This window comes from Pseudomonas extremorientalis, assembly GCF_024584605.1.
Classification (GTDB): Bacteria; Pseudomonadota; Gammaproteobacteria; order Pseudomonadales; family Pseudomonadaceae; genus Aquipseudomonas; species Aquipseudomonas extremorientalis.
The window spans coordinates 341,941-399,611 of the sequence record NZ_CP089519.1 but is presented as its reverse complement, the minus strand read 5'-3'; the positions used below and the strand labels follow the sequence as shown (position 1 = coordinate 399,611).

48 protein-coding genes and 2 tRNA genes (2 of these 50 only partly in view) are annotated in these 57,671 nt (G+C 58.8%); 20 read left to right on the top strand and 30 right to left on the bottom strand.

Annotated features, from left to right (window positions below; translation table 11 throughout):
- From LUU92_RS01775 to LUU92_RS01765, 3 genes are all read left to right on the top strand, one after another.
- Positions 1-333: the end of a divergent polysaccharide deacetylase family protein gene (locus tag LUU92_RS01775; protein ID WP_071492421.1), read on the top strand. 438 nt of this gene lie to the left of the window's left edge; only the last 333 of its 771 coding nucleotides appear in the window; its start codon lies off the left edge, out of view; the stop codon is at positions 331-333.
- 70 nt (positions 334-403) lie between these two features.
- Positions 404-1,987: a trypsin-like serine protease gene (locus LUU92_RS01770; protein ID WP_257103087.1), complete on the top strand. Its 1,584-nt coding sequence runs from the start codon at positions 404-406 to the stop codon at positions 1,985-1,987.
- Between the two features lie 58 nt (positions 1,988-2,045).
- Positions 2,046-3,341 (top strand): Vps62-related protein, encoded by a 1,296-nt coding sequence (locus LUU92_RS01765; protein WP_071492423.1) that lies wholly within the window; start codon positions 2,046-2,048, stop codon positions 3,339-3,341.
- Here LUU92_RS01765 and LUU92_RS01760 read toward each other — a convergent pair.
- The 7 genes from LUU92_RS01760 to LUU92_RS01730 form a co-directional block, all read right to left on the bottom strand.
- Entirely contained in the window at positions 3,294-4,049 is a 756-nt protein-coding gene (locus LUU92_RS01760) for a substrate-binding periplasmic protein (RefSeq protein ID WP_071492424.1), read from the bottom strand. The genes LUU92_RS01765 and LUU92_RS01760 overlap by 48 nt on opposite strands.
- Before the next feature lie 66 nt (positions 4,050-4,115).
- Positions 4,116-4,886, bottom strand: coding sequence for an imidazole glycerol phosphate synthase subunit HisF (gene hisF / locus LUU92_RS01755; RefSeq protein ID WP_003171107.1), 771 nt, complete (start codon positions 4,884-4,886; stop codon positions 4,116-4,118).
- A gap of 9 nt (positions 4,887-4,895) precedes the next feature.
- Complete coding sequence (gene hisA, locus LUU92_RS01750) at positions 4,896-5,633, bottom strand: 1-(5-phosphoribosyl)-5-[(5-phosphoribosylamino)methylideneamino]imidazole-4-carboxamide isomerase (RefSeq protein ID WP_016972250.1); 738 nt, start codon at positions 5,631-5,633, stop codon at positions 4,896-4,898.
- Positions 5,634-5,672: 39 nt separating this feature from the next.
- Entirely contained in the window at positions 5,673-5,930 is a 258-nt protein-coding gene (locus LUU92_RS01745) for a DUF2164 domain-containing protein (RefSeq protein WP_071492426.1), read from the bottom strand.
- On the bottom strand, positions 5,930-6,568 hold the full coding sequence (gene hisH / locus LUU92_RS01740) for an imidazole glycerol phosphate synthase subunit HisH (protein ID WP_071492427.1): 639 nt from the start codon (positions 6,566-6,568) through the stop codon (positions 5,930-5,932). Before hisH ends, LUU92_RS01745 begins: the two co-directional genes overlap by 1 nt.
- Entirely contained in the window at positions 6,568-7,161 is a 594-nt protein-coding gene (gene hisB, locus LUU92_RS01735; protein ID WP_017849940.1) for an imidazoleglycerol-phosphate dehydratase HisB, read from the bottom strand. Before hisB ends, hisH begins: the two co-directional genes overlap by 1 nt.
- Positions 7,162-7,411: 250 nt before the next feature.
- On the bottom strand, positions 7,412-9,073 hold the full coding sequence (locus LUU92_RS01730) for an OFA family MFS transporter (RefSeq protein WP_257103086.1): 1,662 nt from the start codon (positions 9,071-9,073) through the stop codon (positions 7,412-7,414).
- A 325-nt stretch (positions 9,074-9,398) separates the two neighbouring features.
- On the opposite strand from LUU92_RS01730, the gene LUU92_RS01725 reads away from it, so the two are divergent.
- From LUU92_RS01725 to LUU92_RS01700, 6 genes are all read left to right on the top strand, one after another.
- On the top strand, positions 9,399-11,609 hold the full coding sequence (locus tag LUU92_RS01725) for an AsmA family protein (protein ID WP_257103085.1): 2,211 nt from the start codon (positions 9,399-9,401) through the stop codon (positions 11,607-11,609).
- The gene (mutY, locus tag LUU92_RS01720; RefSeq protein ID WP_257103084.1) at positions 11,606-12,673 is read left to right on the top strand and encodes an A/G-specific adenine glycosylase; all 1,068 of its coding nucleotides are present in this window, start codon (positions 11,606-11,608) and stop codon (positions 12,671-12,673) included. The genes LUU92_RS01725 and mutY overlap by 4 nt, the downstream gene beginning before the upstream one ends.
- Positions 12,670-12,942, top strand: coding sequence for an oxidative damage protection protein (locus LUU92_RS01715; protein ID WP_028615361.1), 273 nt, complete (start codon positions 12,670-12,672; stop codon positions 12,940-12,942). The genes mutY and LUU92_RS01715 overlap by 4 nt, the downstream gene beginning before the upstream one ends.
- A gap of 103 nt (positions 12,943-13,045) precedes the next feature.
- Positions 13,046-13,121, top strand: a tRNA-Phe gene (locus LUU92_RS01710).
- A gap of 105 nt (positions 13,122-13,226) precedes the next feature.
- Complete coding sequence (locus LUU92_RS01705) at positions 13,227-14,957, top strand: site-specific integrase (RefSeq protein WP_257103083.1); 1,731 nt, start codon at positions 13,227-13,229, stop codon at positions 14,955-14,957.
- Positions 14,958-15,727: 770 nt separating this feature from the next.
- Entirely contained in the window at positions 15,728-16,996 is a 1,269-nt protein-coding gene (locus tag LUU92_RS01700) for a reverse transcriptase domain-containing protein (RefSeq protein WP_257103082.1), read from the top strand.
- A gap of 48 nt (positions 16,997-17,044) precedes the next feature.
- On the opposite strand, the gene LUU92_RS01695 is transcribed toward LUU92_RS01700, so the two are convergent.
- From LUU92_RS01695 to LUU92_RS01685, 3 genes are all read right to left on the bottom strand, one after another.
- Positions 17,045-17,680, bottom strand: coding sequence for a recombinase family protein (locus tag LUU92_RS01695; protein ID WP_257103081.1), 636 nt, complete (start codon positions 17,678-17,680; stop codon positions 17,045-17,047).
- Between the two features lie 376 nt (positions 17,681-18,056).
- Complete coding sequence (locus LUU92_RS01690; RefSeq protein ID WP_257103080.1) at positions 18,057-18,632, bottom strand: Rha family transcriptional regulator; 576 nt, start codon at positions 18,630-18,632, stop codon at positions 18,057-18,059.
- A 478-nt stretch (positions 18,633-19,110) separates the two neighbouring features.
- Positions 19,111-19,638: a hypothetical protein gene (locus LUU92_RS01685; RefSeq protein WP_257103079.1), complete on the bottom strand. Its 528-nt coding sequence runs from the start codon at positions 19,636-19,638 to the stop codon at positions 19,111-19,113.
- A 236-nt stretch (positions 19,639-19,874) separates the two neighbouring features.
- Between LUU92_RS01685 and LUU92_RS01680 the strand changes: the two genes are divergently transcribed.
- On the top strand, positions 19,875-20,969 hold the full coding sequence (locus LUU92_RS01680) for a hypothetical protein (protein ID WP_257103078.1): 1,095 nt from the start codon (positions 19,875-19,877) through the stop codon (positions 20,967-20,969).
- Between the two features lie 351 nt (positions 20,970-21,320).
- Here LUU92_RS01680 and LUU92_RS01675 read toward each other — a convergent pair whose 3' ends face one another.
- Positions 21,321-22,913, bottom strand: a complete 1,593-nt coding sequence (locus tag LUU92_RS01675; protein ID WP_257103077.1) for an ArnT family glycosyltransferase — start codon at positions 22,911-22,913, stop codon at positions 21,321-21,323.
- A gap of 87 nt (positions 22,914-23,000) precedes the next feature.
- Entirely contained in the window at positions 23,001-23,966 is a 966-nt protein-coding gene (locus tag LUU92_RS01670; RefSeq protein ID WP_257103076.1) for a bile acid:sodium symporter family protein, read from the bottom strand.
- A 178-nt stretch (positions 23,967-24,144) separates the two neighbouring features.
- On the opposite strand from LUU92_RS01670, the gene LUU92_RS01665 reads away from it, so the two are divergent.
- Positions 24,145-25,122, top strand: a complete 978-nt coding sequence (locus LUU92_RS01665; RefSeq protein WP_257103075.1) for an alpha/beta hydrolase family protein — start codon at positions 24,145-24,147, stop codon at positions 25,120-25,122.
- A gap of 12 nt (positions 25,123-25,134) precedes the next feature.
- Positions 25,135-25,548 (top strand): hypothetical protein, encoded by a 414-nt coding sequence (locus LUU92_RS01660; protein WP_071492434.1) that lies wholly within the window; start codon positions 25,135-25,137, stop codon positions 25,546-25,548.
- Between the two features lie 42 nt (positions 25,549-25,590).
- On the opposite strand, the gene gabP is transcribed toward LUU92_RS01660, so the two are convergent.
- Complete coding sequence (gene gabP, locus LUU92_RS01655) at positions 25,591-26,982, bottom strand: GABA permease (protein ID WP_071492435.1); 1,392 nt, start codon at positions 26,980-26,982, stop codon at positions 25,591-25,593.
- A 554-nt stretch (positions 26,983-27,536) separates the two neighbouring features.
- Here gabP and LUU92_RS01650 point away from each other — a divergent pair.
- The 5 genes from LUU92_RS01650 (at position 27,537) to LUU92_RS01630 (ending at position 31,742) form a co-directional block, all read left to right on the top strand.
- On the top strand, positions 27,537-28,310 hold the full coding sequence (locus LUU92_RS01650) for an ABC transporter ATP-binding protein (protein ID WP_012721734.1): 774 nt from the start codon (positions 27,537-27,539) through the stop codon (positions 28,308-28,310).
- A 13-nt stretch (positions 28,311-28,323) separates the two neighbouring features.
- Positions 28,324-29,076: an ABC transporter substrate-binding protein gene (locus LUU92_RS01645; RefSeq protein ID WP_071492436.1), complete on the top strand. Its 753-nt coding sequence runs from the start codon at positions 28,324-28,326 to the stop codon at positions 29,074-29,076.
- A gap of 74 nt (positions 29,077-29,150) precedes the next feature.
- Positions 29,151-29,846, top strand: a complete 696-nt coding sequence (locus LUU92_RS01640; protein WP_093121501.1) for an ABC transporter permease — start codon at positions 29,151-29,153, stop codon at positions 29,844-29,846.
- A gap of 38 nt (positions 29,847-29,884) precedes the next feature.
- The gene (locus LUU92_RS01635) at positions 29,885-30,574 is read left to right on the top strand and encodes an ABC transporter permease (RefSeq protein WP_071492538.1); all 690 of its coding nucleotides are present in this window, start codon (positions 29,885-29,887) and stop codon (positions 30,572-30,574) included.
- The gene (locus LUU92_RS01630) at positions 30,555-31,742 is read left to right on the top strand and encodes a methyltransferase (protein ID WP_257103074.1); all 1,188 of its coding nucleotides are present in this window, start codon (positions 30,555-30,557) and stop codon (positions 31,740-31,742) included. Before LUU92_RS01635 ends, LUU92_RS01630 begins: the two co-directional genes overlap by 20 nt.
- A gap of 241 nt (positions 31,743-31,983) precedes the next feature.
- On the opposite strand, the gene bcsQ (LUU92_RS01625) is transcribed toward LUU92_RS01630, so the two are convergent.
- From bcsQ (LUU92_RS01625) to bcsQ (LUU92_RS01580), 10 genes are all read right to left on the bottom strand, one after another.
- On the bottom strand, positions 31,984-32,886 hold the full coding sequence (gene bcsQ / locus LUU92_RS01625; RefSeq protein WP_071492438.1) for a cellulose biosynthesis protein BcsQ: 903 nt from the start codon (positions 32,884-32,886) through the stop codon (positions 31,984-31,986).
- A gap of 177 nt (positions 32,887-33,063) precedes the next feature.
- Entirely contained in the window at positions 33,064-34,188 is a 1,125-nt protein-coding gene (locus tag LUU92_RS01620; RefSeq protein WP_071492439.1) for an alginate O-acetyltransferase AlgX-related protein, read from the bottom strand.
- Between the two features lie 12 nt (positions 34,189-34,200).
- The gene (locus LUU92_RS01615; protein WP_093121518.1) at positions 34,201-35,616 is read right to left on the bottom strand and encodes an MBOAT family O-acyltransferase; all 1,416 of its coding nucleotides are present in this window, start codon (positions 35,614-35,616) and stop codon (positions 34,201-34,203) included.
- A gap of 17 nt (positions 35,617-35,633) precedes the next feature.
- On the bottom strand, positions 35,634-36,299 hold the full coding sequence (locus tag LUU92_RS01610; RefSeq protein ID WP_257103073.1) for a cell division protein FtsQ: 666 nt from the start codon (positions 36,297-36,299) through the stop codon (positions 35,634-35,636).
- A complete protein-coding gene (locus LUU92_RS01605) occupies positions 36,299-36,964 on the bottom strand; it encodes an SGNH/GDSL hydrolase family protein (RefSeq protein WP_071492442.1) in 666 nt (221 codons plus the stop codon). The genes LUU92_RS01610 and LUU92_RS01605 overlap by 1 nt, the downstream gene beginning before the upstream one ends.
- Before the next feature lie 17 nt (positions 36,965-36,981).
- Positions 36,982-40,809: a cellulose biosynthesis protein BcsC gene (locus tag LUU92_RS01600; protein ID WP_257103072.1), complete on the bottom strand. Its 3,828-nt coding sequence runs from the start codon at positions 40,807-40,809 to the stop codon at positions 36,982-36,984.
- A complete protein-coding gene (gene bcsZ / locus LUU92_RS01595) occupies positions 40,791-41,987 on the bottom strand; it encodes a cellulose synthase complex periplasmic endoglucanase BcsZ (RefSeq protein WP_257103071.1) in 1,197 nt (398 codons plus the stop codon). The genes LUU92_RS01600 and bcsZ overlap by 19 nt, the downstream gene beginning before the upstream one ends.
- Complete coding sequence (gene bcsB / locus LUU92_RS01590; RefSeq protein WP_257103070.1) at positions 41,984-44,251, bottom strand: cellulose biosynthesis cyclic di-GMP-binding regulatory protein BcsB; 2,268 nt, start codon at positions 44,249-44,251, stop codon at positions 41,984-41,986. The genes bcsZ and bcsB overlap by 4 nt, the downstream gene beginning before the upstream one ends.
- Positions 44,248-46,467 (bottom strand): UDP-forming cellulose synthase catalytic subunit, encoded by a 2,220-nt coding sequence (gene bcsA, locus LUU92_RS01585; protein ID WP_257103069.1) that lies wholly within the window; start codon positions 46,465-46,467, stop codon positions 44,248-44,250. The genes bcsB and bcsA overlap by 4 nt, the downstream gene beginning before the upstream one ends.
- The gene (gene bcsQ / locus LUU92_RS01580) at positions 46,464-47,498 is read right to left on the bottom strand and encodes a cellulose biosynthesis protein BcsQ (protein WP_371322031.1); all 1,035 of its coding nucleotides are present in this window, start codon (positions 47,496-47,498) and stop codon (positions 46,464-46,466) included. Before bcsQ (LUU92_RS01580) ends, bcsA begins: the two co-directional genes overlap by 4 nt.
- Before the next feature lie 585 nt (positions 47,499-48,083).
- Between bcsQ (LUU92_RS01580) and LUU92_RS01575 the strand changes: the two genes are divergently transcribed.
- Positions 48,084-48,308 carry a DUF2790 domain-containing protein gene (locus LUU92_RS01575; protein WP_058426315.1) on the top strand — a complete coding sequence of 75 codons (225 nt, stop codon included), beginning with the start codon at positions 48,084-48,086 and terminating at the stop codon, positions 48,306-48,308.
- Positions 48,309-48,361: 53 nt separating this feature from the next.
- Here LUU92_RS01575 and LUU92_RS01570 read toward each other — a convergent pair whose 3' ends face one another.
- Positions 48,362-48,769, bottom strand: a complete 408-nt coding sequence (locus LUU92_RS01570) for a hypothetical protein (protein ID WP_058426314.1) — start codon at positions 48,767-48,769, stop codon at positions 48,362-48,364.
- A 184-nt stretch (positions 48,770-48,953) separates the two neighbouring features.
- On the opposite strand from LUU92_RS01570, the gene LUU92_RS01565 reads away from it, so the two are divergent.
- Positions 48,954-49,029 (top strand) — tRNA-Thr (locus LUU92_RS01565).
- Positions 49,030-49,611: 582 nt separating this feature from the next.
- On the opposite strand, the gene LUU92_RS01555 is transcribed toward LUU92_RS01565, so the two are convergent.
- On the bottom strand, positions 49,612-50,640 hold the full coding sequence (locus tag LUU92_RS01555) for a diguanylate cyclase (RefSeq protein ID WP_257103829.1): 1,029 nt from the start codon (positions 50,638-50,640) through the stop codon (positions 49,612-49,614).
- Between the two features lie 404 nt (positions 50,641-51,044).
- Here LUU92_RS01555 and LUU92_RS01550 point away from each other — a divergent pair, with 404 nt between their 5' ends.
- Positions 51,045-51,341: a winged helix-turn-helix domain-containing protein gene (locus LUU92_RS01550; protein WP_226940010.1), complete on the top strand. Its 297-nt coding sequence runs from the start codon at positions 51,045-51,047 to the stop codon at positions 51,339-51,341.
- A gap of 140 nt (positions 51,342-51,481) precedes the next feature.
- Here the strand turns inward: LUU92_RS01550 and LUU92_RS01545 are convergent, their stop codons facing one another.
- From LUU92_RS01545 to LUU92_RS01525, 5 genes are all read right to left on the bottom strand, one after another.
- A complete protein-coding gene (locus LUU92_RS01545) occupies positions 51,482-52,009 on the bottom strand; it encodes a lysis system spanin subunit (RefSeq protein ID WP_065899757.1) in 528 nt (175 codons plus the stop codon).
- Between the two features lie 303 nt (positions 52,010-52,312).
- Positions 52,313-52,765 carry a glycoside hydrolase family 24 protein gene (locus LUU92_RS01540; RefSeq protein ID WP_503366964.1) on the bottom strand — a complete coding sequence of 151 codons (453 nt, stop codon included), beginning with the start codon at positions 52,763-52,765 and terminating at the stop codon, positions 52,313-52,315.
- 588 nt (positions 52,766-53,353) lie between these two features.
- Positions 53,354-55,411, bottom strand: coding sequence for an SGNH/GDSL hydrolase family protein (locus LUU92_RS01535; RefSeq protein ID WP_257103068.1), 2,058 nt, complete (start codon positions 55,409-55,411; stop codon positions 53,354-53,356).
- A 12-nt stretch (positions 55,412-55,423) separates the two neighbouring features.
- Positions 55,424-56,518 carry a GTA baseplate fiber-binding domain-containing protein gene (locus LUU92_RS01530; RefSeq protein WP_257103067.1) on the bottom strand — a complete coding sequence of 365 codons (1,095 nt, stop codon included), beginning with the start codon at positions 56,516-56,518 and terminating at the stop codon, positions 55,424-55,426.
- A protein-coding gene (locus LUU92_RS01525; RefSeq protein ID WP_257103066.1) for a hypothetical protein crosses the window boundary here: on the bottom strand, positions 56,455-57,671 show its 3' portion. It continues 73 nt past the right edge of the window; only the last 1,217 of its 1,290 coding nucleotides appear in the window; its start codon lies beyond the right edge, outside the window; the stop codon is at positions 56,455-56,457. Before LUU92_RS01525 ends, LUU92_RS01530 begins: the two co-directional genes overlap by 64 nt.

The following is a 57,671-nucleotide window of genomic DNA, read 5'->3' as shown; positions in this document are numbered from 1 at the left end:
AAATTCTTTGTCGACAGCCGCACCAGCGCCAAGACAGTCGCCGCCGCCGAGGCGCAGAAGATCGGCCTGGCCAGCGTCTCGCGGGACGTGTTCCTGGACGACGAACGCACCGAAGCGGCAATCACCACACAGTTGCAGACCGCAATCAAACTGGCGCACAAACAGGGTTCGGCGGTGATGATCGGCCATCCTTATCCACAGACCTTGGCGGTGCTGGAGCGCGAGCTGCCCAAGCTCAAGGCCCAGGGCGTGGAGTGGATCGATATCAAGTTGATGATCAGCGTGCGCAGTAACCAGGCAATGGCCGGCCATGGCAAGAATGGCAAGTACTAGATAGCTACCGTACTGCCCAGCTGACATTCCTGAATAGTCGAGCCTTGCGCTCACTCTTTCAGGACATGCCATGAACACGCTCCACCACTTGATTTCGGGGCTGCTGCTCTGCAGCCTTTCCAACCTGCTTATCGCGGCACCAAGGGACTATGGTGAAGGCCTTGCCAACGCCAGCCCGCCCAGAATGCTCGCCAATGCGCAGCATCAGCACGCCCATTGGACTGGCGTCGGTCGCATCCGCAATGAAGCCCAGGCCCTCTGCACCGCCTCCCTACTGGACACCCGCGACGACGCAGGCAAGTCCGGCCCGGCCTATGTGCTCACCAGCAGCCACTGCCTTCATCGCCATAACGGCGGGGTACAAAAAGACCTGGATATCAAAGGCAACATCAGCTTCAACTACTTCGACGACACGCTGGAGAGCCTCAAGACCTTTCCGTTGAAAACCCTGAAATGGAGCAGTAGCCAGGGAGTAGACCTGGCGATCGTCGAGCTGAAAGCTTCGCTTGCCGATTTGCTGAAGGCAGGCATCGCCCCTTTGAAACTGGCCGAAGCGGTCCCCGCCGACGGGGTCGATATCCTCGCGCTGGCTGCACCGGAATGGGACACCCTGCATCTCTCCGCCTGCGCGCAGCAAGCCTCGCGCGAACTGGTGGAACAGCCGTTCGTGTGGCGGGTGACCATGAAAAACCAATGCCAGGGTATCGGCCGCGGCGGCTTCGGCGGGCCACTGCTGGAGCGGGCGACTAATACGCTCTTCGGCATTCTCAGCACCAGCACCTCAGGCCAGACCGAAGAACGCAAATGCCAAAGGGACGCACCCTGCGAGGTCAACAACGGTATGCCCACCTGGCACCCCGAAACGAACTACGGCAGCCCGGTGACGTTCCTCAACCGGTGCTTTGTCGAAGGCGTTCTGAAAGCCGACAGTGAACACTGCGAACTCTTCCCGACCACCACCATTTCCTTTCAGCACCCGGACCCCATCCAGCAATACTTCGTCAAGCGACCCGACGGCACACACAAGGATATCGTGCCGCGCTGGAACCTTTCCTTCACGACCAACACTGCGCTCTATCGCTACAAAACCACACGGCGCGCCATTGATTGCGAAAAACCGGAGCTTTACAGCACCCCGATCAAGGCGCAGGACGCGTACGTGAATGACGCCATCGGACCGGAAACCGGTATGCACATGCTGTGTATCGTCGGCTTGGATTCCGAGGAACAACAGGCGACCAACGGCATGATGAAAAATGCCCTGACCCTGGCGGTGGAACTGGCCGAACCCGGGCCGGCACGCACGCCGAACTTGAGCATCAGCCTGGATAAACAGGGGCTGGCGGCGTACACCGTGATCTGGAAGCTCGCGCCGCCATTCATGCATCGCTACTCCTACAAGTTCGGCCCGGCCACCACGACCGATTGCCTCAGGCCAGTCGATTATCTGGCCTTTCCGCCCCCTCCCGTGGAGGAGGAAGAGGACGAACCTATCGAGATATTTTCCACGCTCAATGACTCCCCCAGCACGCGAACAGAGCAGTACGCACGGCTGATCACCGTTCGGGACAAACCCTACAAGATCTGCACCTACGCCTACGACCAGGCTGACCAACCCTCAACACTGCGCGTGGACTTGCTCAAGCCCCGCTAACCGGTCCGGCTCGACCACATCGAGAGACAGAACCATTCCATCCACAAGGAGTACCCCCATGGAACCCATCCAAGTCAAAGACCTGCTGATCAACTTCACCTCGGAGTTCACCCCACTCTGGAACGACCAAGGCTCGGGAGCCAAAAAGTCGGCCAGCCTTTGGCGCCCGAGCACCAGTGCCGATCACTTGATCTCGTTCTCCTCATTGGGAGACGTCGCTCACCCGAGCCATGACAATTTGAATCATCGCAAGACCGTCGTTGTTGTCAGCGAAGCCAACAAAACCAACGGCACCGCACTTCGCCAACCGAAAGACTTCATAGAAGTCTGGAACAGTCGCGGCACAGGCGCCAACGCTGATATTTCGATCTGGCAGCCGGTCCCGCCTGATGGCTATGTGGCCCTGGGTACCGTATGCGGCGTGGGCTATCAACGGCCTTCGCTGCACACCGTGCGCTGTGTGCGGGCTGACCTGGCCGTGCCGGCTTACGTTGCCGATCAGATCTGGAATGACAAAGGCAGCCGCGGCCAAATCGACTTCAGTGCCTGGGACGTCATGCCGCCGACCGCTCATCCGGGCGAGGCTTACCTGGCACCAGGGACATTTTTCGGGGTGCGGGGCTATGCAAAGCCGGAAGCGCCCGGGTTAGCGCATGCCTTGCATATCCCCCTGACCGAGGTGGCAGGGCGCGAGCTCCCGGCCCCGCCCGCACCGTCTGCGGACGGGCAACCTTCAACCCTGGACGCCGAAGAGTCCTTGCATGTCTGCCAACTCCCCTGGTTTCTAGTCTCCGACCCGGAGCTGCCAGCCGACGAGCAACCCTTGCGGTCCCCCTTCTACAGGCTGCAAAGACGCGACAAGTACGTACTGGTCGATGTGGCGCGCAACCCAACGACCACCAGCCAGACCTTCAAATGGACGATTACCAAAGGCTCGCCCGGTTTCGCAGCCAACTTTCTCAAGTGGGCCACGGGTGTCGACATGACCGAGGCATGGACAGGCCATTCTCTCAGAACCAACCCGAAAAGCTCGGTAAGGCTGGGCAGTGCATTCACTCACTCGAGCGTTTCGTCCAAAGGCTGGACCGCCCCGCAAACCACCGACATCGCTGCATATGTCCCGGCCCACAAGACCGTGGCAGCCTATGTGGTCGAAAGCGAGTACACATTGCTGCGCAGGGATGCCAGCCCCCTGGCAACATCAGTGACCTACACCAATACCGAGCAGGTGTATTTCAGTGAGGCAAATACCACCGATTCCGTAGAGGCCGAGCGCCCGCAGCCCGTTCCCGCAAAGGAGCCGCCACTAGAGGTAACGCCCCATGATGTCAGCCACGACCCCCTCGTCTCGTAACTGATCCAACGCCGCTTGAAGCCTGCTCACTACTTCATCCGGCACCTGCTTGTTGAGCGCCAGGTACAGTTCAGCGCTGTTGAAACGCAGGATTGTCTTGAGCCCGGAGACCCCGATCTGGCGCGCCAGATAACGCCCGGCGGGGTCGCCGGTGGCCCACAGGTCGATCTGGCCATCCAGCAGCTTTTGCGCGTTGTCCTGGTCGCGCAGCACGACGACCGGGTTGAGTCCCTGCTTCTCCAGGGTCTCGGCGATGGCATCGCCCTTGTAGGCACCGATCCTGTAGCGGCGCGCGTGCTCCAGGTCGTTCAGCTGGATCTTGCTGTCGGCCTTGGCCAGCAGCACCCAATCGTCCGGACCGATGGGGCCGACCCATTTGAACAGCGCCTCACGGTCCGGCAGGCGCGCCATCACGAACACGCCGTAGCCTGGCTTCTCCAGGGCGAGCTTGTAGATGCGCTCCCAGGGGAAACGCAGGGTGAGATTGTAGGAAATGCCCGCACGCTTGAAGGTTTCGCGCACGATGTCCACGGCGATGCCTTCGATGTTCTCGTCCTTGGCGAAGTTCTTGCCGTTTTTCGCCATGTTGTAGGGCGGGAAGTTTTCCGTCAGCAACACCAGGGAGGCGTCGGACGGTTCCTCGGCGCTGGCCGGAACGGTCAACAGGAGGGACGTACTGGCAAGGGCGAGCAGCAGGTGCTTGAACATGAAAGTTACCGGAATCCATGGCAAGCGCAGAGAGTGCCTCTGGCCTGCCATGGTGTCCAGCAGCGTTTAGCGAACGACGATACCGCGCGCCGCCATGTAGGCCTTGGCCTCGGGAACGGTGTATTCGCCAAAGTGGAAAATACTCGCCGCCAGTACCGCGCTGGCGTGGCCTTCGATCACGCCGTCGGCCAGGTGCTGCAGGTTGCCGACGCCGCCGGAAGCGATCACCGGGATGCCCAACGCATCGCTGATGGCCCGGGTCACGCCCAGGTCGAAACCGTTTTTCATGCCGTCCTGGTCCATGCTGGTCAGCAGGATTTCACCGGCACCCAGGCCTTCCATCTTCATCGCCCACTCCACCGCGTCCAGACCGGTCGGCTTGCGACCGCCGTGGGTGAAGATTTCCCAGCGCGGGGTTTCGCCCGGGCCGGAGACTTTCTTGGCGTCGATGGCGACCACGATACATTGCGAGCCGAAGTGCTGTGCGGCCTCGCCCACGAACTCCGGGTTGAACACCGCCGCCGTGTTGATCGAGACCTTGTCCGCGCCGGCGTTGAGCAGGTTGCGGATGTCTTGCACAGTGCGCACGCCACCGCCCACGGTCAGCGGGATGAAGACCTGGCTGGCCATGCGCTCGACGGTATGCAACGTGGTATCGCGGCCGTCGACACTGGCGGTGATGTCGAGAAAGGTAATCTCGTCGGCACCTTGCTCATCGTAGCGACGGGCAATTTCCACCGGGTCACCGGCGTCGCGGATGTTCTCGAACTTGACGCCCTTGACCACGCGACCGTTGTCGACGTCCAGGCAAGGGATGATGCGTTTGGCCAGCGCCATGATCAGTCCTCAGCCGTTGTAGGCATCGCAGTAAGCCTGGGCTTCAGCGACGTCCAGGGTCCCTTCGTAGATCGCACGGCCGGTGATGGCGCCGATGATGCCGGGCGCCTTGGCGTCCAGCAGCGACTTGATGTCGCCCAGGTTGTGGATGCCGCCGGAAGCGATTACCGGGATCTTCGTGGCGGCCGCCAGCGCAGCGGTGAATGGCACGTTGCAGCCCTGCATCATGCCGTCTTTGGCGATGTCGGTATAAACGATGGCGGAGACGCCGTCGGCTTCGAACTGCCTGGCCAGGTCTATCACCTGCACCGTGCTGATTTCAGCCCAGCCGTCGGTGGCGACGAAACCGTCCTTGGCGTCCAGGCCCACGATCACTTTGCCCGGGAACGCGCGGCAGGCTTCGGCGACGAACGCCGGGTCTTTCACCGCCTTGGTGCCGATGATCACGTAGCTCACGCCGGCCTTGACGTAGTGCTCGATGGTTTCCAGGGAGCGGATACCGCCACCGATCTGGATCGGCAGGTTCGGGTAACGCTTGGCAATGGCGGTGACCACTTCACCGTTCACCGGCTGGCCTTCGAAGGCGCCGTTCAAGTCCACCAGATGCAGACGACGGCAGCCCCCTTCCACCCATTTGGCGGCCATGCTCACCGGGTCATCGGAGAACACGGTGGAGTCTTCCATGCGGCCTTGGCGCAGACGTACGCAGGCACCGTCCTTGAGATCGATAGCGGGGATAATCAGCATCTGGCAAACCTTATTCGATATTCAGCAATGCTTGGGAAATCAGGGTTTCTCAAGCGACCACAGGTCGCTTTCGATGCTTTCGAACCTTTCTTTAAGGAGCGTCTGCGCGTCGAAAATCGCCCTGTTGTAATAGTGCGGAGCCACTTCGGTGGTGAACAGTTCGAGGATCTCGGCGACCTCGAACGACCCCAGCTTGAGCTCGAAGCGATCTTCCATGAAACGCTTGATCTTGAGGGTAGCCTCACTCTCCTGTTCAGGCGTGAGGTTCAAGACCGGCTGCTTCGGCTTCCTGGCCATTACCAGCGCCCGTCCCAGGCGGCGAAGTTCTGCAGCAATTGCAGGCCATGGGTATGGCTCTTCTCCGGGTGGAACTGCACGGCAAACCGCGAGCCTTCGGCCAACGCAGCGGCGAAGTCGACGCCGTAGTGCCCGCCACCCACCACCTGGCCCGGCTTGCCGGCGGCAATGTAGTAGCTGTGCACGAAGTAGAAGCGCGCCATGTCCGGAATGTCGTGCCACAGCGGGTGATCCACCGCCTGGCTGACTTCGTTCCAGCCCATGTGCGGGACTTTCAGGTGAGCGCCGTCTTCATGCAGGTCTTTGCCGAAGAACTTCACTTGCCCAGGGAACAGGCCGATGCAGTCGACGCCCTCATTCTCTTCACTGCGGTCGAGCAAGGCTTGCATGCCCACGCAGATGCCGAGGAAGGGACGGTCCTGGCTGACTTCGCGCACCAGGCTGTCAAAGCCCAGGCGGCGAATCTCGGCCATGCAATCGCGAATCGCGCCGACGCCGGGAAACACCACGCGATCGGCTTCGCGAATCACGTTGGCATCGCTGGTGATCAGTACCTTGCCGGCCCCTACGTGCTCGAGGGCCTTGGCCACCGAGTGCAGGTTACCCATGCCGTAATCGATAACCGCGACCGTCTGCATTACAGGACGCCCTTGGTCGATGGCATTTGCCCGGCCATGCGCTCATCCAGCTCCACAGCCATGCGCAGGGCGCGGCCGAAAGCCTTGAACACGGTTTCGATCTGGTGGTGGGTGTTGGTGCCGCGCAGGTTGTCGATGTGCAGGCTGACAAGCGCGTGGTTGACGAACCCCTGGAAGAACTCCTGGAACAGGTCGACGTCGAAGCCGCCCACGGTGGCGCGGGTGTAGGGCACGTGCATCTGCAGGCCTGGACGGCCGGAGAAGTCGATGACCACACGCGACAGCGCTTCGTCCAGCGGGACATAGGCATGGCCGTAGCGACGGATGCCTTTCTTGTCGCCGATGGCCTTGGCAAACGCCTGGCCGAGGGTGATACCGACGTCTTCCACCGTGTGGTGGTCGTCGATATGCAGGTCGCCCTTGCTGACGATATCCAGGTCGATCAGCCCGTGACGGGCGATCTGGTCCAGCATGTGCTCAAGAAAAGGTACACCGATATCAAATCGGGCCTTTCCGGTGCCATCCAGGTTGATCGAGGCTTTGATCTGGGTTTCCAGAGTGTCGCGCTCGACGGACGCCTTACGTTCGGCCATCACCAGCTCCGCAAAATCATTGGGCGAAAAAGGCAGCCATTATAGGGGCGCGGGCGCCAAACAGAAACATCGGAGGGGATAAGACTGATGGAGTGTCGGGGATAGACATGTGCATACATGTGAGAACCAGCTTTTGTGGAGCTGGCTTGCCTGCGATGCAGGCACCTCGGCGTTTCAGTTGCACCGAGGTGATGCCATCGCGGGCAAGCCCGGCTCCCACAGGAACCGCGCCCACAAAATTTTTGCGGTGTTAGTGGAACAGGACTGCGGTCTTCTGCAGGGTCACCCACACACCCCACGCCAACGGAATACCCACCACCAGCCAGGCAGCGATCGCCAATGGCACGGTGCCCGGGGCTGCTTTCCACTCCAGGGAAGTGGTGGCATCCGCGCCTTTGTCATGGCCCAGCGCCTGTTCGGCGGCCAGTTCGGCGTCGGTCATGAAGTACTTGTCCGCCACCGGGCGGACCAGCAGGTTGCAGATGAAGCCCAGCACCAGCAGGCCAGCGAGGATGTACAACGTGATGTCATAGGCCGCAGCGCGTTCAACGCCGATGCTCAGTTGATACTCACGCAGGTAGTTCACCAACACCGGGCCCAACACGCCAGCCGCCGCCCAGGCGGTCAACAGGCGACCGTGGATCGCGCCGACCATTTGCGTACCGAACAGGTCGGCCAGGTAGGCCGGGACGGTCGCAAAACCACCGCCATACATCGACAGGATGATGCAGAACGCCGCCACGAACAGCGCCACGTTGCCCAGGTGCCCCAGGTTCGGGATCAGCGCGTACAGGGCAAAGCCCAGGGCGAAGAACACGAAGTAGGTGTTTTTACGGCCCAGGTAGTCGGAGAACGACGCCCAGAAGAACCGGCCACCGATGTTGAACAGGCTCAACAGGCCAGTGAAGCCCGCCGCAATGGCGGCGATGGAGGCCAGTTGACCGGTGTCCAGCTGGCCGAATGGCACATCCACACCCAGCAACTTGCCGCCGAACACTTCCTGCAGCAGGGGCGAAGCCATGCCGAGGATGCCGATACCGGCGGACACGTTCAGGCACAGCACCAGCCATACCAGGCGGAATTGCGGGGTTTTCCACGCCACGTTCACGTGTACGTGACGGTGGGTGATCATTGCATTGCTGGCTTTTTTCGCCGGCGCGGTCCAGCCTTCAGGCTTCCAGCCGGTCGGAGGGACGCGGTAGGACAAGGCGCCACCGATCATGAACACGAAGTAGATCGCGGCCATCACCAGGAAGCTCTGCCACACGCCCACGCTGGTGGGCGTAGCAAAGTGACCCATCAATGCCGCTGCCAACGGGGCACCCACCATCGCGCCACCGCCGAAGCCCATGATCGCCATGCCGGTGGCCATCCCGCGCTTGTCCGGGAACCACTTGATCAGGGTCGACACGGGCGAGATATAGCCCAGGCCCAGGCCGATACCGCCAATGACCCCGGAGCCGATCCACATCAGCCAGATCTGGTGGGTATAGATCCCCAACGCCGAAATCAACAGGCCGCCACACCAGCACAGCGCCGAAACAACGCCCGCCTTGCGTGGCCCGGCATGTTCCAGCCAGCCGCCCCAGATCGCTGCCGAGCAGCCCAGGAAGATGAAGAACAGCGTGTAGATCCAGCCCAGCATGGAGATGGGCCAGTCGCATTGGGACGAAAAGACTTGAGCGATAAAGCTCATGTCCGGCGCGCAGGCGACCGGTTTGGTGATACCCAGCGCTTTAGACAGTGGCAGCCAGAACACCGAGAAGCCGTAGGCCATGCCGATGCACAGGTGGATGGCCAAGGCGGCCGGCGGAACCAGCCAGCGGTTGAAGCCGGGCTTGGCGATAATGCGTTCCTTGGACAGGAACGCAGGCTGCGCGGCAGATGAAGCTGCCGCAGTGCTAGTGCTCATTGGTGTTTCCCCCAGTTGTTAGTATGTGTCCGTCAGGCGCTCTCTCCCTCGGCCTTGCACGCAAAGCGCGGCCGTTTTGTTGAGTGAAGCTCCGTTTTAGGCGCGACGTTAAGTCGCAGAAGGCGGACGAACATGCAGAGATTAGCATCTGTGGATGACAGAAAAACCAAACTGCCATCACCTTTTTCAGGAAATCTGCTTTGTTTGACGTCAAAAACCCGTTTCCCGGCCCCTGGATACAATGTAACGATCGGGGCACTGACGCAGGCCGTCGGGCGTTATACTCTGCGGCTAAATTTTGAAATCGACATACAAGGACTCGCCCATGAAAGCGTTCGGCAAAATCCTGGGTCTGGTACTTCTCGGGCTGTTGCTGATCATTGTGGCCCTGGGCTTCGCCCTGACCCACCTCTTCGATCCCAACGACTATAAAGATGAGATCCGCCAGATTGCCCGCGACAAGGCCCACATCGAGCTGACGCTCAATGGCGATATCGGCTGGAGCCTGTTCCCCTGGCTCGGGCTGGAACTGCACGAAGCCAGCGTGGCGACCCTGACCAACCCGACCAAACCGTTCGCCGACTTGCAGATGCTCGGCCTGTCGGTACGGGTTTTACCGCTGCTGCGTCGTGAAGTGCAGATGAGCGATGTGCGTGTCGAAGGCCTCAACCTGCGCCTGAACCGCGACAAACAAGGCCATGGCGATTGGGAAGACATCGGCAAGAGCGCCAATGAGCCGAGCGCCAGCGCACCCGCTGCCGCGGAACAGGCCGCCGAGCCCGAGCCGGAGAAACCCTCGAAACCTATCCGGCTGGACATCGACAGCCTGACCATCAACAACGCCCGCATCGAATACAACGACGAGCAGACCGGCAAGCAGTTCAGCGCCGAAAGCATCCAGCTGAGCGCCGGCGCCGTGCACGAAGGCGCCAGTATTCCGGTGAAGCTCACTGCCTTCTTCGGCACCAACCAGCCGGTGATGCGCGTCAAGACCGAACTCAACGGCAACCTGCGCATCCAGCGCGCCCTCAAGCGTTATCAGCTGGAAGACATGAAGATCACCGGCGAAGCCACGGGCGAACCGCTGCAAGGCAAGACCGTGACCTTCTCCACCCAGGGCCAACTGCTGGTGGACCAGGCGGCCAATATCGCCGAATGGACCAACCTGAAGCTCTCGGCCAACCAGTTGCGCGCCTTGGGCGAGCTTAAGGTCAACGACCTGGACAAGACCCCGCAGCTCAGCGGCGCCCTGTCCATTGCCCAGTTCGACCTGGCCAAGTTCCTCGACAGCGTCGGCCACCCCCTGCCACCGATGGCCGAGGGCAGCCTGAGCAAGGTCGAACTGGTCAGCCGCCTCAAGGGCACCCCGACCAGCCTGGCGCTGGAAGACCTGAACCTGAAACTCGACGGCAGCACCTTCACCGGTCGCCTGGCGGTGGACGATTTCGCCAAACAGTCCCTGCGTGTGCAGCTCAAGGGCGATACATTCAACGCCGACAACTACCTGCCGGCCAAGTCCGAATCCGCCAAGGGTGCAAGCGCCGCACGCCAGGCCGAGGTGCAGAACAGCGAAGCCGGCGCAATGGCCGCCGGCGGCACCACGCCATTGCCCGATGCGCCGACCAAAGGCGCCTGGAGCACCGACAAGCTGCTGCCATTGACGCGCCTGCGCACGCTGGACGTGGATGCCGACCTCGCCTTCGGTCAACTGACCCTGAGCAAATTGCCGATCCAGAATGCGGCGCTCAAAGCGTCCGGCCTCGACGGCCAACTCAAGCTCGACACCTTGAGCGGCGGTCTCTACAACGGCACCTTCCAGGCCAACGGCAGCCTCGATGTGCGTCAGGATATTCCGGTGCTGGCGTTGCAGAGCCGGATCAAGCAGGTGCCGGTCGAGCGCATCCTGCAGGCCCAAGGGCAGAACCCGCCGGTGAAGGGCCAGATCACCCTGGACAGCAACCTCACAGGCCGCGGCAACAGCCAGAAAGCCCTGATCGACAGCCTCAACGGCACCGCCAGTTTCGTGATCAACAACGGCGTGCTGCTCAACGCCAACCTTGAGCAACAACTGTGCACCGGCATTGCCCTGCTCAACCGCAAGACGCTGAGCAGCACGCCGCCAGGCAAGGACACGCCGTTCCAGGAGCTGAAAGGCAACCTGACCTTGCGTAACGGTGTGGCCAGCAACCCTGACCTGAAAGTGCGCATCCCGGGCCTGACCGTCAACGGTAACGGTGATGTGGACTTGCGCGTGCTGGGCATGGACTACCGCGTCGGCATCATTGTCGAGGGCGACCAGCGCGAAACGCCGGACCCTGCCTGCCAGGTCGGCTCCAACTTCCAGGGCATCGAAGTGCCGCTGCGCTGCCGTGGCCCGCTGGAGCTGGGCGCCAAGGCCTGCCGCCTGGACAAGGACGGCTTGACCCAGGTCGCCATCAAGGCGGCCGGCAACAAGCTCAGCGACAAGCTGGAAGAGAAGCTCGACAAGGTGAACCCGCAGTTGAAAGATGCATTGAAGGGCCTGTTCAAGCGATGAGAAACGAGCAGTTTTCAGAGGCCGTGCTCAATTGGTACGACCGCCACGGTCGCCATGACCTGCCCTGGCAACAGGGCATCACGCCTTATCGGGTGTGGGTCTCGGAGATCATGCTGCAGCAGACCCAGGTCAGCACGGTGCTCAATTACTTCGACCGCTTCATGGCGTCATTGCCAACGGTCGAAGCCTTGGCCGCCGCGCCGGAAGATGAAGTGCTGCACCTGTGGACCGGCCTGGGTTACTACACCCGGGCGCGCAACCTGCAAAAGACCGCGAAGATTGTCGTGGCCGAGTACGGTGGCGAGTTTCCCAGGGATGTCGAAAAGCTCACCGAGCTGCCCGGTATCGGCCTGTCCACCGCCGGCGCGATTGCCAGCCTGAGCATGGGCCTGCGTGCGCCAATCCTCGACGGCAACGTCAAGCGTGTGCTGGCGCGGTTTACCGCACAGGAGGGCTACCCCGGCGAACCCAAGGTGGCCAAGCAGCTGTGGGCCACCGCAGAGCGCTTCACGCCCCAGACCCGCGTCAACGCCTACACCCAGGCGATGATGGACATGGGCGCCACCCTCTGCACCCGCAGCAAACCCAGTTGCCTGCTGTGCCCGCTGGAAAAACATTGCGAAGCCCACATGCTCGGCCTGGAGACGCGCTATCCGGTCCCCAAGCCGCGCAAGACCGTCCCGCAAAAGCGCACGCTGATGCCGATGCTGGCGAATGCCGAGGGCGCGATCCTGCTTTACCGTCGTCCTTCCACCGGGCTGTGGGGCGGCCTGTGGAGTTTGCCGGAGCTGGATGACCTGCAAGACCTGGAACACCTGGCCCACCAGCATGCGCTGGAACTGGGCAACCAACAGGCGCTGCCGGGGTTGATCCACACCTTCAGCCACTTCCAGCTCGCCATCGAACCCTGGCTGATCCAGGTCGAGGAAACCGCCCATCACGTGGCCGAGGCCGACTGGCTCTGGTATAACCTCGCCACCCCGCCGCGCCTGGGCCTTGCCGCCCCGGTAAAAAAACTGCTGAAACGCGCGGCCGACGTATTGAATGCAGGAGTGTCGTCATGACCCGCACCATCATGTGCCGCAAGTACAAAGAAGAATTGCCCGGCCTGGAACGCCCTCCGTATCCAGGCGCCAAGGGCCAGGACATTTTCGAACATGTCTCGGCCAAAGCCTGGGGCGACTGGTTGAAACACCAGACCCTGCTGATCAACGAAAAACGCCTGAACATGATGAACGCCGAAGATCGCAAATACCTGGCGGGCGAGATGGACAAGTTCTTTTCCGGCGAGGAATACGCCAAGGCCGACGGCTACGTGCCGCCTGCTCAATAATTGATCAAAAACCGGGGCCGGCACGTAAGCGACGGTAATAATTAAATATTTTTCGAAAACTTGCTTGACGACCCCCTGAAAAACCCGTTTAATGCGCCCCGTTGCCCAGATAGCTCAGTCGGTAGAGCAGGGGATTGAAAATCCCCGTGTCGGCGGTTCGATTCCGTCTCTGGGCACCAAATACCGAAAGCCCCTGATTCCGCAAGGTCTCGGGGGTTTTTACTATCTGGAGTTGCTGTAACCCGTCACGCATGAGTACACACGGCGGGTACACGATGGGCTTTATGGCACAACCTTGGAAAGATCCCCGCACCGGGACTTACTACATTCGCCGCCGTATCCCTAAGGACATTAGGCCGCTCCTTCCTAATGCAGGCGAGACCTATAAGCGCACCCTGGGCACCAAAGATGCGCGAGAAGCAAAGACCCTCTTCGCTGCCGCATGGGGTCAATCAGAACAGTTCTTCTTGAACACCCGTCTCCAGCTTTCCGGCACTCACACCCCTACCCTTCAAGACGCCATCCAGCTCGCTGCAAGATGGGCGAAGGATGAGCTTGACTACATGGAATCAACTGGACGATTTGAGGGATATCTCATTGGCTCGGAAGATGTGGGCCACGAGACCCTGCGTGATCATTTCAGCGTCAGAACCCCGAAAGCCCTACTTGCCCCCGAAGGTCTGGAGTCGCGTGCTCGACAGCGCCTCGATCAAACGGTAGCCGATGAGCTGGCGAAGGTTTCACTACCAATGCCTTTGCCCGGCACGCCTTTCCACAAGTATCTGTACGAAGCTTTTTTGGCGCAGCATCTGGAGCTGTCCGAGATTGCCTACAAGCGCCACTACGGCGATTACTCTGCGGTCTTTGAGCTACCCCACGAAGCCCCCTTGAGCATCGACAAGGCCAAGGCAGAGGGCCCAAGCGAGACCCTTTCGGTGGTCTTCGAGTACTGGGCTCGGAATCATCGTCACATGGGCGATGGGAAGCGTGACGTTGAGAAGACCGCTGGGGAATATCAGACCACAATCGTGCGATTCATAGAGCTGCTGGGCGACCTCCCAGTAAAGCAAATCAAACGCAGGACGATTGAAGAGTTCTACAACCTGCTCCGCCAAATGCCTTCTAAGGGCGAGGGCCTCAAAGGGCTCAACGCTTACGAGCAGATTGCCCGAGCGAAGCAGCATGATTTGCCCCTGCTGAGTAGCGCAACGATCAAGAACAAGCTGATGGGTCTTTCTTCAGTCCTGGCCTACGCAGTGCAGATGGAATACATCACAGAGAACCCAGTGGTCGCCTCAGGCATCACAAAGTCCCTGCGCAAAGCGAGCGCCAAGCAATCACGCACCGCCACTCGCAAAGGCTACACCCAAGCGGAACTCATTCAGGTCTTCTCAAGCCCGCTCTTCAAGGGTGAATGGATCGCTCCTCGGGCATCGTTTGGAGAGGCTTGGAAGTGGCTACCTCTCCTGCTCTGCTACACAGGTGCGCGAAGAGAGGAGATCGCTCAAATGAAGGCCAGCGAGGTCTGTAAGTCTGAAGACGGTATATGGCATCTGGACCTTCTTAGTGTGTCCGAGGATGGCGCAGACGACGACAGGACCCTGAAGACCAAAGGTAGCCATCGCTTGGTTTTCATCCATCAGGACCTGATAGACCTTGGTTTCATTGAGTACGTCGAGAGCCTGCCCGCATCTGGACAACTCTTTCCGGCCCTCAAGCCAAACCCTACGGGCTGGTATGGACACAACTTCGGTAAACGCTGGGGCGTGTACCTTCGCGAGGTCGCTGAGCTTGAGACGCCTGTGAGCCCTTCCCACGGCTTCCGTCATAGCTTCAAGACCATGTGTCGAGAGGCAGGCATCCCAGAAGAAATACACGACGCAATCACGGGTCATGACGATGGCTCAGTGAGCAGAAGTTATGGTGAGCGTCACTTGCTCAAGACCCAACAAGAGCAGTTGGCCCGCTTGCCACACATTGCGATCCTTGCAGGTCTTCTGCCTGAACAAGCTTAGCGATTGAAAAAAAGGTGCCCTTGAACGGCAGAACGGTAGGCATGTGAATACAGTAGCTTTTGTCGCATCGTTTGGTAACATCGACCTGCCTCGCCTGCTTGCTGGTGCAGCCGCCTCACAGCACTGAACCCAGTTTGACAGACGCCAGCCATCTCTCTTCCGAGGTTGCTGTGAGGGTCGCGACCAAGATCGCCGTTAAGGCTTCAAGGTGCCCCGATGGTAAAGAGCGTCACCCAACTGCTGCGGCAATAACCGTATCTCTGTCTGTACATTGGGGTCACCAGACGGTTAGCAGCTTTATTTTCAGGGCGGTGTTCGATGTGTATCCGCATGGCGCGAGCTTGACCGCAAAACCCAAAAAGGTACGATTTGTGCCTCGGCGGGATCTTTGGGGACCATCGGGCGCTCATGCAAAAACGTGCCAATTTGGCGCATGGGGCGGGATTCACAGTGATATCTAAAAAGCTGCGATTAATCGTGTCTTGGCGGAGTTTCTGGAGGAAATCATGCTTTCATGCAAAAACGTGCCAACTTGGCGCACGCCGCATCGCGAATATTCGTGACTGCGGTCAGCCTCGCCTGCTTGCTGGTGCAGCCGCCTCACAGCACTGAACCCAGTTTGACAGACGCCAGCCATCTCTCTTCCGAGGTTGCTGTGAGGGTCGCGACCAAGATCGCCGTTAAGGCTTCAAGGTGCCCCGATGGTTGAAGGTCCTCTGTAGCGGTTGGGTGAGAGTTTACTGGTGTCTCCCAACAAACAAGGAGCTGTTTTGACCACGCCGCTATACCGCAAGATTTACAGCATGGAGTCGCTTCACTCAGCCTGGAGGAAGGTTAGGAGTAGCGCCCTATCGTCTACGTCCGAACTTATCCGAAATGAAGCAAAGGATTTCGACGGGCGACTCCCCAAGTCTCTGTCTGACATTCAGCGCGAGCTATCCAATAAGACGTTTACCTTCAAGCAGCAGACGGGCGTGGCAAAGACCAAGACCAATGGCAAATCTCGACCTATTGTGCTTTCTCCTATACCTAACCGAATCGTTCAGAGAGCCTTGCTCGACGCCTTGCAGACGCGCATCAAGTTTGTAAAGAACGCGCTGGCTACGCCAACGAGTTATGGCGGTATTCCAAGCAAAAAAGTTGCAATGGCGCTAATGGACGCCAGAGATGCTATTTCACAAGGGGCTGCCTTTCATATCCGATCGGATATCGCAGAATTCTTTACGAGAGTCGACAAGGTCCGCGTGATGGAGTTGTTAGCGCCTCACATCAAATGCCCGGACACCATAAACTTGCTCCGAGCGGCAATCACTACAGACCTCGCGAACATTGATGCGCTACGGCGGCAGGGTCTCGATGAATTGTTCCCCCTCGGAGTGGAAGGGGTGGCTCAAGGCTCCCCCTTGTCGCCTCTCATAGCAAATTTGTACCTGCACGACTTCGACAAAACTATGAACACTGGAGGGGTCATTTGTCTGCGCTATATCGATGACTTCCTTATTCTCGGAAAGGATATGGGCTCTGTAGACCGAGCATTCAACAAAGCGCAGGTTGAACTCGAAAAGCTTTCACTTAATGCCTATTCGCCGTCGACAACAAGTGACAAAGCTTCAAGAGGGTGGACCTCCGATGGCTTTGATTTTTTGGGTTGCTATGTTTCACCAGCTTTAATGCAGCCATCGAAGGCCACAAGAGAAAAATTCAAGAAGCGAATAAGGTCTGAGCTGGAGACATCTCTTAGGGTAATGAAATTCAGCGTGGAGGCAGGAAAAATTTCTCCGAAAGCGACATATTCCGGCGCATTACAAAATCTTGATCGAGTCATCCTTGGCTGGGGGAAAGCTTTCTCTTTCTGCAATCATGGTCACTGGCTTAAGGCCTTGGACGACTACATATCAAATGAACTGACCACATACGAAGTAGAAAAAGGAAAGCTCTTCGCTAAGGCAAATAGCATTTCTCGCCGCAGGATGCTTGGAGTACGGCTTCTTTCGGAGCTTCACTCAGATGGTCGTGAGCCGAACGAGGGTTCTGCCTGAACGCTTTAACGTTTACAGATAGGGGTAGCTGAAGAACTGCTCCCGGTGCTAGCCGTCAGATGTAACCGCATTCAGCTTCATGGCCCGCTGAACAGTTGCAGTGCTGGCTCCCGTAGCCCTTGAGGTTTCCCGCAGCCCCATGCCCTTACTCAAACAATCCAGAATGCGCTGATGCTTGTTCTGATCGACTCCACGCCCCTTGTAGGCACCTTGCCCCTGAGCCTTTTTGATGCCATCCATCTGACGACGGCGACGGTCCTCATAGTCCTTACGTGCAACCGCTGCGAGCATGTCCAAGAGCATATCGTTGATAGCCCCAAGCATCCGAGAGGTGAAGGTATCCAGCGCTGTGCTGCCCTGCGCCATGAACTGATGCGAGGTAGGCAAATCGAGCGAGACCACACGGACCTCCTTGTCCTTGATAATCCCCCTGAGCTTCTGCCAGTCAGCCTCTGTAAGGCGCGAGAGACGGTCTACCTGTTCGACCAAGAGAACATCTCCGGGATGTGCGTCTGACAGAAGCCTGAACAGCTCAGGGCGCTTGAGGGTGGTTCCGCTCTCATTCTCGATGTAGTAGGCCGCTACCCGCTGCCCATGATCCTGTGCGAAGGCCGTGAGCTGGTCCTTAGCCCGGTGAGCGTCTTGGTCAGTGGTAGAGGCTCGGAGGTAAGCACGGATGAACATCGAAAGGCGTCCTGCGGTCGTTAAGGTGTGGTCACTATAGATGTAGTCGTTATGGTGGTCAACACAGCCCAAACAACCACACTCGCACAGGTATTGAGTCGTGGTCGCTGAGGCATACTCAAAGGACCACGCATGGTGACGCCCTTCGACCTGCCCAGTCAGAGGGAGGAGAGCGACTACGAAGGACCATCGAGGCGGTGAGCAATCCCTGGCCCCATCATCGAGTTGTCATCCAGAGGCGCGCATGGGCGCACGATGATAAGGACCCCCACCCCACTGGTGGCATGGGGGAATCACAGTGGAAAATCTATTGAGATGGTGTCTCCAAAATTTGCCCCAGATTCTCGTCACTCGTTCTTCCAAGGCCGGGCAGGTCCTAACGAAATCTCATGAGATTCTCTTTCTCGAATCTCCGAGCGGCCCTCAAGTGCCCCTGCATTACCTTCTCTTGCTTCGTGAGCTGCCGAGGAGTCTTGCCTTTGTTGATTTGCTTGAGTGCAGCCCGGCGATTGTCCTTCTCTCGCTCGACCAGATGAATGACAGCGGCTTGTACTGACACCCGCTCAAAGCCTGTCCCTTCAAGTTCCAGCCAGCGCTTCACGATCAGATTGGTGAGCTTGAACGAATATCGAGACAGCAGAGTAAATGTCAGTTCTTTCGCAAGGACGGTTAGAGGTCGTGCCTGACCTTTGGAGTCGCGGTAAGTGGACTCGACGAAATCAACCGACCCAAATCTGGACCCGTTAACGTCAGCATGGCCCAGCTCATCGAGCATCTTTCGGATGTCCCGAAGGACGTGGGCATGACGCTTGCCGGTGATTTCTGCAATCTCCAAAGAGGACATACCGGGAAAGCCATTGAGGGTCGTTGCTGCGACTGACCCAGTGGTGACGATCCTTTCAAAGACGGACGTAGTTGTGTACGTGGTGGGAGTGGTATTTGTGATGTTCATTGTCTGTTTTCCTTTTGGTAGCGCCCTTCAGGTCGCACCCACAGCCGGTCATCCAGACCCCAGACAAGGGAACCGGTGTGGCATGAAAGGCGCTATCAGAAAGACTGGATGGGATGAATGCCCAGCGACGGGCGTGTACTTCGGTAAGGCTTAGCGACCAGCCGAGAGAAGGGCATGATTGTTGGTCATTGCTGATCTCCACCAGAGAGAAACCGGTGAGCGGAGCTAAAGAGCAGGGAGAGTTCCTCAAGGGATAACTTTAAGTCTCCCTCGGCTTATAGTGGGGGTATACGGGTTCCGGTTGCTGACTCGCTAAGGTTCTCAGAGGAGAGCTTGGTGAAAGAATGTTGTTATCACAACTATCATCCCCCTCAGTAAGCTGCCCGTACGTCCACCAGCGATTATCATTACGAGTCGAGGTCTTGACTTTCAGATGCTCAGCGGCCCTTGAGACTGCCTTTCTATTCCCTGCGTTTAATCAGCGGCCAAGCTCGTAGCTCAGCTCAAGATCCAGTTTTGCTCTGGTTGCTGGGTAGCGATCCAAGTGGCAGGCGACTCCGTGTATTGCGTGTCGTGCTGCTTTCGCGACCGTTTGCGCTGTCCGCTCAGAAATCATCGCGGTCTGTATAGCTGCCGTTGAAATGGTCTTGAGGTGCATTGCTGCAATGACCGTATCGGGCCGCACATTGAGCTTACCTGCGCTCACACCAGCGGCTGTCACGGTTGAACCGTAGATGATGCTATCCAGCCAACGAGGTCTTTCAAAGCTCAAGAGGCTCATATAGTGAGCGACCGAGTTTGTTGTGCTCTTCTTTGACCTGCCTCGCTGGGGATTTGCTTTGGCAAGTTTCTTCGTTGCTGCTTCTCCCGATACGGCTTCAGATTCTCCTTCAGTCTCCGGCGGGGTCCACTGAGCGGCCTTGCAGGCATCAAAGAAGAGTGTCGGGTCGTTACGGCGCTTGTTGGCCCATCGTTCGTAGTCCAGGTACTCATCGGGGTACATCATTTCGTTGCCCTCATCAGTTCTCGGTCCGACGGGGTGTCGTTCCGGGTAAAGTGAGGGGTTTTGGAGGCCACGGTTTACAAGGGCTGTGGAGCAGCACCAGATGCACTCATTTGCTCAGGCTCGACTCAGAACGCGCCGCGTCTATTCGTACAGTGGGGAATGTGAGCGTTTGACACGAGTAGTGGTAAGTGCAAGATTTCCAAGATTAACCTGACGCAACTACAGAGGGCGGCTAAATGGAATGGCCTATGGTGCTGCGAGAGCTTCATTTGCAGGGCGGTGTTCGAATTCTCAGTGGCGGTGATCCTAAGACAACTTGTCGCCCGAAAATGGTTAGCGATCGAGGTCTTGTTATTACCTTGAAAAGCTTTGGGAGCTTATATTCAGAGGTTAAAAGCCTGGGTCTCAAAGTTATTGGGTGCGACTTTTATACTACAAGTGACGAGGTTAGCGGTCTGAATCCGCCACAGTGGCGATCATTGAATATTGCTGGACACCCATTATGGTTATGCAATGATCAATGTAATAAGTGGTCGTTTATAGCTCATTCAGCGTTTAAGCAACGCAGTGGATTACTTTGCGATATAGCTTCGCGAATTGCACATCAGCTTAGAGCCTGCGAGTGGAGGCTTCGGCAGCTTTCAGAGGTCTACGAACAACAATTAAATAGTCGTCTGCGTGAGAAGCCATTTTTGCCCGACAAGCAGTTTCTTGATGGATATACTTCTTTGTGCTATCTGGCATTGCAGTCCTTTCTTGTCGATGCTTGCGTACTTAGAGATTACTTGTCGGAATTTTATTCTGAGGTGGTGATAAAACCTTTGGATCCTGATGCTCCCAAAATAACTACTCTGAGTGGGCTCTTGAAAAGGTGGAAGCGATTACCGCCTACAGACCCCGCAGGTAAAGAGCTACGAGCCTCAGCTGAGTCGGGTCAATGGCTTTTTGAGCTTGGAGCCTACAGAGATTTAGTAGTCCATGTGGCTCCCTTAGCAAACGCGGGCAGAACATTGTTTGCCGTCACTCGCACTTTTGAGATGCCACATGGGGAACTATTGCCAGCGATAAAGCTACCACTCCCAGGTGATCCGGCCCAGCTGACTAAAGAGCGTGTCACGGGGCAGTATTTTCAGGATCCTGAGTTAGGATTTGCGCGGCTAAAAAACATCATGGAAAACACTTCGGACTCTTGGGATTCTTTAGAGTATGCACATATCTGCATGCAGCAGCTCGGGGCTATCGCAAACTCTGTTTCAAGGGTCTCTCCAGTTCTCCCGGAAATGCCGTTGATAACGCCTAATGATGTAATCGGTGATATAAAGTTTAGCTGAGAAAGGCATCTCGACTTCAGTTGGATAAGGCCCTATACGAATCCAATGGTCGCCCTGTTTCGTAAAGAGCCTCTTGGGGGCGCATGAGTGGTGTGGTCATTGATATGAGTACACAGGACGGGTACACTTCACGACATCGAAGGGGCCTGAACCCCTTGATTTCATTGGGTTTACGGCACTGATGCCCGTGTCGGCGGTTCGATTCCGTCTCTGGGCACCACTATTCAGTTTCAAGTGGTGCAAACGTCATTTGAAACACACAAAAACCCGCCTAGTGCGGGTTTTTTGTTGTCTGTCGTTTATTGCGTTGTCCAGGGGCGGCCTACGCCACCCCGAAACGAACGACCTCTATTACTTCAACAAGAACACCATCAGCGGATTGTCGTTCAGCCGCCCTTCAAACCTTGGCGTCTGCTTCTCCAGAGGCGTTCCTTGCAGCAACGCGGTTTCCTTGCGCGACACAATTGCCCAGGCGGGTCGAGGCAAAGTTCCCAGTCGCTCAATTTCGCTGCCTTCGATAAAGATCGGTTGCTCATCATGGTCCAGGTTCATCATGTAGCGCACCGCCCAGGTGTCTCGGCCGAGATTGATAAACACCAGCGGTCCCGGTTGCGCGGCACGCAACGCCTCCACCTGGCCGACAAACTTCCGAGTATCGAACTGCATATCCTTGGAGGGCTCCACCACAGTGACCAACACCACCCACTGCGCCATCAACGCGATCAGGCTGAGCCACACCAACCGCCCTCCGCGATGCCAGGCGATCAGCGCCGCCACCTGCAGCACCACCAGCCCGCCAATCAGCAACGGCAGTGAAACAGCCGGCCAGTAACCGTGCTTCTGCCAGCCATGCCGACACACAAAGATCGCAACCACGCACAACGCCGGCAGCGCGACGACAAGCGCTTCGTAGCAGCGGCGCACGCCCGTGAGCCAGCCTTGCGCCTGGAGCAGCCCATAGGCCGCGACAGCCGCGAACATCGGCACCATGGGCAGGATGTAATAAGCGCGCTTGAAGTGCGGTATCGACAGCCCGAGCAAGATCATCAAGCCGCAGGCACCCAGCCGCGCAACCAGTTGCATGTCGCCCTCAAACCGCTCGGGCCAGCGATGACGCAGGGCAATCATCGTGGCCAGCGCCAATGGCACCACCGGGAAATAGCGGTACAGACTCAACTGGAAATAGAAGTAGAACGGCTCGCCGGCTTCATCCAGGCGTCCGCCGACCTGCATCTTGAACACCTCATCGGCAAACGCGTCGCCCCCACTGATGCGCGCCAGCTTCACCAGCAGCCACCAACAGGCTGCCAGCAGCACCACGCCGACGATGCCGTGAATCAGCACCTGTTTCACACGCTCGCCAGGCTTGGCCAGTGCCCAATACACACACACCACACCACAGACCTCGATCAACCCCAATGGCCCGCGTATCGCAAAACCCAGGACAAACAGCGGGAACACCGCAAGCCGCCTCCTGCGTCCGCCGCTGTGCAGCAGGTAGAAACTGCCTACACAGAGCAACGCCACCATCTGGTCCAGGCATACCGAGCGGGACTTTTCGAGCAGTTGGGTGGTGAGCAACGTCAGCAGCACCGTGAGCAGTGCCCACGGCCGGCTCGCAGGCACCAGCAAGCGATAGATCACCGCGACTACGCCAGCAGAAGCCAGGGCGGTCGGCAGGATATTCGCCAGATGGTTGGGCGCACCGAACAGTCTGGCAAATACATAACTGAAGAAGGTCGCGGTGCCGGGATAATCCGCGTAGGGCAGGCCATAGGTGGTCGGGAAAAAGCTCACGCCATGGCGAAACATCTCTTGCAGGAACAGCGCCCATCGCCCATCAAACCCTTGGGGCTGTTGATCCCAGATGCCCAGGGTGAACAACAATAGAGCGAAGAGGAAAATCCCTGAGGATTCCAGGCGAAAACGGTTGCGGTGATCCATCGGTTGACCTGTCAGGTAAGGGGCGCCGACTTATGGTGCCGACCGCCCTGCTGAATAGCGCCTGAACAGACTGGAAGATTTGTGCGTCTACCGACCTGCGGGCCACACCCACTTCGGGATCAGCCGCACATAAATCAACTCCCCGACCAGTTCGACCAGGGTTTGCAGGATCACCGCCGTCGCCGCCAACCCGCGCACATCCTCGGGAAGGGCCAGCGCCAAGGGCAGCACCACCAACGAATTGCGCGTCGATGCGCTGAATGTTACCGCCCGTGCCGTTGCGGCCGGGAGCGCAAACAGCCGCGACGCCAGCGCACCCATCAACGGCGCCAACAGCAGAAAGCCGATATACACCGGAATCACCGGCAACAGCAGGTTGATATCCCGCACCACGGAAGTGATTTGCGAACCGATCACCACAAACAACACCAGCGCCATCGCCGGCACGGGCAGCCAAGCCCAGGCGCTGCTCCACGCGTTGACGACAGATGATCGCCGCGCCAGGGAAGTCGTGAGCACTGCCAGAATCATCGGCATCACAATCAACAACAGGAATGCTTCGACAAATGGTCCCACCTCCACCACGACCTCAGACTGCGGCCCCAGCATCAACCCCAAGTACAACGGCAACAGCGCCAACTGCAGCAGCAACAGCACCGGCGTCGCCGCCAGCATCAGCCGCGAATCGCCCTTGCCGATATGCGTAAACACCACCACGTAGTCGATGCAAGGCGTCAGCAACACCAACAACGCCCCCACCAGCAACGCCGGGCGCCCGACCAGGCTTTGGGTCAGCGCCCACACCAGCAAGGGCACCAGGATGAAGTTGGCCAGCAGCAATGCCGACAGGAAGCGCTTGTTACCCAAGCCTTGGCGCAGGTCCAGAAACGGTATTTGCAGGAACATCGCGTACATCAGCACGGCGATGGCGGGGGTGACCAGTGCGCTGAGATCGTGGGCGAATGAAAGGGGAAGCAGACCGAAAACGACGGCCAGAAACACAGTGACGAGGTAGATCGGAATCTGGTTGTGTTCGAGGGTATCGCGGGTCATAAGATGGTCTAGTCGAATCGAAAGAGTGCAAGGTTATGCATCTACCGGCTCCAGGTCGAGCGACGCAAGCAGGCGATCCAATCCGTCATTTGATAAACCACCAAATGACAGCGCAAGTGCTGGCAAACTGAGCAATTGTTTCTAAAAAAACAAGAAACCGATCGAGGTCGAGAAACCAATGAATTTGAACGACGCCTCTTTACCATTGCCTCCAGTCCCGCCTGCACGCGATCACAGCGAACCCTTCAAGGAACCCGCCGCCGACGGCCATATCCTGGGCGGCTTCGCCTGGCGCCATATCAGGACCGACCCCGCACGCCCGGTGGTGATCATCAACGCCGCCACCTCCGTACGCTGCCGCCACTACGCTCGCTTCGCCGACTACCTGTTCGCCAACGGCTTCGATGTCCTCACTTACGACTACCGTGGCATCGGCGAATCCCGCAACGGCTCGCTGCGCCACTTCAAGGCCTCGTGGTCGGATTGGGGCGTGCTGGATTTCGAGGCGATGCTCACGCGTGCGCAACGGGAGTTCCCGGGGCAGCCGATTGACGTAGTCGGCCACAGCTTTGGCGGTTGCGCGGCAGGACTCGCGGCGTCGGGTGCTGCTATTCGACGGATCGTCACGGTGGGCGCACAGTTCGCCTACTGGCGCGATTACGCACCGAGCGGACGCTGGCGCATGTTTGCCAAATGGCATGTGGTAATGCCGCTGCTGACGGCACTGTGCGGATACTTCCCCGGCAAGCGCCTGGGCTGGCTGGAAGATACGCCAGCCGGCGTAGTGCGCGACTGGAGCATGCCGACGCCCCGATATGAAACACGCCCCAGCGGTCGAGCGCTGGGCAACCTGCCCTTCAGCCGCGTGAAGGCGCAGATACTGGCGATCAGCATCACGGATGACCCCTTCGGCACCGTGGCGGCCATCGAGCGGTTGCTGGGTTATTTTGACGGCAGCGAGCGTACGCACCTGCGCATAACGCCGGAAGATATCGGCGAAAACCAGGTCGGGCACTTCGCCTTTTTCCGCAGCGAATATCAGGACCGTTTATGGCCGATTGCATTGGCGTGGCTTCAAAACGGTCAATTGGCCGCAGATACCCTTGGGATTTCCCCCAACCTGCGCTTCAATACTCCCCCCGATCCAGAACCCTAGGACGCCAACCCCATGGCCTCGCCGAACAAGCAGCAAAAACGCGCCCACCGGGCCAAGGCCAAGGCCAAGCAGAACCGCACCCAGCGCGCCGTCGCGACCAAACCGGATGCGTTTGCCGGCGATGACAGCCGCATTGACTTGGAGTCGGTGGATTTGACGGAGATGTTTGTCGAGATGCGCACTGCAGGCGAAACCAGCCAGCAGGCGTTGTGCACGGCATTCCTGGCGCACCCGTTGTTGGCGCTGGTGCTGGAGCAGGAAGGTGAAGAGCAAGCCACCGATTTCATCCTGGCGGCGCTGATCGAGTATCGACAGTGGGCGACGGATACCGATGATGAGGCGGCTGCATTGGCGTGGATCGAGTCGCCGCAGTTCCAGGCCGATTACGTCGCGGCGTCTCAGGCGCTGATCACCCCGGAAGCCTGACGCGAAAACAAAGTGGGAGGGGCTTGCCCCTCCCACATTGGGTCAGTTAAGTACCGCAGCCCCCACTCGCTGCGCCTTGCGGCGACTCGCCACCAGCAGGCCCGCCGCCACTACCAGCAAGCTCAGCACACCGGTCGCAATGATCTCGACCCGATGCGCTTCCTGGAACAGCATGATGGTCAACGTCCCCACGATGAACACCATCACCGCGTAGGTCAGGCCAGGGAACAGCCACATCTTGAAGACAATCTTCTCGCCCGCCGCCGTGCGCTTCTGGCGCATGCGCAGTTGCGATACTGCGATCACCAGGTACACCAGCAGCGCGATGGCGCCGGAGCTGGCCAGCAGGAACTCGAACACCGCCGCCGGGGCCACGTAGTTGGCGAAGACCGCCAGGAACGCCGCACCGGTGGACAACAACACCGCCCAGTAGGGCGTGCCGCTCTTGTTGGTACGCTTGGCCACGGCCGGTGCATCACCGCGACGGCCCAGGGAGAACAGCATGCGCGAAGCGGTATACAGCGCCGAGTTCAAGCAACTGGTCACGGCCACCAGTACCACCAGGTCGACGATCAGCTTGGCATTCGGGATACCCATGCGTTCCAGCACGGTCTGGTAGGAACCCACGGCCGCCAGGGTCGGATCGTTCCAAGGCACCAGGGACACCACGATGAAGATCGACAGCAGGTAGAACAAACCAATCCGCCAGATCACCGAGTTGGTGGCCTTGGTGATTTGCTGGCCTGGGTTCTTCGATTCAGCGGCGGCGATGGTGACGATCTCGGTACCCATGAACGAGAACATGGTGGTCAGGATCGCAGCCAGTACGGCGCCCATGCCGTTTGGCATAAAGCCCTGGGTATCGAACAGATGGGAAACACCGCTGACCTGGCTGGTCGGCAGGAAACCGAAAATCGCGGCCAGGCCAAGGATCACAAAGCCTACGATCGCCACGACCTTGATCAACGCGAACCAGAACTCGAACTCGCCGTAGTTCTTCACGCTGAACAGGTTGGTCGCCGTCAGCAGCAGGGTGATGATCAGGGTAAAGGCCCAGATAGCCACATCCGGGAACCAGGCATGCAGGATGGTCGCGGCGGCGTTGGCTTCCAACGGAATCACCAAGACCCAGAACCACCAGTACAACCAGCCGATGGTAAAGCCGGCCCAATGGCCAATCGCACGGTCGGCATAAGTGGAGAACGAACCGGTGTCCGGCGACGCCACGGCCATTTCGGCCAGCATGCGCATCACCAATACCACCAGCGTGCCCGCTGCGGCATACGCCAGCAGTACGGCCGGGCCGGCGGCAGCAATCGCGTGGCCGGAGCCTACAAACAGACCGGCACCGATGACGCCGGCAATCGACAGCATGGTGACGTGACGCGGTTTGAGCCCCTGTTCGAGGTCATTGGAGCTTTGCGTACTACTCATTGACACACCTTTGCGAGGAATTGCGAAAACGGTCCACCCGGCCCGGGATCTTTCTCGTGAAAAGAAACCAACAGGGCGTTCTTTATTTTTTACGCAAGATTTGCGCCAAAATGTTACAGAGCCACGATTGACGCGGGCTGTAGGACGATTCAACAACCACCGCAAGTCATTGAGAACAATGGCATTCCGCTATAGCGTTACCGTGCGACTCACATTCAAGACGAATAAACGCACCATAAACACACACAAAAAGTACGTGACGCTCCATAAAAGGGCTGATAAGCACCGTTTGCCCGGTTAACCCTTCCAACACCCGGCCAAAGCTGGCACCATCGCGCCCTTTTTTACGCAAAGCCTGCGGTTTTCCGGGTTCAAACGGTTGTTCGGTTGTTGATGGCGCGACACGCTGCTGTGCCGATGCGACACCCCGCCGCACACCATCGGTTTACCGTCGGCCGCGCTGTTGGCTGCCATCAGGACGCTATGCTAGCTTGGCGCCTCGCCAGGAAGGCGGCCCAACAGCAGGATTGCAACGAACACAATGAGGACCCCACATGGCCGAGGCCACGCCCGCGCTTGAAATCCGCAACTTGCATAAACGCTATGGTGAGCTGGAGGTACTCAAAGGTATCTCGCTGACCGCTCGCGACGGCGATGTGATCTCGATCCTGGGTTCCTCCGGTTCCGGCAAGTCCACCTTCCTGCGCTGCATCAACCTGCTGGAAAACCCGCACCAGGGCCAGATCCTGGTGGCCGGCGAAGAACTCAAGCTCAAGGCCGCGAAAAACGGCGAACTGATGGCCGCCGACGGCAAGCAGATCAACCGCCTGCGCAGCGAAATCGGTTTTGTGTTTCAAAACTTTAACCTGTGGCCGCACATGAGCATCCTCGACAACATCATCGAGGCCCCGCGCCGCGTGCTCGGCCAAAGCAAGGCCGAAGCCATCGAAGTCGCCGAAGCGCTGCTGGACAAGGTCGGCATTGCCGACAAGCGCCACGCCTACCCCGCGCAATTGTCCGGCGGCCAGCAACAACGGGCCGCCATCGCGCGCACCCTGGCGATGCAGCCCAAGGTCATCCTGTTCGACGAGCCCACTTCCGCGCTTGACCCGGAAATGGTTCAGGAAGTACTTAATGTGATCCGCGCGCTGGCCGAAGAAGGCCGCACCATGCTGCTGGTCACCCATGAAATGGGCTTCGCCCGTCAGGTGTCCAGTGAAGTGGTGTTCCTCCACCAGGGCCTGGTCGAAGAGCAAGGATCGCCACAGCAGGTGTTTGAAAACCCGCTTTCGGCGCGCTGCAAACAATTCATGTCCAGCAACCGCTAACGGAGCAACATGCATGCAGAACTATAAAAAATTCCTTCTGGCCGCGGCCGTCTCGATGGCGTTCAGCGCCACGGCCATGGCAGAAACCTTGAAAATGGGGATTGAAGCGGCCTACCCGCCGTTCAACAACAAAGACGCGAGCGGCAACGTGGTCGGCTTCGACAAAGACATCGGCGACGCCCTGTGCGCCAAGATGAAAGTCGAGAAGTGCGAAGTGTATGTGTCCGACTGGGACGGCATCATCCCGGCCCTGAACGCCAAGAAGTTCGACTTCCTGGTGTCCTCGCTGTCGATCACCGACGAGCGCAAGCAGGCCGTCGACTTCACCGACCCGTACTACTCCAACAAGCTGCAATTCATCGCGCCTAAAGCCACCGCCGACTTCAAGACTGACGCGGCGTACCTGAAAGGCAAGGTCATCGGTGCACAACGCGCGACGCTGGCCGGGACCTACCTGGAAGACAAGCTGCCTGAAACCGAAGCCAAGCTGTACGACACCCAGGAAAACGCCTACCTCGACCTGACCTCCGGTCGCCTGGATGGCATCCTCGCCGACAAGTACGTGCAGTACGAATGGCTCAAGAGCAAAGACGGTTCGGCCTACGAGTTCAAGGGCGACCCGGTTGTAGAAAGCGACAAGATCGGTATCGCCGTACGCAAGGGCGACCCACTGCGCGAGCGCCTGAACAAAGCCCTGGCAGAGATCAAGGCAGACGGCACCTACAAGAAGATCAACGACAAGTACTTCCCTTTCAGCATCGAATGATCTGAACGGTATGCCCGACGCGCTCACCTGAGCGCGTCGGCTTTTTGCAATGCCTGCCGCGATATGAAAACACCATGAATTTCGATCTCTACGGATTCGGCCCGGCGCTTGCCGCCGGCGCGCTGATGACCGTCAAACTGGCGCTCACAGCCCTGTGCCTGGGGTTGGTGCTCGGCCTTGCCGGGGCCTTGGCCAAGACTTCGCCGTACAAGCCGCTGCAATGGGTGGGCGGTGCGTATTCGACCATCGTGCGTGGCATTCCCGAATTGCTGTGGGTGCTGCTGATTTACTTCGGCACGGTCAACCTGATGCGTGCCCTCGGTGAGTTCTTCGGCAACCCCGACCTTTCCCTGAGTGCCTTCGCCGCCGGGGTCATTGCCCTGGGCCTGTGCTTTGGCGCCTACGCGACCGAAGTGTTCCGTGGCGCGATCCTCGCCATTCCCAAGGGCCACCGTGAAGCGGGTGTAGCCTTGGGGCTGTCCAAGTTCCGGATCTTCACCCGGCTGATCATGCCGCAGATGTGGCGCATCGCCCTGCCGGGCCTTGGCAACCTGTTCATGATCCTGATGAAGGACACCGCCCTCGTATCGGTGATCGGCCTGGAAGAAATCATGCGCCATGCGCAGATCGGCGTGACTGTCACCAAGCAGCCCTTCACCTTCTTCATGGTCGCCGCCTTCATGTACCTGGCCCTCACCGTGCTGGCCATGACCGGCATGCACTTCCTGGAAAAACGCGCCGCCCGCGGCTTTGCAAGGAGCACCCAATGAGCGGCGACTACAGCTGGCTGGCGCATTTCGACCTGGGCCTGAACTGGGCCGTGATCATCAAGTGGCTGCCCAAGTTGGCCCAGGGCGCCATCATGACCCTGGAGCTGGTGGCCATTGCGGTGATCGCCGGCCTGTTGCTGGCGATCCCGCTGGGCATCGCCCGTTCCTCGCGCCGCTGGTACGTCAGCGCCCTGCCCTACGCCTATATTTTCTTCTTTCGTGGCACGCCGCTTCTGGTGCAGTTGTTCCTGGTGTACTACGGCCTGGCGCAGTTCGATTCAGTGCGCGCGAGCTTCATGTGGCCCTACCTGCGTGATCCCTTCTGGTGCGCCACCGCCACCATGACCCTGCACACCGCCGCCTACATCGCCGAGATCCTGCGCGGCGCCATCCAGGCCATCCCGCCCGGCGAGATCGAAGCGGCGCGAGCCCTGGGCATGTCCAGGCCGAAGACGCTGTTCTACATCATCCTGCCGCGTGCCTCGCGCATCGGCCTGCCGGCGTACAGCAACGAAGTGATCCTGATGCTCAAGGCCAGCGCCCTGGCCAGTACCGTTACCCTGCTGGAATTGACCGGCATGGCACGGACCATCATTGCCCGTACCTACTTGCCGGTAGAGATTTTCTTCGCTGCGGGCCTGTTCTACCTGTTGATGGCCTACGTGCTGGTACGCGCCTTCAAACTGCTGGAACGCTGGCTGCGCGTCGATGCCTGCCAAGGACGTTGAGGCACGCTTCCAGGCGCTGGATGCGTTCCTGATCGAGCACCAAGGGCTGTGGAAACCACGGCCCTTTACTCATCTGCACTTGCCCTGGGAAACCCAGCACCCCGAACTCGCCCAGTGGCTGCGGCAACGCTCGCTGGACGATGCCGAAACCTGTCACAACCACCCCCATGACCTGCCGGCACCGGCGCCTTTTGCGCAGCTCGCCGCGCAAGCTCGCGCGCTCAGTGCTGTGGATAAGTTACCGACGCAGCCCCTGGCTCCCGCCCGCCATCGCCTGAATGTCGATGTTCCAGGTCGCAAGTGGGAACAGATTGAAGCCTTCGGCAGTACGCTGCAGTTTGCGCAAGCCCCCACCCACTGGCTGGACTGGTGTTCAGGCAAGGGCCACCTGGGTCGCCGGCTGTTGCAAGCCGATCAGGCCCTGACCTGCCTGGAATACGACCCGGCACTGATCGCGGCAGGTCAGGCCTTGAGCGATCACCATGGCCTGCCCGCCACCCATCGCCTGCAAGACGTGATGGCCGATGTGGCGATCCACGCCGAACACACCCCCGTCGCCCTGCACGCCTGTGGCGACCTGCATGTGCGCCTGCTGCAACTGGCCAGCGCGGTCGGCTGCAAGCAGCTGGCGCTGGCGCCATGCTGCTACAACCGCATCACTGCCGACACCTACCAGCCACTGTCCAACGCAGGCCGTGCTTCAACCCTGCAACTGTCCATCGATGACCTCGGCCTGCCGCTGAGCGAAACCGTCACCGCTGGCAAACGCGTGCGCTTGCAACGCGATACGTCCATGGCACGGCGCCTGGGTTTCGACCAACTGCAACGCGAACTGCGCGGCCTCGACGAATACCTGCCCACACCGTCCCTGCCTGCCCGTTGGCTGGACAAGTCCTTCGCCGATTACTGCCGGGAGCTGGCGAACCTCAAAGGGTTATCCACAGGTGAACAGGATTGGGCGGCGCTGGAGGCCCACGGCTGGCGCCGCCTGGCTGAGGTGAGAAACCTGGAATTGGTGCGTGGTCTGTTTCGGCGCCCGCTTGAGGTTTGGCTGGTGCTGGATCGGGCGTTGTTTCTCGGTGAGAACGGCTACAAGGTCGACGTAGGCACCTTCTGCGATCCTGCACTGACGCCGCGCAACTTGATGGTGCTTGCCGAGCGCGATTAGAGGGCAAAATTGTCGCAGTGCAGCCTGTGGATAACTCTGTTGATGGATTCTTTACGGAGCCTGTAGGCATCTGCGCTACAGGCCAAAAGCCGTACTGGTCATTTTTTGTTCACAAAATAAAATGCACGCAAAACAGGCAGTTGCAGCGTGATGAGAAACGCTCCACAAAATGGCTGTTGGGTGACAGGTGCATCCAACCGATTGTGCATAAGCATCTGGGGTCAAGCGTATAACCAGCGCTTTATGCTCGGGTGTTTGGCGCCTTCAGCAGTTGGCAAAGATCGTTGATATCGTCACCCGCCAGGCCCTTCTCTGCGCTCTCCACCGGGTCGTCACCAAAAGCCAGCGCTTCATGGATCCGCATGTCGCGATGCACCTGCAGCGCCTCTTTCCCCAGCCTCTGGGTAAAGGCCTCGATCATGTCCAGGCAGAAAGCATTCCTTTCATCCACTTGGTTGATAACCACGTGCACGCGAGGCGCGTGTTCACTTTCAAGGTGCGGGGCAAGCAGTGCATCCAGATGGTCGAGGGTGCCCAGGCATGCAGCGTCTGCCTGCACAATGACCAGCACCACATCGGCGACACTCAGCGCTTGATGGAAGTAGATGTTGTTACCGGCAGGTGTGTCGATGATCACTGTCTGTCGCGCACTCAAGTCGAGGGCTGCCAGGTGTTGAGCCAGCCAGCGCGGCTCCTGCTTGAGCCAGCGCTCCAGGCTTTCCTGCTGTGGGATGTCGATTTCGCCAAAGGGGATTACCTGGCAGCCGGCGAAGCTGAGCTGTTGAAGCGGGTTCCATGGCCCATGTTCCAGGCTGGTACGCCCGATGCCCGGCAACGCCGGACTCACGCCGAAGTGAAGATGCAAGGCGTTCTGCGGGTCCAGGTCCAGGGCCACGACGGACTCGCCCTGACGCTGCAGACCACTGCTCAAGGCAGTGGCCAGGGTACTGCGGCCGACGCCGCCATTGATCGACACCAGCGCCACCACTTTTGGCTTGAGGGGCACGGTGTCTGCGTCCTGGCTGACGGCACCATCATCCGCGCGGGGAATACTGCCGAAGAAATGCATCCGCGCCTCCCTGCCGCGCTCATCCTGGCAGATGTCCTTGCCGAGCAAGGCTAAAAGACCATTGGTAATGCTCATAGCTGACCCCTCATCACGGCGAAGCCCAAAGACGTGAAAAGGTCAGCTGATACGACTGCTTACCGCAGGTCTTTTTGTGGTCGCCCTAGTGCAAGCCAGTCTGCTTCAGGCACGCAAAAGTGTCATTATTTTGATGAGGAAGCTGTCTATTTTTTAGACAAACGGCAAATCGTCAAATTACTGACCAACCGTGATCGCATCGTAGGGCGTTTGCAGGTCCCGCTCCGGAATCTCCCAAATCAATAACTTGGGCGGTGTTTGCTTGAAGGCCGGGCTTTCGAAATAGGCCTTGGCCGCCCCCGAGAACTCGCCCCCGTCCTTGCTGAAATTGCCGACCGGCGCATTCAGGGCTTTTTGCAGGAAGCCGACGAAGTTGGAGTTGCGCGAAAACGAGGTGCCGATCAGCGCCACATTGGGCAGGCCAGCGTCGCCAAACAGGTCGTCGGCATTGCTGGTCGCGCCGCCGGTTTCATGGGCGCTGCTGGCCGCGACCCACTCCCCCGGCGGCTGCAACGTGGGCGGCAACCAATCCAGACCGGCCAGGCGCACCAGGTCTCCCGGGCGTACGGCGAGCGGCGCCTGGGTGATATCGAACGTCTGCTCCGGCGTGGCCTTGATGCCCCGCTGCTGGATGCGCTGCGCGAGCGCCTGTGCGCCGGCGTTGGAACCGATTTCGCTCCAGTGGGTATCGGTACGCAGGTAGGCTTCGGCGCCCAGGGGTTTCAAAGTGTCGGTCAGGTCCAGCGCGGAAACGCCGGCAGCTTGCAGCCGTTTGGTCCAGTCCTGAATGCGGCCGTCGAGCACCGCCGGGCGGTACAGGCCACAGCGTTCGGCAGCGGCGATGCGGCTCTTGTCCGGCACCACCACCACTTGCAGGTCGATGCCTTTTTGACCCAGTTGTTTTTGCAGGTCGATCACCGCCTGGGCCTTGGTCTGGGCATTGGCCTCGGCATGCCGGTTGATGCGCAGTTCATCACTGATAAACAGCCAGCCCGGGCAACCTCGCCGTACCCGCGGCCCGGTGTCACCGAACGCCAGCCAGCTGCCGCCGCGCTCCAGGTTGGCGGCCTGGATTGCCATCGGCGCCTTGGCCAGTTCCTTGGCAAAACGGTGGGTCAGGTCGCCGTGCAGCAGCATGTCGCTGTCGACCTTGGCCGGCACATAGCTGATCGGTCCCTTCACCATCAGCCAGGCGCATGACAACAGCCCCGCCGCCAGGAAGGGCACCAGCACCCAGGCCGCCAGGGGGCTGGTGCGAACGGCCAGTTCACTCGGAGGCGTCGGCGCGGTAGGAGCAGGCATGGTCGGGCGTCCTTAGAACTGAAAGTACAGAAACGGTACGGCGTCACGGCTGGCGATCAGCGCGAACGACAACACAAACCCGGCCACCGGCCACAGCGAAGCCGCCAGCACAAACCACGGTTGGGTGCCGAAGCGCTGTTCACAACGCACCTGCCAGATTGGCGCGATGATGCAGACTAGGCCCAACAGCGCGGCCATGCCATGGGCCGGGCGCATGGCCACGGCCATCGCGTCACCCAAGGCCATGCCATGCAGGCCGAACTGGCCGGCGTACATGGTCAGTGCCGAGTGGAAGTCCGGCGCACGGAACAAGGTCCAGGCCAGGCACACAAACAGCAAGGTCAGGACGTGCGACAACACCGGCGGAAGGCTCGGCAGGCTCGATCGCGACCAGGCCCGGTCGACACACAGCGCCACGCCATGGGCCGAACCCCACAACAGGTAGTTCCAGCTGTCGCCGCCGTGCCACAACCCGGCAATCGCCATGGTCAGGAACAGGTTGCGATAGGTGCGCCACACGCCGTCGCGGTTCCCGCCCAGGGCGATGTACAGGTAGTCGCGCAACCAGCTGGACAACGACAAGTGCCAGCGCCGCCAGAAATCCTGGATGCTGCTGGCCAGGTACGGCCGATTGAAGTTTTCCGGGAAGTGGAAGCCCAGCATCAGGCCCAGGCCGATGGCCATGGCGCTGTAGCCGGCGAAGTCGAAGAACAGTTGCAGCGAATACGCCAGGCAACCGATCCAGGCGTCCACCAGGCTGGGGTGTTCCAGGTGGAAGGCGATGTCCACCAGCGGCGACAGGGTGTCGGCCACCAGCACTTTCATGCCCATGCCGATCATGAAGCGCCGCGCGCCCAGGGAGAAATTCGCCCAGTTGAAATACCGCTGGTTCAGCTCGCGGCGAACCCAGTCGTAACGGATGATCGGGCCGGCAATCGAGTGCCCGAACATCGAGATATAGGTGGCGTAGTTGATGAAGCTGCGCTCCACCGGCACCGTATGACGGTGCACATCCACCAGGTAGGAAATCGCCTGCAATACGATGAACGACAAGCCGGCCGGCAAGGCCACACGCTGCCAGTCCAGCGGCATCGCGCCGTACCAGGTGATCACCTCGCTCACCGTGCCGGCGACGATGTTGGCGTACTTGTACCAACACAGCACCGCCGTGTTGAATACGATCAATGCGATCAACAGGCGCACCCGGCCTTTGCCGTCCTCACGGGAGCGGTCCACCAGCAAGCCGCCGACCCATGCCACCACGGTCAACACCATGTGCAGGAACAGGAACAACGGGCTCAACCAGCCGTAGAACAGCCAGCTGCCGATCAGCAGGATGACGTTGCGCCAGCTCGGACGAGCCAGCGCGTAGATCAACAGGAAGGCCGGCAGGAACAGCGTGAGGAATTCGAGTGAGGCAAAGACCATGGTGGTGTCGGGCCCGATCAGTTAGCGAGTGCGTCAGAGGCGAACAGCAACTTCGAGCCTTTATCTGAAGGAACGGCCAATACGCTGTAGCGCTCGCCCGCCTTGAGCGTGAACGCCAGCGGCTGACCGACCGGCGCGCCGGCGCATTTGAGCTGCACCGACAGTTCTACCGGGTTGATCATGCGCCGCTGCACCGCACCTTCAGCGACCTTCTTGAACAACTCGGCCTTTTGCGCCACGGCTTCCAGGCTGGCGTCGGCGCAGCTGGCGTCGGCGTTGATGAAGGCCAGGGAGGCCTTGAGCGCATTGAAGTCGTCCGGCACTTCGCGCACCACCAGCTGGCGCGTGGCGCCCTTGGCGTCGACCAATGCGACCACTGTGGCGAACTCACCCGGCGCGACGTTCACCGAGAAATCCGCGTTTTTGCCGCCGCTGCTCAAGACGCCCTTGATCGGCTTGTCGCCGCCGACCACCGGCAGGAACGCCGACACGGCTGTGTCGCCGCTCAGGACCAAGCTGGCCTTGGAACCGTCCGCCACCAGCTTCAATTCGCCCGGGCTGCCGTTGGCAAAACGCAGGAACGCTGCGTCTTGCTCCGGGCCGGTCGGATACAGCGGGATGTCGGCACTGTAGGCGCTGACGCTGGCAAGCAAGGTCGCCAGGCCCAGGGTCATTCGCTTCATTATTTGCTTCCTTTACCGTAGGCCGATGGCGGCAGGTTACCCAAGGCTGTCCCGATCGCCTTGGCCCACTTCTGGTAGCCGTCGATGGTGAAGTGCTGGCCGTCGGTGGTGATCCACTCGCCCGGCTTGGAGAAGGTCAGCGAGTCGATGTAAGTGCACGGCGCCACGTTGCTGGCCAGGAACGACGACATCAGCTTGGTGCGGGTGTCGTCCTTCTTGTACTGCGAACCGACCTTGCCCCATGGCGGGCCGACCCACACGCACTTGGTGCCGGTGGCGGCGATTTCCTTGGTCAGCGAGGTCACGCTTTTCCAAGCCCAGGCTTTGGGGAACACCGGGTTGGTGTAGGAGCCCATGGTGTCGCCGATGATCAACACAACCACGTCGGGCTTGTCCTTGGCGATCAGGTCTTTGATCGGCGTGGTGCTCATGGCGTTCTTGCCATAGATCACAGCCTTGCCGGTGGGCATGCGCTCGCCGCCGCACTCGACTTTTTTCGGCACCACCCAATCCGCCGCGCCGGCACCGCACGCACCGATGGAGTGAACCACCGCGCCTTGCTGGGTGAGGTTGTCTTGCAGCGGGTTGAGCAACGAATCGGGAAAGCTCATATGACTTTCGCCCAATACCAGCATGGTCAGGCCGGCAATCGCAGAAACAGGCATGAATGACTCCGATTTAATCAGTTGGAATAAGGGGAACGGTAAGGGCTGACCGGCAAGGGCATCGGCCCGCTCAGGTCTTCGAACAAGTAGCGCAGGTAAGCATTACCGGCGTACTGGCGGTAGTCCTGGGCGTTGTCGACACCGATCTCGCCACCCAAGTAGAAGCGCGAGCTGAGGCGATATTCGGCGGCGGCATTGAAGCTGTAGCCGATGCCGGTTTTATCCGAGCTTTTGTACTCCTGGGTACCCAGGTCTTTGCGGCCCGGGAAAAAGTCCGCGCTATCTTGGCCGATATACTGCACACCCACCGAACTTTTTACCTGGTAGCTGAAGCGATCGAAGCTCTGCGCCCACCGGATCGGCACGCCCAAGGAGAAGAAACGCTGCGGGCTGAAGTAGCCGCCGTTGCCATAGGTGTAGAAGTCCTGGTTCTCCTTGAAGCTCAGCGCCGAGGCACTGACACCCAGGGTCAGCGTGTCCTGCGGGTTATTGCGCAGGTACCAGTAGATGCCGCTGCCCAGCTCCATGCGGGTGTTGTCGTCAACGTGGTTACCCATCAGTTGGTGCAGGGAGCCGTAACCGTAGACGCCCAGCTTCTGGTTGTCGTAGCTCAACTCACCCCGCCCGCCGTTGGCGGTCACACCGCCCCATGTGTAGCCATCACCGTCTTTGGAACCGGCGAAAGACGTGACGCTGTCGGTGACCGGGCGCCGCGAGATATTCGCGCCATAACGGAAATTCGAATTGGCCTCGAACGGACGCGACACGCTCACCCCACCGACGATGGTGTTGTAGAGGAAGCCCAGTGGGCTGACGCCGACGTCGACCTTGAGGCCTTCATCCGGGTTCTCGAAAGCCACGGCCAAGCCCACACCGGTCGCATTCTGGGTGCGGGGTGAGGTGGCTTTGCCGCCGCCAAAGCGTGATGCAGCGTCATCGCTGACACTGCCGGCACTCAAATGCACCGGCGTCACTCGCAGCGCCACAGTGTTATCGCCGACCGGCATGCGCGCTTCAAACGGCGCTTCGATATCGGTGAGTTTGCTCAAGCCTTTTTCGCCGTTGTTGCTGCGCGCGCTCAAGCCTTGCACCACATAACCGGTACGGTCGCGCAGGATGGTGTCCAGCGCACGACGCGCCGGGCTCAGCTCGGGGCTGTCGATGGAGGCGATTTTCGACGGCGGAACAAACGGATCGCTCAGGTCGTTGGACGTTGCACTCGCAAATGCGTTGGAGGTCACGCTGTTGGTCGGCGCATCGATCGGTGGTGGCACCGCACCGGCGATGGTCAGGTCGGTGACCTGGCGACGCTGGCCGGGCAAGCCCACGAACGGGTTCGACGACTTGGCTTCGGTGCCGGCCTGGGCCACCTGGGTCCTGGCCTTCATCGCGTTCTCGATCACCAGGGCCTTGCGCAGCAGTTCAGCGGCTTCGCTGTTTTTGCCCAGGCCTTGGTAGACACCAGCCGCCGAGGTGAGGATCTCCGGGTTACCCGGCTCCAGCGCCAACGCCTTGTCAGTGGCGCGTTGTGCCAGGTCACGGTCGCGACCTTTCAGGGCGATGTTCGCCAGGCCCAGTTGCAGCCGTGCATTGTCGGGGTTCTGCTGGATCAACGGCGCATACAGCTCCATGGCCTTTTTGCCGTTGCCGCTATCGGCATACATGCGCGCCAGGGCGCCGACACCCAAGGCATCGTTCGGGCGCTGGGCCAGGGCCGGTGACAGCATGTCGTAGGCGGCCACCAGGTCGTTTTTCTCACGCAGGGCGTCGGCCTGCTTGACCCGGTACAGGTAGATCAAATCGTCGTAGCGCTGGCGCCCGGTCTCGGTCAGCGGCTGGCCTTGCACTTCGCGCAGGATCTCACCCGCCGCGCTGTATTTGTTGGCCTTGAGCAGCACGTTGGCGTACAGCAGCTTCTGGTCGACCGTCGGGTTGGGATTGTTCTCCACCACCTTCTGCATCATGTCCAGGCCGTACTGCGCAGCGCCCACTTCCACATAGGCGGCGGCCAGCACGGCCACGCGCTCGGGTTTCTTGCGGGTCAGCGGTTCGGAACGTCCCAGCAACGCCAGGGCTTCCGGGCGCTGGCCACGGCGGGCGGTCTCGATGGCGATGTCGGTCTGCTGGTGCAGCGCGATATCGGTCGCCAGTTCGTTCATGTCGGCGGTGCGCTGCGCCGTGGGGATGCGTCCCAAGGTCGCTTCGGCCTGCTTCCATTCGCTCAATTCCGCCGACAGCAGAGTGCTGGTGTACAGCGCGTCCGGCTGGTTGGGTTGGGTCTTGAGCAAGCCGTCAATCAAGGCACGGGCGGCGCGGATCTGGCCGTCACGCAGGTACATGCGTGCCAGGGCAAAGCGCGTCCAGGGGTTTTCCGGGTCAGCGTCGAGCGCCTGGCGGTAAGCGGCTTGCGCACCTTTCAAATCGCCACGTTGCTCGGCCAGCTTGCCGACCTGAGTCGCCCGCAGCGCATTGATTTTCACGCTCGGCGCGAACTTGGCGCGCTGGGCCGGCGACACCGAGTCGATGAGCTTCAAGGCCTCATCCGGCTGGCCCGACTGGGACAACACGTTGATCAAGCCGCTCAAGGCATCCGGGTCGCCAGGGTGACGGGCCAGCACCTTGCGGTAGCCGGCTTCGGCTTCCTCGAACTGATTGTCCTGGGCCTGGAAGCCCGCCAATGCAACAGCCGCGCCGGGCTGGCCCGGGTTCAGGCGCTCGGCCTGGGCCACCAGGTCGCGGGCCTGGGCGCTGCGACCGGCGCGCTGAGCGTCACGGCTCTGGCTGATCAGGTTCCAGTAGCGCACATCGTTCAAGGCCGACTGCCAGGCCGCACCACCGGGCAAGCGCGTGGCTTGAACCAGATAGTTTTCCGCTTCGCCGTAGCGTTCCTGCTGCTGACGCAACACGCCCATGCCGCCGAGGGCATCGACGTCGTTGGATTTTTGCGCGAGGCGCGCTGCCAGCAGGGGCTCGGCGGTTTTCAGGTCGCCATCGTCCAGGGCCTTGAAGGCCTTGGTCATCTGCGGATCACGCTGCCAGGCACCACCGCCTTTGCCTTGGGCGATGCCTTTTTCCATGATGGCGCGGATCTCGGTGTCATCCGGGTGCGCGGTCAGGAATTGCTGGAACAACGCCACCTGGTCCGGCTTCGGCGGGCCGAGCCAGATCAGCGCAAAGCGCCAGGTTTCATCGGCGTTGCCGCCCACGTCATTGTTCGGTGCCAGCTTGGCCAGCGCCCGGATGCCGTCCGGCCGCGTGGCGGGGTTACGCGCCAGGTGCTTGGCCAGGAACAGCGCAACGATCGGGTCGTTCGGCCGCTCACGGGACAAACGCTGCAAGCCGGCGATGGCTTCGTTGGTGCCCTTGGCGGTGAAACCCAGGGTGTTGTAGTACTCACGGGCGATCAGGCCTTGGGGCTGGCGACCCTGGAAAATCTGGCGGTACAGGGCCACGGCCTTTTCGCGCTCGTCCTCGGGTTCACCCAACTCGCGGGCCTGCTCCAGCAACCTGGCGTTGTCCGGCACCGCCACGGTGATGTCCTGCTCCAGTTGCAACGCCTGGCGCGGCACCGGGCTCAGCGCCTGCAAGCGGGCCAGGTACTTCCGGGCTTCGGCCGGGCGGTTCTGCTGCACCTGGATCAAACCGATGCCGTACAACGCGTCCGGTTGCTCCGGGGCCAGGTTCAAGAGTTTCTGCCAGGTTTCCAGGGCGCGCTCGGGGTTCTTTTTCGACTGCCAGTAGTAGCCCTGCTCGATCAGCAAGGACTGTGGGTCGCTGGTTTCAGCGAGGCTGGCAGTGGAAGCCAGGGCAGCGAGAATCGCAATGGCTAGCGTGTGACGGCGCATGCTGCCTCCCAGGAAAGTTTGACCGTACCGTCTTGTTCAAACCGGTACTTCTGATCGGCAAAGCCCTGGCCGAACAGGCTGAGCATGTAGTCGTAGTAGATCGGCTGCGCACTGTCGGGCGCCGAGGGCGCCAGGGCTTTATTGAGCGCGTCGTCGACCTTGGCTTTTTGCAATTGCACCAGGGCGGTTTCGCCGCGGGCCTGGAAGAAGGCCAAGGTAGCGGCCGAGAAGCCCATCGGCGTATAGCCGTTGTTTTTCTCGGCTTCGCCGGTCAGTACGTGGATTTTTTCCGGCGGGAAGCCGGTGACCGACGCCGCCGTCGCACGGGAAATACCCCCCAGCGACTTGAGCATCGCCGCTGCCAAAGGATCGCCCTTGGCGGTCATGCCGGCCCACATATACGTGCGGATTGCATCGTAGCTGCCCAGGTCATCGGAGAACGGATCGACCACGAACACCCCGGTGTTGGCGCTGGTGGCGCGGTAACCGACCCAGTTGGCCGCAAGGCCATGGGGGTTGCTGGCGCTGTCGGCAAGCATCCGCGCATTGCTTTCGGCGACTTCGTTCCAGCCGCCGTTCGGCCGTTCTTTCTGGAAGCGACGCAGTTGCGCAAGCACCTGGTAGCTCGGGTTGAAACGCCACAAGCCACCCGGATGCACATAGCCGACAGGCCCCGGCAACAGCATCTTGCCCAGGCCCGGCACACGCACGATCAGGTTGCGTTCGACGTTGGCCAACAACAGCTGTGCGTCGGCGCGGTACTGCGGTGCATTCCACACTCGGGCCGCTTCGAGCAAGGCGTAGGCCATCCACAAGTCCGCGTCGCTGGCGGAGTTCTGGTCGATCACGCCCCAGGTGTTATCGGCTTTTTTACCCCACAACCAACCCGGCAGATTCTGGCCGATGTCGGAGCCCGACATGTTGGCCTTGGTCCAGGTCCACAGCTTGTCGAAGCTCGCGCGATCGTTGCCGACCAGGGCGAAGAACATCGCATAGGACTGCCCTTCCGAACTGCTCTCGGTGGGCTTCATGGACGAGTTCAGCACCCGGCCGTCGTCCTGCACGAAGCGCTTGGCGTAGTTCTGCCACAGCGGCCAGTCACAGGTCTGCGCCTGGGCGCCGCCGGCGAACATCATCGCGCCCAGTGTCGCCAGGGCCATACACTTGAGCAGGCTCATGCCAACCGCCGTTTTGCACGTGCGCGCAGCGACAGGTAGACCAGGCTGGTCACCACGGCCAGGCCGAGGAAGGTGATCAACAGCATCCAGCCCAGGTTCTGTGACAGTTGCCACTGCATGAGTTTGAAGTAGTTGAGCTTGCCGACGTAGTACTGCTCGTCACCGACCAGCGAGCTGATGGTTGTGCCCTGCACCACGGCCAGGCTGCCCTGGATCGAGTCTTTGTAGTCGTCACCGCCGATCAGCGCCGAGGTGGCTTCCAGCAGGCCCTGCGGCTGGTTGCTGGCGATCAGCACCACGCTGCGGCCCGATTTGAGCGGCGATTGGAAACCGGCCAGCCAGGTGCTGTTGCTCAGGCCCTTGAACGTAATGCCGGTGTTGGCCGGATGCTGGTTGGCCGCCGGGTCGGGGCTGATCCAGCTGCGCACATAACGCGGCAGGTCGGACAGCAGGAAGTGGTGCTGCTCGCCATCACTGGTCGCCGGCAGGTATTGCTGCCACTGCTTGAGCAACGGCTGGTTGGCGGCGGTGGCAAGTACCAGCAGGTCTTTGTCGGCAACACTCTGCACGTCCTTGGCCTGCACCACTTTGACGGCGGTGGCCGGGTAGCCGGTGGCTTCGCCGAAGCGACCGAGCACGGTCAGGTAGGCGGTCAACTCGTCGGTGCCGTAGTTGTCGGGCATGACCACGGCGGATTCCGATAGGTCGGCCAAACGGGTGAACGGGAAGCCAGAGTCGTTGAACACGCCCAGGTTAGGCATGGCAATGTAGTGCTGGTAGCCGGTGACGTCGAGGGTCGAATCCGGGTCGATGGAACCGCGCATGTTGTCGACGATGATGTCGCGGCATTCGCCTTCCTTGATGTAGTCGTACATGAAGCGCAGCTGCAGCTTGGATTTGGGCGATGCCGAGCTGATCGGCAACAGCGTGGTCACTTCACGCGGCAGGCTTTCGTCTTTCTTCAACTGGTCGAGCAGGGTCTGGCCGCCGCCCAGGTTGGCCACCGACGGCAACGCCACGGACTTCATGAACTGGTCATTCAGGCCGATCAACAGGGAGGAGTTGGTTGACACTTGCTGCGGCGTGTAGCGGTATTTGACCTTGAGCGGCACGCCCTCTTCACGCCAGTTGAACAGGTCCGGCGGCAGGCGCATGTCGACGCTGATGGCGCCCGGGTTGTAGCCCGACACGCTGAGTTTCTGCTGTTCGATCAGCTCGCCCAGGCGTACCGGGCGGTTGCTTGGCAGCCAGTTCGGCGCATCGTACGGGCGGCGCGGTGCCAGGGTGTCGAGCTTGGTGATGACCACGCTGTTACCGGCCAGCACCGGGTTGCCCAGCACCACCGCGTTGGCGGCACGCTTGAGCTCTTCGCCGTCACGCCCGGTGACGATCAGCAGCTTGCCGTTGGCGTCGTTGGGGTTGGCGATGAGGGTCAGGGTCGGGCCGGTCGGCTTGGCGATGGCCACACCGTGCACGTCCATCGCGTCGGCGGTTTGCACCAGCACGATGGCGTTGCCTTTGGCCGGCAGCTCGCCGAGGGTGGTCGGGAAGGTCGCGCCCCGGTAGCTGGCGAGGCCGCCGATCCACGACGACAAGGCGCCAGCGGCTTCCAGTGCGGCGCTGTCCGGCGCGGTGGCAAACACGAACGGCAGGCTCACCTGGCGAGCGTCGCGCTTGTCGAAGAACGGCAGCGGCAGCACCGCCAGGTCGTCTTTGAGCACGATCGGCTCGACCTGCACTTTCAGCTCGCTGCTGTTGCTGATCTTGGCCCACAGGCTGCTGTGCAACGGGTCTTCGCAGGACATGGTGTAGTGGCCGATGAACTGCAGGCTCAGGCGGTTGAACTCGGTGATCAACTTCGGCGGGATCTGCACCAGTTGCTCTTGCGGGGTGCCCGCGCCTTCTTTGGGCAGCGCCAGGCTGGCGGCGACTTCGCCGTTGACCAGCACGTTGATCTGCGACAGGTCCGCCAGCAGCGCCGGCGAGTAGCTGTACTTGAGCAGCAGTTGCGCGCCCTTCACCACTTCATCGGCACGGATATCGAAGTTGACGCTGTCGGACGACTCCACACCTTGCAGGTTCATGGTGTCGCGACGGCCCAACTGCTTGAGCGTCAGGCTGTAGCCGTTATCGGTGCTTTGTACCGGCACGGTGGCAGCCGCTTGCTCGGCAGCTTGCGCCAGGGTGTTGAGGCCCATCAGCGAGGCGATCATCAGCGCGAGTGTACGGCGCGGATGAGGGCGAGCGAATATCTTCGAGGTCATGGCTTGTCCATCAGCGTATCTAGCGGTTTTGTGGGGGTGCGGCTCAAGGCCAGACGCAGTTCGTGCAGGGTGGCGCGGCCGAGGGTGAACAGGCCGCCGATGCCGATGGCGCCGACTTCGCGCAGGGCCGCCAACGGTGTGTCCGGCTGGCCGGCACCCCAACTCGCGGCCCAGGTATCGGCACGGGAGAAGGTCAGGCGTACCAGTTCGCTTTGCTGGCGCAGGCTGAGGGGTTCGAACTGGGCGCCGATCTGCGCGCCCTTGCTGAACACCACGCGCGCATCGAACAGGCTGTCCTGGCCGTTGCGCGACAGCACCAGTTGCACGCGTTCGCCCCGGGTGATCGAGTGCCCATCGCTGAGCATCAGGCCGAAGCCGTTTTGCGAGAAGTCCTGGGTAGTGCCGTCCAGCACACGGCCGTCGGCACAAATGATGCTCACCGGCAGCTTGGCGCTGACCCGTGGCTCGGAACGTACCTGACGCGCTTCCGAGGCCACGGCCACGGCGGCACTGGTGATGATCAGGTTGTAGAGGGTCCAGGTCAGGTTGATCACCACCGTCACGGCTGTGGACGCATCGCCCCAGACCAACTGGTGGATACCGAAGCCCAGGCCGACCAGGTTCACCGCCAACAACACCAGGTACGGGCGGGCGAGTTTCCAGTCGAAGAACTGCTTGTCGATGATGCCGCCCTTGTCGGTGACGTTGAAGCCACCCGCCTTGGGGTTGACCAGCGCGACCAGCACCGGCGGCAGGATGTACCAGGCCAGTACGGTCTCGTACACCTCGTTCCAGAACGAGTGACGGAAACGCCCCTGGATCCGTGAGTTGGTCAGGCTGGAGTGCACCAGGTGCGGCAGCACGTAGGCGACGATCATCAGCGCCGAGGCGTGGAAAATCTCGGCGCCGAAAATCAGGTAGGCCAGTGGCGCGGTGAGGAACACCAGGCGCGGCAACCCATAAAAGAAGTGCAGCATGGCGTTGGCATAGCAGATGCGCTGCCCCCACTTCAGGCCCTTGCCCAGCAGCGGGTTGTCGGTGCGGAAAATCTGCGCCATGCCTCGCGCCCAGCGAATCCGCTGGTTGATATGGCGCGACAGGCTTTCGGTAGCCAGGCCCGCGGCCTGCGGGATAGCCAGGTAAGCGGTGTTGTAGCCCAGGCGGTTGAGCTTGAGCGCGGTGTGGGCGTCTTCGGTCACCGTCTCGATGGCCACGCCGCCGATTTCCAGCAGCGGCTCACGGCGGATGACGGCGCAGGAGCCGCAGAAGAACGTGGCGTTCCACAAATCGTTGCCGTCCTGCACCAGGCCGTAGAACAGCTCACCCTCGTTGGGCACGGCGCGGAAGGTATCAAGGTTCTTTTCGAACGGGTCCGGCGAAAAGAAGAAGTGCGGCGTTTGCAGCATCGCCAGCTTCGGGTCCTTGAGGAACCAGCCCAGGCTCACTTGCAGGAAGGAACGCGTCGGCACGTGGTCGGCGTCGAACAGCGCGATGTATTCGCCGTCGGTGACTTTCAACGCTTCGTTGAGGTTACCGGCCTTGGCGTGGAAGTTGTTGTCGCGGCGGATGTAGTTCACCCCGACCTTGCGGCAGAAGTCGCGGAAGTCGTCGCGGCGACCGTCATCGAGCACGTGGACGCGCAGCTTGTCCTTGGGCCAGTCCATCGCCTGGGCGGCGAAGATGGTCAGTTTTACGATGCTCAGCGCTTCGTTATAGGTGGGGATGAACACGTCGACCGTCGGCCACTCCTCCGGCTCGGTCTTGAGCCATACCGGCGTGCGGCGCAGCGGCCAGGCGGTTTGCACGTAGCCGAAGATCAGTACGACCAGGGCGTAGAACTCGGCCGCGACCAGGCCGTAGCCGAAGAACATGTCGAGCCAGGTTTCAAAGCCGAGGGTGGAGGTGAGGCGCCAGAACATGTAGCGCAACGACGCCACCAGCGACAGCACCACCAGCGCGAGGATCGCCAGGCGCCCCGGGATCTTGCGCAGCACCAGCACCGCGAGGAAGCACACGCCGGCGAACAGGCATTGGCTGTAGAGATCGAGCGGCGCGCTGATAATGCCCAGCAACAGCAGCGCGCCGAGCACGCAACTGGCGACAACCAGCACCGTACGCAGCGCCGCAGGCCACCGATTGAAGCGCGCGATGGCGTCATTGAGGCGCTGTTCGGCGCGCCCTTCGACGAAGGGCGTGGAGGACGTAGTGTCGGTCATGGAAGGTCCGAGTCGATGTGTTCGAGCAAGGTGCGGCACAGGGCGTGGACGTCCTGGCTGCCGATACTGTTGACGGTTGGGTCGAGGGGGTCACGCCCGTAGGCCTGGGCTTCGCTGAACGCGGGGTCACGGTGGACAGTCCCCAACAACGCAGCGCCCAGACGGGTCTTGAACACCTCGGCCATGTCCAGGCTGAAGCGGTGGGCACCGTCCAGCTGGTTGATCACGTAGAAGCGTTTTGGCGGTTTGGCACGCTTGAGGTGCGGCGCCAGCAGGCTGTCCATCTGGTCGAGTGTGCTGAACGAGGCCACGTCCGGCTGTACGACCACCAGCACAGCGTCGGCGACCGACAGGGCCTGGCTGAGGTAGACGGTGTTGCCGGCGGGGACGTCGATGATCACGGTGTCCTGGCCGCTCAACCTGAGGCCGGACAATCGCTTGCTGAGCCACTCGCTGTCCTGGCCCAGCCAGCGATTGAGGCTGTGCTGTTGCTCGTGGTCAGTGGCACCGAATGCCACCAGCCGGCAACCGGCAAAACCGCGCTCGGGCAGGGCGGCCCAGCTTTCGTTGAGCAGGCTGGTGGCGCCGACGCCGGGCATGTCCAGGCCCAGGCACAGGTGGTGGCGCAGGGCGTTTTGCGGGTCCAGGTCCAGGGCCAGCGCCGGGCGGCCCTGGCGCTGCAAACCGCTGGCAATCGCGGCGGCCAGGGTACTGCGGCCAACGCCACCCTTGACCGAGACCAACACCACGACTTTAGGGCTGGATTGCTCGGAGTACACCTGGCCGTCCCGCCCTTCCACCACTTCGGGCGGCTGCAGGTGGTCGGCTTCACCTTGGCTCAGTTCCTCCAGCAAGCGCAGCAGCGGCGCCGAGGGAGCTTCGATCACAGGTGGGGCTGGAGTGACTGCGGGGGCTTCCAGGACCTCTATTTCGTCCTCGATGAACTCATGGACAAAGTCGATTTCGCGATAGCCGCTCGGGTTGGCACCCAGCTTGTTGAATAGCTTTGAAATATCATCTGCCCGACTCACTCACTGCCCCCCCACCTGATTTGCGCTTTAAAAGGCGATAAAAAGGCCAGCAATGAGCTGACCTCGTATTTTTCTAGTTATGTGGTGTCGGGCGCATTCTGTGATATCACATTGATGGTGTCAGTATTTTGATGATTTTAGTTCAAATTTATCCGACGAACGGCGTAACGCCATTTTTATGACTATTTTGTGCAAAAAAAGCCATTCGTTGTAAGAACATGAACTTGCATCATTATTTCGCAAAAAAAGTTGGCCGAGTGGACAAAAACGGCACAAAACTGACATACGCTTCAACAGATTTTCAATTGCCCTACATTGTCTCGGAAATTTGCCTACAAGGAACCGCGATAAAACTGACGGTTTATATCGCGGCACAGAATACGGAAACCTCACCTGTATTCAAGGGAAAACCGGCTGAGCGGTCGATCCAAATGGTCCATAAAGCCACCGCCCGTGTATCGCTGTGTATGCAGTCACGGCCTCGCTACACAACGAAGCAAAACCCGCGCCGCATGACACAGTGCAGATACCTCCAGGGCGCTCAATAAGCCCACACCCACTTGTTGAACCCGGAGGATACCTACCATGAACTGGAACACCTTGATCGCCGTCAGCCTGCTGGCTTTTGCCGTCAACGCCCACGCCGACGTACAGCCCAAGCTGGATATCCAGCGCGTGCTGACCACTGTCGAAGACACAAACGGAGCGTGTGGGATCGTGAATGCGCACATGACCTACCTGGATTCCCACGGGCAGCAACAGGTATTGGACTACAAGAAGTTCGCAGATAACTGCGCAGAAGGCAGTTGAGGCTTGCGCGAACCGGGCACCTGAGTGCCCGGTTTCGGAGCGTTTCTGAAGGCTTAGCGCACACGACGCTCGGTGAACGCGTAGTCATCCTGGCAATCGCTGGTCGGATCCGACGCCACACTCACGTAATGCACCGTGTCTGCGTCCAGCAGCTTATAGGTGTACACATCCGGCGAACGCACGCCGTCGGTACGCAACTCATTCCTGCCATTGGCCGCCGACCACGAACCCTGCTCGGTCTGGATCACCTTGGTCTGCTGTGCATCGCGGTAGAAGGTAATCACAAAACGACCGTCGGGCTTGAGGGTGTTGGTCCACGACAGGAACTGACATTTACCGGTCTCGGTGCGCAGACCTTTCCAGGTGCCCACCAGCGCCGGGTCGTTGGCGGGTTTGTTGGACGAACACGCAGCGAGCGCGGCAGTGAGGAGGATGAGGGACAGCGAGAGAGTCCGTTTCACGTGGGGCTTCCTTGAGTTTGGAGAAGATTTTTGCCGGGGTAGACCCTACGGTGGCAAGGGAGAAATCCTACACTCGCCAGCTGGAAAAAGGGGCGAGCGTGGAAAAAGCGTAGGTTCTGCAAAAATAGTCAGAATTCAGGGGTTTACAGAACCTTGCCAATCGCTATAATCGTCGCCCTAACACGCCGGTATAGCTCAGTTGGTAGAGCAACTGACTTGTAATCAGTAGGTCCCGGGTTCGACTCCTGGTGCCGGCACCATTTAAAAACAAGGGCTTGCAGCGATGCAGGCCCTTGTTTTTTCTGCCAGACGTACAAATACGCGTACAATAGGCCTTCCCCCCCCCCCCCTTCCAGCATTTTTCTCACCAAATTCATATAAGCTCACTGTCAGAGATCCCAACAAAGTTCGGTCATCCATATCGCCTACATCCGCACATATGCAGTCTGACTGAATTTGGCCGAGGCGCTCGAACTGTTTTTGACGCAAGTCGCTGGCTGATTAATGAAGTCATATGGCCAGCGACTTGGCGATTTAAGCACTACTAATGGCCGTGTGGAGGTGTGAGTCGCTATCGGAGAAACGGTTCATATTGACCAAGGCAACGAACAGAGCAGCCCTGATTGACGCAGTTTTTTATAGGCCGACAACCTGGTCGTCAGCATGAGTCGTCGAGTAACAGCTAAGACAACGTCGTAGTTGAAAGTTTTTTCTGGCTGCTGACTTGGAAACGAATCAAGAGCAAAACATACACCACGCGACAACATACTCGTGGGTATGTACTCAATTGCATCCAGTGGTTAACGTTACGACTCAAAAATCAACTGTGGAAGATTAAGAGCTTATTCTAAGAGCCCTATAAAAACTTGATTGCGCCCGTTTCTTTTTGCATGGTATAGATTCTTGTCAGCCAGAACGAGCCAACTGTCCACGTCAGCAATACTGGGGCTCCAAGGCATAATTCCAGCGCTTAGAGTTGCATTAGATGATGGAAAAGCCTTCTCCACCTCAGCTTCAAATATTTTACCAACCTCAACCATTCTCGCCACTGACTCTTTAGCTGAAATATCCGTGAGAAATATACAAAATTCGTCCCCACCAAATCTGCATATATAGTCCACACCTCTAAGTTTTGACCTGAGAGCATCTGCCAACAAACAAAGCGCTCTATCACCAGCATTATGGCCATACGCATCATTAACAAACTTAAAACGATCAATATCAACCATTATAAGAAAAGCTGACTCCATTAATTTTGGCCGACTCATACGTACAGAAACCAGCTCACACCAATATCGACGATTGAGCAAACCAGTTAAAGAGTCAGTACAACTTAACCGCCTCAGCAGCATCTTACTATTCTTTAATTCAGTGGCCAAATTATAAAATGATAACCCCAGCACAATTGGGTATATACCCACCAAAGGAAGACATAGCAAGACCTCAGAGACCGCACTAATATCAAACTTATAATCCACACCAAAAAATAAAAACACCAACGCAAAACCTAGAAACTTGCAACCCAAGCCTTTAAGTAAAAACCTCGGACCTCCAATAGCCACATTATTCATAGCCACCATTGAAAATATTGCAACTGAAGGAAGTGGCTTTGCATGCATTACCGCGATCCAAAACCCACAAAATATTGAATCAGCTAGAAAGTTAATCTTCTCCATTTTGAATGGATTACTAGAATTGCGCGATAGCCAAAAAGCGACGTGCCCCCACACCAAACTATTAAGAGCGAGAAAAACACACTCTACCAATGACATTTTTTCGTACGCTGTAACCGCGATAATAAACCCGCATAACATTGTACCTAAAACTCTAGGAAAGTATATTCTTCGCGCAAATAGCAATCCCTCTCTCACATCTTCCAAATCCACAGCAGTACCCCACCCACAATCAATATAGACCTAATTAAACTTTGTTTTTAAAGCCATGAGCCCGCCACATGCCAGAGAGCTCAACACCATAAATTTGACGCCAAATTATTGCTATGGATTTTAAACCAAGGTACTGATAGATACACTGACGAAACCTAACATCTACCTCTCATTCTCGTAAATCCCCCCTTATAATTCACACGCGACTGAACCCTGGGATTCGCATCTAGCTAAGTAAGGGAGACTCTCAACAATAACACCAATACCAAATCATCCAGAAAAATTCAACACCACAAAAAAATAATTACAGCCATAATTGTTTAGGTAGTTACCGAATTGCATCTAGACGCCGTAAACCTCACCACAGCGGAAGCAAGAAAATTCACCTATTGGACATTAAAAAAAAAGATAAAACGCTAGTAAGTCATTGCAACAACATCATTATTCCTCTGACCCCGACAGAGCGGGACGTGATTTTTACAGTTTCAAGCCAACCTAGGCGGCCAGTGAAAAACGAAATGATAATAGAGTACATTCAAAGAGACCCTAACCAATATAAGGGTCTTTGCATGTGCATAAGCAGACTGCAAGCAAAATTTGAAAAATTTTCACACGGAGAAAAGCTTTTCCGCTCAGTAAGAAACAGAGGTTATTACCTGATACAGCATATTTTTGTAGACACCTGATAGCCCATCAATCAATATTCAATAATATAAATATAAGAAATCTATCAGAAAATTAGGCAGATCCAACTTACCAGGGATGGTTTGACAAACGACTGACAACATTTAAAACCTTTATGCCTCTATACTTTTCTCCTGACAACTTATAAGTTACCTCCCCTTAGTTTCGAAATTTCTCTAGCATAATCCTGACAGCCCCGCAATGCGATCAATCCTCTGTCGCCGGCATCTGTGATGCCGATAATTCGTTGAGCATGCGTTGGGTCAAGTTGGGCTCGACGGGCCGCATGAACCACGCCGACGGTCGAGGGGGTGGCAGACACGTTGCAGCGACTGGCTGAATCCTTGGCGTCGAGAAGGACTGACAGCCGCACATCAGCAGTAGCAAGGTGATCACGCAATAGAGCTTGATTACGTTTGGCATCGTATAGTTCTCGGGAGTGCTCTTGATCGGAGACGGCGAGTTGTTGCTCTATGGCTAGGCGCTTGACCTGTTCGGTCTGCATCTGGCGGAGCGCGGCTTGGGTCAGATTGTTTAGATCGTCAGCCTGAAGCGCGGCCTGGCTTTCGAGCTTTCCCTTGTAACGCCACGCTTGTACTTGCCAAGCCGCGCCGAAGGCAAAAGCCATCGCGATCAACAAAACAGCCGATTTCGGTTGCGTGGTCAGCATTGCTCATCCCTCCAACTGGGTAGATCGACGGAATGCCCCGCCAATTGGTGACTGCAGTCATCAAAGAACTGGATAAGCCCGCCGATCACGAACGAATTACAAACTCGGGGGCCGTCAGAACAGCTGTATCGGACCAGAATGCTCGACGTGAACGTCGGCAAGTCCAAAAGCTCCCAGTCCACCCTTCACCGTGACCGGGGTCCATTCTCATGCGAATTACCATGAGCTATACCGCAACTCAGGCAATCAAGACATACACAATCCTACTCGGCCTGGGCGATGCAGCGAATCTCCATAGTGCCGTCATGACCGCACTCCATCCGCCAAACGGTACTGCTGGATCAGATCGTCAACACGGTGTTCACGCTGCCCATACCCTGCACCAGGCAGGCTCGCCCAGATGTTCCGGCACTTTGCGATAGCGGATTCGACCTGGCCTGCATGCACGTCCGATAGTGCGCGGCATTCGCGGATGTGCTGCAGAGCCAGCAGGTCCTGACTGATCGGACTGAAATCAGGCAGGGCCAGTAGACTTCGGTAGTACGGCCAGTCCCTCAACATTTGCTGGTAACGGCCCGAGGCATTCGAGGTCAGCCCCCTACTGTTGATGACCTTCGACGGACGCCCTTTTGCGAACGGATGATCACTGAAGTCCTTGAAGATCTCGGGTTTCATGTCGACTCCTGTAACAATGACGTCATAGCCATCCAATACAGTGACCGGCGATCTACTGGTCCCCTCAGACCAAGCAAGCATGTCGAGAAAGGCGAGCGCGTTACTGCTGCCCGCCTGAGCAACTGAAAGTTGTGACATTTTCCCAACTCCAAAATTCGCAACGCGGGTAGTTTCAATTAAGTTATGCAAACTGCAATACAGACATTTACCCCTCTTAACTAGACAATCTAAAACCAAAAGAACGTTATTATTTGTCAGCCCCCAAATATAGCGCTTTGATATCATTCCGAGAAAACTTTAGCTTCAGCAATAAGGGCAGCTGTATGAATGCTAACTCCGAAAAAAAAACGAACAAACAAGGTTGGTTGTGGGCGTATCGAAAGGTGAGAAGTTTTGGATTTTCTAGAACTACGGCTTTTTACAGGGCAACCCGCTATACCGTCTTCGGTGATTCTGGAAGAATTGAATCCAGGTCGAGATGGGAAAAGTATCGTCTCAAAAAGAGAACCCGCTCATAAGCCCTATGCGCTTCGCCGCCATGGAAGGCAGTATTTATTTAATATTTAACACCAATCAATGTGACCTATTTAGCAAGACGTCAAAATTACGCCCATCAAACATCACTCCCCCTTAAAAAATTACGCATTACGATATACGATATAAACTCTATCAGCGACTATTAATAAACCTTCCCATCAAGTTGCCAAGAATGTCAGCCCCAAGCTGATTGGGATGAAGATTGTCTGTCGTGTAGATGGATAAGTTATAACTATTGATACAGCACTGGCCACCTATGTCTAAACACGGCACACCCATTTCCCGGCATACATCTATCATGGCCTTGCCAATACTTTGGATGCTCAAGCCATAACTGTTCAATGCCGGCGGCACTGGTTCAGAGCCAAATTGACCGCGGTTGGTCGGCGTGAAGAAAAAAAGCTGTACCGTAGGCTTGATGGTCAGGATCTTATCGATCAAATACCGTACGTTCCCGTGAATGGAGATCGTTTCCTTCGGATCGGCCAGAGTGCCCAGGGGACAGTTGCCGTGGCCGTAGTCATTCGTACCGCCCCAGGTGGTCACCACATCAATTCCGTCCAAATCACCGGTCGCCAAGTTATCCGCCATCGTACGTAACAGCTGGCCGCTGACTCCCAGATTTTTAGTTTGCTGCAGCCCGGTAACCTCACACAACTTCGCCGCGTACAAATTCAGCTGAGTGAACGAGTCCCCTAATGCGCACCATTTCTTCCCCCAGAACGGTGGGAGTATATTGGTCACACGTGTTAGCGATAACGAAGAATGATAGGGCTCATACCTGATAGGCAAGTCGGCGCCCTTGGTAAACATGATCTTCTCCGGTGAAGCACTGTTGGAGGAAATACGTATATAAGCGGCATCTGCAGGCGCGGTCAGGCTGTTCAAGTTCACTATTCCGGCCAAGAAACGCTTGTCGGCGTCATACCATGCACCTGTCACACCTTGCGTACTGAACTGCGGCTGGGGCATGACGTTGATGGTTGATGACTTTGTTGTTGATCGGTAAGTCGCACCGTCATTAGCAACGGGAATAAAACCCGTCGCCCACCAGCCTTCGACGTTGACCTCCAAGCCATTTGTCGAACTAATATTTTTACCGATTATCCGTGCTCTGTAATCAAACAAATTAGAGGGTGTGTCGATAAAAGAGGCATGTCGCTCAGTCACATAATCCAGTTGAGGTGACAACCCGGCGACTATGGCAGAACCCGTTTCAACAAGCGTTTTCGATAACAGGTCTTTACCAATGTACAGCCCCGCCTCGCTGCTATTACCGTTCATCTCCAGCCGGTATGGAACGTACTGACCAGGAAGCGCATCTGCAGCGACTATTGCCGTGATGGGACCTGCCCAGTTAAAGCTTACCCGCAGGTATGCAGCTCCAGCCGGAGCACTCACACTGTTGGCACCTCCAGCGCCAGAAATAAACGCTTTAGCGGCGGTATAAAACGCATAAGCCATATTCGCTGCTGCAGGGACAGCAGCAAGAGAGAACTTATACGTTGTGCCAGCTGCCACTGGAATGTACTCGCTACGGTACCAAGACCCACCCGGCGCCGTATCTCCCCCAGTTGTCGTATTGAAGGATCCACCTGCAACCTGCGTGGCGTTGTTGTAAAGGTTTTTGCCGACTTGGATACTGAGTGACTTAACCGGAGGCTCGATACTTGCCACCCGGGAAGTCACACCACTCACGGCCGCTGCGCTTGGGTAGCGCTTGACCTCAATCGCAACCCCGGAACTATTCTGGTACAGAATCAAATATTCATTGTTATCGGCGGTTGGCACACTGAAATATTTCCCCGACACCGTACCTGCTAAACCGAGCGCCGTAGTCGCAAAGATTCCTGCAGATAGCTGAGCTTGACTACTCGCAATTTCAGCCCGATCTGCAGCCTCAACCACCACATTTAAAATGTCCTCGGGATCAGTCGTTACGATGTCCTTCAGCAAAGGTGCAACATACCCTCCGTAACCAATCGATACGTCAATCCTTCGTTCTTTTGCATAAAAAAACACCCGTGCGCTCGCATCCGCATGAGTCGGATTGGCAAGTGGGACAGTCGCCTCTGCGTCGCTAAACAACGCCGTAAGGATTGAGGTACCACTGCTGTAGACGTGAACGGTGGCTCCAGGCAGCAATACGCCGTCCTCAGCCCTTGCGGCAAAGAATTGAATAGGTTGCATGATGAGTCTCTGTCAGGTGATGAAGGTGATCGCCGGAGCGAAGTTGAGTTGACTGCGAACACTGCTCCAGGTGTCGTACGCTGCAGCGCAGAGGTAATACGTGGTGTCTGGCGTCAGTCCCGTGATCTGCCCAGTGCGTGATACGCCTTGATAGCCGATCGCTCCTGCAGTTGCCGGATCAAAGTCCTCCTCTGTCGAATACACAAACACATAGCCGGCGGCGTCTGGCTCAACACTGGCGGCGCAACTGACATCCGCTGTGGTGGTTCCAGTGACCGTGACGGTGGTTCCCGTAACGGGCACAGGCGCCGTATTGGTGACCAACAGCGACACCAGTGGTGCCTGGCCTGCAGCGTTTCGCTCGATGATTTCTACCCGATAGCTGCGAATGAGCGCACCATCCACCAACGCATCTTCACGTTGGTAGGTGAATGCCGTGCTGGTGGTCGCCACCTCTCGCAGGAGAGCATTGCTGCCCGCGTGACGAACACGTACCAAGCGATCCTCGGCACGAGCTCCGGCCACCCAGCTTACGGTGAAGTACGGCGCCTCGAAGGCACCGACCAGGGCGAGATTTTGCGCTGTATCAGGCGCAACCCTAGCCGGCGATAACGTGACGCTGTAGGCCGTTACATCCGCCAGATCCTCAAGCGCTCGGCCGAACACGTTAAATGAGCGGAACTTGACCCAAACGGTCTTGCCGACCTGGTCGGATGTGTAGCTGTACTTCCAGACCGCATCATCCAACCGCACAAACGGTGAACCGATCGAGTGACTGGAGATGGCCGTGCTCAGACGCCCGCGTTTCAGATAGCTCAGCTCATACCCTCCGACTCCGGTGAGCACCGCGTCACGGTAACTCAGCAATTCACCAGCCACCCAACACAGCGTGGCGCCACTATCTGCCTCAGCGGTAGTGGCGGCTGCCAACTCGGTCGCCGCTGCCAGCTGAATGGACAAGGTGTTGACCGTATCGGGGTCGCTTCCGGATGCGAGCGCTGCGGTCAACTGCCCCATGCGCGCCCTGCCGTAAATAGTCTCCGCTAACCGATAGCTGTCACCATCAGCGCTGATCCAGATCTCACAACCGCCCCAGGCTTCACCCACGCCGGCAACACCTCCCCATATTTGCAAAGTGCCGGCGGGCAGCAAGCTTTCGGGTGGGTTGAACATGATGGGCGGAAGGACGGGGCCTGACGCGACGTTCTGATTGCCCTGATACCCGCGTCCACTTCTTCTAGCTTGTTGGACACCAACTGCATGTTTTCCAGCAGCAGGCGCTCCTCGGCCAGTTTGGCTTCAAGCGGTGCCTTACTGCCTCCAGCACGTGGACCTGCCGTAAAATTCGCCAGCACTTGTTCGTAGCGGGCGACATTGGCAGCGACCTCATCAACGGTCACCCCAACACCCGTCATGCTTTTCAGAAGGTTATTGAACCAACTGGCAGTCTCCGACAGCCGCTTGTTCAGACTGATGAAGACAGGCTCAAGAATGGTACCGATGGTGACCTGCAGCTGGTTACTTTTGGAGTCGAGGTCGGCCTGGCTGCCGGTCAACCCATCTGCCGCCTTGGCAGCATTACCGACCTGCGCCTCGGTCTCTTTCATGATGCCGTTGTATTCGGCCGTAATCTTTTGGGAATCCGACAACTTGTCGCGACTAGTGCCGATGCTTTTGGCGTACTCGTCCCACATTTTGGCGACGTTCTTCGTGACACCGGCGTTATCCACCAGCACCGAGTTTTCGTTTTTCAAGCCCTCTGTGGCCGACACCACAGCTTCCGACATGCTCAGATTGGCCTGCCGGTTGAACGCCGCAGCATCTTTCAGGCGGTTGATCACCGCCACCGCCTGGTCGACGTTGTAACCACGACTGAGCAGGTTTTGCAGGGCTTTGGCCGCGTCACCGACGCTGAGCAAGCCGTCAGAGGCGAGCTTGTTGGCCTCATCCATGGCCCGGCCAATACCGACGCCGGCATGATTGGCCACCGCTTCGAGTCCACGATAAGCAGCCTCCTGTTGGATCGCCGCGTCCTTGCTATCGCTAACGATTTGACCCAGCTTGAAAGCGCCAAGACCAAACACACCCGCAATGCCAGCCGCCACACCACCGAGGCCCGAACGCATAATGGTACTGACGCCGGAGAAAGCCTCATTCACCGCCGGACCAAAACGAGCGAGCCGGGTTTGGCTGCCCACCATTTCGGCGTTGATCGTCCTTAGCTCGCGACTAAAAGTGGTCCGTGCCTCACGCATGTTGC

What these genes read in the sequence shown, in the direction of transcription:
- LUU92_RS01770 (WP_257103087.1), top strand. Translation starts at nt 404, where the DNA reads ATGAACACGCTCCACCACTTGATTTCGGGGCTGCTGCTCTGCAGCCTT.
- LUU92_RS01765 (WP_071492423.1), top strand. Translation starts at nt 2,046, where the DNA reads ATGGAACCCATCCAAGTCAAAGACCTGCTGATCAACTTCACCTCGGAG.
- LUU92_RS01760 (WP_071492424.1), bottom strand. Translation starts at nt 4,049, where the DNA reads ATGTTCAAGCACCTGCTGCTCGCCCTTGCCAGTACGTCCCTCCTGTTG.
- hisF (WP_003171107.1), bottom strand. Translation starts at nt 4,886, where the DNA reads ATGGCGCTGGCCAAACGCATCATCCCTTGCCTGGACGTCGACAACGGT.
- hisA (WP_016972250.1), bottom strand. Translation starts at nt 5,633, where the DNA reads ATGCTGATTATCCCCGCTATCGATCTCAAGGACGGTGCCTGCGTACGT.
- LUU92_RS01745 (WP_071492426.1), bottom strand. Translation starts at nt 5,930, where the DNA reads ATGGCCAGGAAGCCGAAGCAGCCGGTCTTGAACCTCACGCCTGAACAG.
- hisH (WP_071492427.1), bottom strand. Translation starts at nt 6,568, where the DNA reads ATGCAGACGGTCGCGGTTATCGATTACGGCATGGGTAACCTGCACTCG.
- hisB (WP_017849940.1), bottom strand. Translation starts at nt 7,161, where the DNA reads ATGGCCGAACGTAAGGCGTCCGTCGAGCGCGACACTCTGGAAACCCAG.
- LUU92_RS01730 (WP_257103086.1), bottom strand. Translation starts at nt 9,073, where the DNA reads ATGAGCACTAGCACTGCGGCAGCTTCATCTGCCGCGCAGCCTGCGTTC.
- LUU92_RS01725 (WP_257103085.1), top strand. Translation starts at nt 9,399, where the DNA reads ATGAAAGCGTTCGGCAAAATCCTGGGTCTGGTACTTCTCGGGCTGTTG.
- mutY (WP_257103084.1), top strand. Translation starts at nt 11,606, where the DNA reads ATGAGAAACGAGCAGTTTTCAGAGGCCGTGCTCAATTGGTACGACCGC.
- LUU92_RS01715 (WP_028615361.1), top strand. Translation starts at nt 12,670, where the DNA reads ATGACCCGCACCATCATGTGCCGCAAGTACAAAGAAGAATTGCCCGGC.
- LUU92_RS01705 (WP_257103083.1), top strand. Translation starts at nt 13,227, where the DNA reads ATGGCACAACCTTGGAAAGATCCCCGCACCGGGACTTACTACATTCGC.
- LUU92_RS01695 (WP_257103081.1), bottom strand. Translation starts at nt 17,680, where the DNA reads ATGTTCATCCGTGCTTACCTCCGAGCCTCTACCACTGACCAAGACGCT.
- LUU92_RS01690 (WP_257103080.1), bottom strand. Translation starts at nt 18,632, where the DNA reads ATGAACATCACAAATACCACTCCCACCACGTACACAACTACGTCCGTC.
- LUU92_RS01685 (WP_257103079.1), bottom strand. Translation starts at nt 19,638, where the DNA reads ATGATGTACCCCGATGAGTACCTGGACTACGAACGATGGGCCAACAAG.
- LUU92_RS01680 (WP_257103078.1), top strand. Translation starts at nt 19,875, where the DNA reads ATGGAATGGCCTATGGTGCTGCGAGAGCTTCATTTGCAGGGCGGTGTT.
- LUU92_RS01675 (WP_257103077.1), bottom strand. Translation starts at nt 22,913, where the DNA reads ATGGATCACCGCAACCGTTTTCGCCTGGAATCCTCAGGGATTTTCCTC.
- LUU92_RS01670 (WP_257103076.1), bottom strand. Translation starts at nt 23,966, where the DNA reads ATGACCCGCGATACCCTCGAACACAACCAGATTCCGATCTACCTCGTC.
- LUU92_RS01665 (WP_257103075.1), top strand. Translation starts at nt 24,145, where the DNA reads ATGAATTTGAACGACGCCTCTTTACCATTGCCTCCAGTCCCGCCTGCA.
- LUU92_RS01660 (WP_071492434.1), top strand. Translation starts at nt 25,135, where the DNA reads ATGGCCTCGCCGAACAAGCAGCAAAAACGCGCCCACCGGGCCAAGGCC.
- gabP (WP_071492435.1), bottom strand. Translation starts at nt 26,982, where the DNA reads ATGAGTAGTACGCAAAGCTCCAATGACCTCGAACAGGGGCTCAAACCG.
- LUU92_RS01650 (WP_012721734.1), top strand. Translation starts at nt 27,537, where the DNA reads ATGGCCGAGGCCACGCCCGCGCTTGAAATCCGCAACTTGCATAAACGC.
- LUU92_RS01645 (WP_071492436.1), top strand. Translation starts at nt 28,324, where the DNA reads ATGCAGAACTATAAAAAATTCCTTCTGGCCGCGGCCGTCTCGATGGCG.
- LUU92_RS01640 (WP_093121501.1), top strand. Translation starts at nt 29,151, where the DNA reads ATGAATTTCGATCTCTACGGATTCGGCCCGGCGCTTGCCGCCGGCGCG.
- LUU92_RS01630 (WP_257103074.1), top strand. Translation starts at nt 30,555, where the DNA reads ATGCCTGCCAAGGACGTTGAGGCACGCTTCCAGGCGCTGGATGCGTTC.
- bcsQ (WP_071492438.1), bottom strand. Translation starts at nt 32,886, where the DNA reads ATGAGCATTACCAATGGTCTTTTAGCCTTGCTCGGCAAGGACATCTGC.
- LUU92_RS01620 (WP_071492439.1), bottom strand. Translation starts at nt 34,188, where the DNA reads ATGCCTGCTCCTACCGCGCCGACGCCTCCGAGTGAACTGGCCGTTCGC.
- LUU92_RS01615 (WP_093121518.1), bottom strand. Translation starts at nt 35,616, where the DNA reads ATGGTCTTTGCCTCACTCGAATTCCTCACGCTGTTCCTGCCGGCCTTC.
- LUU92_RS01610 (WP_257103073.1), bottom strand. Translation starts at nt 36,299, where the DNA reads ATGAAGCGAATGACCCTGGGCCTGGCGACCTTGCTTGCCAGCGTCAGC.
- LUU92_RS01605 (WP_071492442.1), bottom strand. Translation starts at nt 36,964, where the DNA reads ATGCCTGTTTCTGCGATTGCCGGCCTGACCATGCTGGTATTGGGCGAA.
- LUU92_RS01600 (WP_257103072.1), bottom strand. Translation starts at nt 40,809, where the DNA reads ATGCGCCGTCACACGCTAGCCATTGCGATTCTCGCTGCCCTGGCTTCC.
- bcsZ (WP_257103071.1), bottom strand. Translation starts at nt 41,987, where the DNA reads ATGAGCCTGCTCAAGTGTATGGCCCTGGCGACACTGGGCGCGATGATG.
- bcsB (WP_257103070.1), bottom strand. Translation starts at nt 44,251, where the DNA reads ATGACCTCGAAGATATTCGCTCGCCCTCATCCGCGCCGTACACTCGCG.
- bcsA (WP_257103069.1), bottom strand. Translation starts at nt 46,467, where the DNA reads ATGACCGACACTACGTCCTCCACGCCCTTCGTCGAAGGGCGCGCCGAA.
- LUU92_RS01575 (WP_058426315.1), top strand. Translation starts at nt 48,084, where the DNA reads ATGAACTGGAACACCTTGATCGCCGTCAGCCTGCTGGCTTTTGCCGTC.
- LUU92_RS01545 (WP_065899757.1), bottom strand. Translation starts at nt 52,009, where the DNA reads ATGCTGACCACGCAACCGAAATCGGCTGTTTTGTTGATCGCGATGGCT.
- LUU92_RS01540 (WP_503366964.1), bottom strand. Translation starts at nt 52,765, where the DNA reads ATGCTTGCTTGGTCTGAGGGGACCAGTAGATCGCCGGTCACTGTATTG.
- LUU92_RS01535 (WP_257103068.1), bottom strand. Translation starts at nt 55,411, where the DNA reads ATGCAACCTATTCAATTCTTTGCCGCAAGGGCTGAGGACGGCGTATTG.